This is a genomic window from Pseudomonas sp. PLMAX (assembly GCF_046042685.1).
GTDB lineage: Bacteria > Pseudomonadota > Gammaproteobacteria > Pseudomonadales > Pseudomonadaceae > Aquipseudomonas > Aquipseudomonas putida_AE.
The window spans coordinates 4,785,271-4,840,496 of sequence record NZ_CP064949.1; the positions used below are offsets into that span (position 1 = coordinate 4,785,271).

Annotated in this window: 55 protein-coding genes and 7 pseudogenes (2 of these 62 only partly in view); 43 read left to right on the forward strand and 19 right to left on the reverse strand. The window is 59.7% G+C overall.

Annotated elements, in window-relative coordinates; translation table 11 throughout:
* Window positions 1-844, forward strand: the 3' portion of a protein-coding gene (locus DKB71_RS21665) for a LysR substrate-binding domain-containing protein (protein WP_408597326.1). 47 nt of this gene lie to the left of the window's left edge; only the last 844 of its 891 coding nucleotides appear in the window; its start codon lies beyond the left edge, outside the window; it ends in the stop codon at window positions 842-844.
* 37 nt (window positions 845-881) lie between these two features.
* Here DKB71_RS21665 and phnY read toward each other — a convergent pair whose 3' ends face one another.
* Complete coding sequence (gene phnY / locus DKB71_RS21670) at window positions 882-2,324, reverse strand: phosphonoacetaldehyde dehydrogenase (protein WP_408597328.1); 1,443 nt, start codon at window positions 2,322-2,324, stop codon at window positions 882-884.
* 27 nt (window positions 2,325-2,351) lie between these two features.
* Complete coding sequence (locus DKB71_RS21675) at window positions 2,352-3,227, reverse strand: TauD/TfdA dioxygenase family protein (RefSeq protein ID WP_408597329.1); 876 nt, start codon at window positions 3,225-3,227, stop codon at window positions 2,352-2,354.
* 364 nt (window positions 3,228-3,591) lie between these two features.
* Between DKB71_RS21675 and DKB71_RS21680 the strand changes: the two are divergent.
* Window positions 3,592-3,820 (forward strand): annotated as a pseudogene (locus tag DKB71_RS21680) (MurR/RpiR family transcriptional regulator); the annotation flags it as partial.
* Window positions 3,821-3,845: 25 nt separating this feature from the next.
* On the opposite strand, the pseudogene DKB71_RS21685 reads toward DKB71_RS21680, so the two are convergent.
* The 4 genes and pseudogenes from DKB71_RS21685 to DKB71_RS21700 form a co-directional block, all read right to left on the reverse strand.
* Window positions 3,846-4,852 (reverse strand): annotated as a pseudogene (locus DKB71_RS21685) (ABC transporter substrate-binding protein).
* Window positions 4,853-4,886: 34 nt separating this feature from the next.
* Window positions 4,887-5,685, reverse strand: a pseudogene (locus DKB71_RS21690) (ABC transporter ATP-binding protein).
* A gap of 1 nt (window position 5,686) precedes the next feature.
* Window positions 5,687-6,148: pseudogene (locus tag DKB71_RS21695) on the reverse strand (ABC transporter permease); the annotation flags it as partial.
* A gap of 148 nt (window positions 6,149-6,296) precedes the next feature.
* The gene (locus DKB71_RS21700) at window positions 6,297-7,658 is read right to left on the reverse strand and encodes an MATE family efflux transporter (RefSeq protein WP_323608223.1); all 1,362 of its coding nucleotides are present in this window, start codon (window positions 7,656-7,658) and stop codon (window positions 6,297-6,299) included.
* Between the two features lie 445 nt (window positions 7,659-8,103).
* Between DKB71_RS21700 and DKB71_RS21705 the strand changes: the two genes are divergently transcribed.
* Both DKB71_RS21705 and DKB71_RS21710 read left to right on the forward strand, forming a co-directional pair.
* On the forward strand, window positions 8,104-8,376 hold the full coding sequence (locus DKB71_RS21705; RefSeq protein WP_408597330.1) for a hypothetical protein: 273 nt from the start codon (window positions 8,104-8,106) through the stop codon (window positions 8,374-8,376).
* A gap of 283 nt (window positions 8,377-8,659) precedes the next feature.
* Window positions 8,660-9,619 carry an EamA family transporter gene (locus DKB71_RS21710; RefSeq protein ID WP_406592131.1) on the forward strand — a complete coding sequence of 320 codons (960 nt, stop codon included), beginning with the start codon at window positions 8,660-8,662 and terminating at the stop codon, window positions 9,617-9,619.
* Between the two features lie 206 nt (window positions 9,620-9,825).
* Here DKB71_RS21710 and DKB71_RS21715 read toward each other — a convergent pair whose 3' ends face one another.
* Window positions 9,826-11,862, reverse strand: coding sequence for an alkyl/aryl-sulfatase (locus DKB71_RS21715; RefSeq protein ID WP_408597331.1), 2,037 nt, complete (start codon window positions 11,860-11,862; stop codon window positions 9,826-9,828).
* Between the two features lie 163 nt (window positions 11,863-12,025).
* Here DKB71_RS21715 and DKB71_RS21720 point away from each other — a divergent pair, with 163 nt between their 5' ends.
* The 4 genes from DKB71_RS21720 to DKB71_RS21735 all read left to right on the forward strand — a co-directional run bounded on the left by DKB71_RS21720 (window position 12,026) and on the right by DKB71_RS21735 (window position 15,907).
* Entirely contained in the window at window positions 12,026-12,985 is a 960-nt protein-coding gene (locus DKB71_RS21720; RefSeq protein ID WP_274076633.1) for a LysR family transcriptional regulator, read from the forward strand.
* Between the two features lie 92 nt (window positions 12,986-13,077).
* Entirely contained in the window at window positions 13,078-13,530 is a 453-nt protein-coding gene (locus DKB71_RS21725) for a hypothetical protein (protein ID WP_408597333.1), read from the forward strand.
* Window positions 13,531-13,846: 316 nt separating this feature from the next.
* A complete protein-coding gene (locus DKB71_RS21730) occupies window positions 13,847-15,505 on the forward strand; it encodes an arylsulfatase (RefSeq protein ID WP_408597335.1) in 1,659 nt (552 codons plus the stop codon).
* Window positions 15,506-15,634: 129 nt separating this feature from the next.
* Window positions 15,635-15,907: a hypothetical protein gene (locus tag DKB71_RS21735; protein WP_274076630.1), complete on the forward strand. Its 273-nt coding sequence runs from the start codon at window positions 15,635-15,637 to the stop codon at window positions 15,905-15,907.
* Window positions 15,908-15,926: 19 nt separating this feature from the next.
* Here the strand turns inward: DKB71_RS21735 and DKB71_RS21740 are convergent, their stop codons facing one another.
* Together DKB71_RS21740 and DKB71_RS21745 are read right to left on the reverse strand one after the other, a co-directional pair.
* Window positions 15,927-17,135, reverse strand: a complete 1,209-nt coding sequence (locus tag DKB71_RS21740) for a patatin-like phospholipase family protein (RefSeq protein ID WP_323627735.1) — start codon at window positions 17,133-17,135, stop codon at window positions 15,927-15,929.
* Window positions 17,136-17,288: 153 nt separating this feature from the next.
* The gene (locus DKB71_RS21745; RefSeq protein ID WP_408597338.1) at window positions 17,289-17,747 is read right to left on the reverse strand and encodes a metallophosphoesterase family protein; all 459 of its coding nucleotides are present in this window, start codon (window positions 17,745-17,747) and stop codon (window positions 17,289-17,291) included.
* A gap of 223 nt (window positions 17,748-17,970) precedes the next feature.
* Between DKB71_RS21745 and gltS the strand changes: the two genes are divergently transcribed.
* Together gltS and DKB71_RS21755 are read left to right on the forward strand one after the other, a co-directional pair.
* Window positions 17,971-19,185, forward strand: coding sequence for a sodium/glutamate symporter (gene gltS / locus DKB71_RS21750; RefSeq protein ID WP_408597340.1), 1,215 nt, complete (start codon window positions 17,971-17,973; stop codon window positions 19,183-19,185).
* 201 nt (window positions 19,186-19,386) lie between these two features.
* The gene (locus DKB71_RS21755) at window positions 19,387-20,580 is read left to right on the forward strand and encodes a Fic family protein (RefSeq protein WP_408597342.1); all 1,194 of its coding nucleotides are present in this window, start codon (window positions 19,387-19,389) and stop codon (window positions 20,578-20,580) included.
* Between the two features lie 41 nt (window positions 20,581-20,621).
* Here DKB71_RS21755 and DKB71_RS21760 read toward each other — a convergent pair whose 3' ends face one another.
* Window positions 20,622-21,305 carry a helix-turn-helix domain-containing protein gene (locus DKB71_RS21760; RefSeq protein ID WP_274076625.1) on the reverse strand — a complete coding sequence of 228 codons (684 nt, stop codon included), beginning with the start codon at window positions 21,303-21,305 and terminating at the stop codon, window positions 20,622-20,624.
* A 106-nt stretch (window positions 21,306-21,411) separates the two neighbouring features.
* Between DKB71_RS21760 and DKB71_RS21765 the strand changes: the two genes are divergently transcribed.
* The 4 genes from DKB71_RS21765 (at window position 21,412) to DKB71_RS21780 (ending at window position 24,045) form a co-directional block, all read left to right on the forward strand.
* Window positions 21,412-22,353 (forward strand): carbon-nitrogen hydrolase family protein, encoded by a 942-nt coding sequence (locus tag DKB71_RS21765; RefSeq protein ID WP_408597344.1) that lies wholly within the window; start codon window positions 21,412-21,414, stop codon window positions 22,351-22,353.
* 55 nt (window positions 22,354-22,408) lie between these two features.
* On the forward strand, window positions 22,409-22,843 hold the full coding sequence (locus DKB71_RS21770; protein WP_408597346.1) for a GFA family protein: 435 nt from the start codon (window positions 22,409-22,411) through the stop codon (window positions 22,841-22,843).
* Between the two features lie 116 nt (window positions 22,844-22,959).
* A complete protein-coding gene (locus tag DKB71_RS21775) occupies window positions 22,960-23,280 on the forward strand; it encodes an isochorismate lyase (RefSeq protein ID WP_408597348.1) in 321 nt (106 codons plus the stop codon).
* Between the two features lie 363 nt (window positions 23,281-23,643).
* Window positions 23,644-24,045: a hypothetical protein gene (locus DKB71_RS21780; protein WP_408597350.1), complete on the forward strand. Its 402-nt coding sequence runs from the start codon at window positions 23,644-23,646 to the stop codon at window positions 24,043-24,045.
* A gap of 84 nt (window positions 24,046-24,129) precedes the next feature.
* On the opposite strand, the gene DKB71_RS21785 is transcribed toward DKB71_RS21780, so the two are convergent.
* Window positions 24,130-24,765, reverse strand: a complete 636-nt coding sequence (locus DKB71_RS21785; RefSeq protein WP_408597352.1) for a hypothetical protein — start codon at window positions 24,763-24,765, stop codon at window positions 24,130-24,132.
* 27 nt (window positions 24,766-24,792) lie between these two features.
* Between DKB71_RS21785 and DKB71_RS21790 the strand changes: the two genes are divergently transcribed.
* Genes DKB71_RS21790 through DKB71_RS21800 form a run of 3 tightly spaced genes read left to right on the forward strand, consistent with a single transcriptional unit; the run spans window position 24,793 to window position 27,526 of the window.
* Window positions 24,793-25,089 carry a hypothetical protein gene (locus tag DKB71_RS21790; RefSeq protein ID WP_408597354.1) on the forward strand — a complete coding sequence of 99 codons (297 nt, stop codon included), beginning with the start codon at window positions 24,793-24,795 and terminating at the stop codon, window positions 25,087-25,089.
* The gene (locus DKB71_RS21795; protein WP_323627722.1) at window positions 25,089-26,606 is read left to right on the forward strand and encodes a DUF3300 domain-containing protein; all 1,518 of its coding nucleotides are present in this window, start codon (window positions 25,089-25,091) and stop codon (window positions 26,604-26,606) included. The genes DKB71_RS21790 and DKB71_RS21795 overlap by 1 nt, the downstream gene beginning before the upstream one ends.
* A 29-nt stretch (window positions 26,607-26,635) precedes the next feature.
* Window positions 26,636-27,526, forward strand: coding sequence for a DUF2950 domain-containing protein (locus DKB71_RS21800; protein ID WP_274076618.1), 891 nt, complete (start codon window positions 26,636-26,638; stop codon window positions 27,524-27,526).
* Window positions 27,527-27,880: 354 nt separating this feature from the next.
* Here DKB71_RS21800 and DKB71_RS21805 read toward each other — a convergent pair whose 3' ends face one another.
* Complete coding sequence (locus DKB71_RS21805) at window positions 27,881-28,546, reverse strand: TetR/AcrR family transcriptional regulator (RefSeq protein ID WP_408597357.1); 666 nt, start codon at window positions 28,544-28,546, stop codon at window positions 27,881-27,883.
* 145 nt (window positions 28,547-28,691) lie between these two features.
* Between DKB71_RS21805 and DKB71_RS21810 the strand changes: the two genes are divergently transcribed.
* Entirely contained in the window at window positions 28,692-29,117 is a 426-nt protein-coding gene (locus DKB71_RS21810; protein WP_274076616.1) for a hypothetical protein, read from the forward strand.
* Window positions 29,118-29,134: 17 nt separating this feature from the next.
* Here the strand turns inward: DKB71_RS21810 and DKB71_RS21815 are convergent, their stop codons facing one another.
* Window positions 29,135-29,998, reverse strand: a complete 864-nt coding sequence (locus DKB71_RS21815; protein WP_323627717.1) for a sensor domain-containing diguanylate cyclase — start codon at window positions 29,996-29,998, stop codon at window positions 29,135-29,137.
* A gap of 182 nt (window positions 29,999-30,180) precedes the next feature.
* Window positions 30,181-30,624 (reverse strand): hypothetical protein, encoded by a 444-nt coding sequence (locus DKB71_RS21820; RefSeq protein ID WP_408597360.1) that lies wholly within the window; start codon window positions 30,622-30,624, stop codon window positions 30,181-30,183.
* A 234-nt stretch (window positions 30,625-30,858) separates the two neighbouring features.
* On the opposite strand from DKB71_RS21820, the gene DKB71_RS21825 reads away from it, so the two are divergent.
* Together DKB71_RS21825 and DKB71_RS21830 are read left to right on the forward strand one after the other, a co-directional pair.
* The gene (locus tag DKB71_RS21825; protein WP_408597362.1) at window positions 30,859-31,263 is read left to right on the forward strand and encodes an antitoxin Xre-like helix-turn-helix domain-containing protein; all 405 of its coding nucleotides are present in this window, start codon (window positions 30,859-30,861) and stop codon (window positions 31,261-31,263) included.
* Window positions 31,257-31,949 carry an RES family NAD+ phosphorylase gene (locus DKB71_RS21830; protein WP_274076613.1) on the forward strand — a complete coding sequence of 231 codons (693 nt, stop codon included), beginning with the start codon at window positions 31,257-31,259 and terminating at the stop codon, window positions 31,947-31,949. Before DKB71_RS21825 ends, DKB71_RS21830 begins: the two co-directional genes overlap by 7 nt.
* A 36-nt stretch (window positions 31,950-31,985) precedes the next feature.
* On the opposite strand, the gene DKB71_RS21835 is transcribed toward DKB71_RS21830, so the two are convergent.
* Together DKB71_RS21835 and DKB71_RS21840 are read right to left on the reverse strand one after the other, a co-directional pair.
* Window positions 31,986-32,921 carry a Ppx/GppA family phosphatase gene (locus DKB71_RS21835; protein ID WP_274076612.1) on the reverse strand — a complete coding sequence of 312 codons (936 nt, stop codon included), beginning with the start codon at window positions 32,919-32,921 and terminating at the stop codon, window positions 31,986-31,988.
* A gap of 181 nt (window positions 32,922-33,102) precedes the next feature.
* The gene (locus DKB71_RS21840) at window positions 33,103-34,776 is read right to left on the reverse strand and encodes a hypothetical protein (protein WP_408597365.1); all 1,674 of its coding nucleotides are present in this window, start codon (window positions 34,774-34,776) and stop codon (window positions 33,103-33,105) included.
* 235 nt (window positions 34,777-35,011) lie between these two features.
* Here DKB71_RS21840 and DKB71_RS21845 point away from each other — a divergent pair, with 235 nt between their 5' ends.
* From DKB71_RS21845 to DKB71_RS21865, 5 genes and pseudogenes are all read left to right on the forward strand, one after another.
* On the forward strand, window positions 35,012-35,413 hold the full coding sequence (locus DKB71_RS21845) for a hypothetical protein (protein WP_408597367.1): 402 nt from the start codon (window positions 35,012-35,014) through the stop codon (window positions 35,411-35,413).
* Between the two features lie 153 nt (window positions 35,414-35,566).
* Window positions 35,567-35,851, forward strand: a complete 285-nt coding sequence (locus DKB71_RS21850; protein ID WP_274076610.1) for a hypothetical protein — start codon at window positions 35,567-35,569, stop codon at window positions 35,849-35,851.
* 103 nt (window positions 35,852-35,954) lie between these two features.
* Window positions 35,955-36,524 (forward strand): chorismate mutase, encoded by a 570-nt coding sequence (locus tag DKB71_RS21855; RefSeq protein ID WP_408597369.1) that lies wholly within the window; start codon window positions 35,955-35,957, stop codon window positions 36,522-36,524.
* 163 nt (window positions 36,525-36,687) lie between these two features.
* Window positions 36,688-36,808: pseudogene (locus DKB71_RS21860) on the forward strand (helix-turn-helix transcriptional regulator); the annotation flags it as partial.
* Window positions 36,809-36,862: 54 nt separating this feature from the next.
* On the forward strand, window positions 36,863-37,291 hold the full coding sequence (locus DKB71_RS21865) for a nuclear transport factor 2 family protein (RefSeq protein ID WP_408597371.1): 429 nt from the start codon (window positions 36,863-36,865) through the stop codon (window positions 37,289-37,291).
* On the opposite strand, the gene DKB71_RS21870 is transcribed toward DKB71_RS21865, so the two are convergent.
* Window positions 37,267-38,241, reverse strand: a complete 975-nt coding sequence (locus DKB71_RS21870) for a LysR family transcriptional regulator (protein WP_408597373.1) — start codon at window positions 38,239-38,241, stop codon at window positions 37,267-37,269. The two genes, DKB71_RS21865 and DKB71_RS21870, sit on opposite strands and share 25 nt — an antisense overlap.
* A gap of 310 nt (window positions 38,242-38,551) precedes the next feature.
* Between DKB71_RS21870 and DKB71_RS21875 the strand changes: the two genes are divergently transcribed.
* From DKB71_RS21875 to DKB71_RS21940, 14 genes and pseudogenes are all read left to right on the forward strand, one after another.
* On the forward strand, window positions 38,552-40,075 hold the full coding sequence (locus tag DKB71_RS21875) for a sensor histidine kinase (RefSeq protein WP_408597375.1): 1,524 nt from the start codon (window positions 38,552-38,554) through the stop codon (window positions 40,073-40,075).
* Between the two features lie 103 nt (window positions 40,076-40,178).
* Complete coding sequence (locus DKB71_RS21880; protein ID WP_408597377.1) at window positions 40,179-40,832, forward strand: response regulator transcription factor; 654 nt, start codon at window positions 40,179-40,181, stop codon at window positions 40,830-40,832.
* A gap of 98 nt (window positions 40,833-40,930) precedes the next feature.
* Window positions 40,931-41,305 (forward strand): response regulator transcription factor, encoded by a 375-nt coding sequence (locus DKB71_RS21885; protein ID WP_408597379.1) that lies wholly within the window; start codon window positions 40,931-40,933, stop codon window positions 41,303-41,305.
* Window positions 41,306-41,535: 230 nt separating this feature from the next.
* Window positions 41,536-42,738 carry an NAD(P)/FAD-dependent oxidoreductase gene (locus tag DKB71_RS21890; protein ID WP_408597381.1) on the forward strand — a complete coding sequence of 401 codons (1,203 nt, stop codon included), beginning with the start codon at window positions 41,536-41,538 and terminating at the stop codon, window positions 42,736-42,738.
* 250 nt (window positions 42,739-42,988) lie between these two features.
* Entirely contained in the window at window positions 42,989-44,443 is a 1,455-nt protein-coding gene (locus DKB71_RS21895) for a sensor histidine kinase (protein ID WP_408597383.1), read from the forward strand.
* 61 nt (window positions 44,444-44,504) lie between these two features.
* Window positions 44,505-45,167: pseudogene (locus tag DKB71_RS21900) on the forward strand (AraC family transcriptional regulator); the annotation flags it as partial.
* Window positions 45,168-45,322: 155 nt separating this feature from the next.
* Window positions 45,323-45,853: a hypothetical protein gene (locus tag DKB71_RS21905; protein ID WP_408597385.1), complete on the forward strand. Its 531-nt coding sequence runs from the start codon at window positions 45,323-45,325 to the stop codon at window positions 45,851-45,853.
* A 154-nt stretch (window positions 45,854-46,007) separates the two neighbouring features.
* Window positions 46,008-46,388 carry a response regulator gene (locus tag DKB71_RS21910; protein WP_323627703.1) on the forward strand — a complete coding sequence of 127 codons (381 nt, stop codon included), beginning with the start codon at window positions 46,008-46,010 and terminating at the stop codon, window positions 46,386-46,388.
* A 107-nt stretch (window positions 46,389-46,495) separates the two neighbouring features.
* Window positions 46,496-46,726, forward strand: a pseudogene (locus tag DKB71_RS21915) (catalase); the annotation flags it as partial.
* Window positions 46,727-46,730: 4 nt separating this feature from the next.
* On the forward strand, window positions 46,731-46,832 hold the full coding sequence (locus DKB71_RS21920) for a hypothetical protein (protein WP_408601144.1): 102 nt from the start codon (window positions 46,731-46,733) through the stop codon (window positions 46,830-46,832).
* A gap of 377 nt (window positions 46,833-47,209) precedes the next feature.
* Window positions 47,210-48,094, forward strand: coding sequence for a hemin ABC transporter substrate-binding protein (locus DKB71_RS21925; protein WP_408597387.1), 885 nt, complete (start codon window positions 47,210-47,212; stop codon window positions 48,092-48,094).
* A gap of 50 nt (window positions 48,095-48,144) precedes the next feature.
* Window positions 48,145-49,128: a FecCD family ABC transporter permease gene (locus DKB71_RS21930; protein ID WP_408601145.1), complete on the forward strand. Its 984-nt coding sequence runs from the start codon at window positions 48,145-48,147 to the stop codon at window positions 49,126-49,128.
* Complete coding sequence (locus DKB71_RS21935) at window positions 49,128-49,895, forward strand: heme ABC transporter ATP-binding protein (protein WP_408597389.1); 768 nt, start codon at window positions 49,128-49,130, stop codon at window positions 49,893-49,895. Before DKB71_RS21930 ends, DKB71_RS21935 begins: the two co-directional genes overlap by 1 nt.
* 30 nt (window positions 49,896-49,925) lie before the next feature.
* Complete coding sequence (locus DKB71_RS21940) at window positions 49,926-50,810, forward strand: ChaN family lipoprotein (protein WP_408597391.1); 885 nt, start codon at window positions 49,926-49,928, stop codon at window positions 50,808-50,810.
* A 116-nt stretch (window positions 50,811-50,926) separates the two neighbouring features.
* Here the strand turns inward: DKB71_RS21940 and DKB71_RS21945 are convergent, their stop codons facing one another.
* Window positions 50,927-51,310 (reverse strand): c-type cytochrome, encoded by a 384-nt coding sequence (locus DKB71_RS21945; protein WP_408597393.1) that lies wholly within the window; start codon window positions 51,308-51,310, stop codon window positions 50,927-50,929.
* 172 nt (window positions 51,311-51,482) lie between these two features.
* Here DKB71_RS21945 and DKB71_RS21950 point away from each other — a divergent pair, with 172 nt between their 5' ends.
* From DKB71_RS21950 to DKB71_RS21960, 3 genes are all read left to right on the forward strand, one after another.
* Complete coding sequence (locus tag DKB71_RS21950; protein WP_408597395.1) at window positions 51,483-52,232, forward strand: SDR family oxidoreductase; 750 nt, start codon at window positions 51,483-51,485, stop codon at window positions 52,230-52,232.
* A 33-nt stretch (window positions 52,233-52,265) separates the two neighbouring features.
* Window positions 52,266-52,667, forward strand: coding sequence for a cupin domain-containing protein (locus tag DKB71_RS21955; RefSeq protein ID WP_323627695.1), 402 nt, complete (start codon window positions 52,266-52,268; stop codon window positions 52,665-52,667).
* A 186-nt stretch (window positions 52,668-52,853) separates the two neighbouring features.
* The gene (locus tag DKB71_RS21960) at window positions 52,854-53,321 is read left to right on the forward strand and encodes a hypothetical protein (RefSeq protein WP_406592397.1); all 468 of its coding nucleotides are present in this window, start codon (window positions 52,854-52,856) and stop codon (window positions 53,319-53,321) included.
* A 51-nt stretch (window positions 53,322-53,372) separates the two neighbouring features.
* Here the strand turns inward: DKB71_RS21960 and DKB71_RS21965 are convergent, their stop codons facing one another.
* Window positions 53,373-54,203, reverse strand: a complete 831-nt coding sequence (locus DKB71_RS21965) for an oxidoreductase (RefSeq protein ID WP_323609260.1) — start codon at window positions 54,201-54,203, stop codon at window positions 53,373-53,375.
* A gap of 130 nt (window positions 54,204-54,333) precedes the next feature.
* Here DKB71_RS21965 and DKB71_RS21970 point away from each other — a divergent pair, with 130 nt between their 5' ends.
* Window positions 54,334-55,226 carry the 5' portion of a LysR family transcriptional regulator gene (locus DKB71_RS21970; protein WP_408597398.1) on the forward strand. Its footprint extends 13 nt past the window's final position, so 893 of the gene's 906 nt are visible here — the first part of the coding sequence; the start codon lies at window positions 54,334-54,336; its stop codon lies off the right edge, out of view.

A 55,226-nucleotide genomic window follows, 5' to 3' on the forward strand; every position in this document is an offset into this window, starting at 1 on the left:
TTGTCGAGCGGGAAATTTTACGGCCGCCGCACATGAGCTTTGTGTGACTCATGGTGCAGTAAGTCGTCAGATCCAGTCTTTGGAAAGCTGGCTCGGACAAAGCCTTTTCGAAAGGCACGGTCATCGAATGGTAGCTACTCCTCATGCCCAGGCTATGGCTCGGGAAATGAGTACTACACTTGAAAATCTGGTAGAAATCGTACAGCGTTATGGAAAAGGAGAAACAAAAAATAATCTGCGCGTAAGTGTTCCGACGACGTTCGGCATGCGTTGGTTAATTCCTAGACTGACAGATTTCCATTCAAACAATCCAGACTCCAGAATTCAAATACTTACCGTTACATCACAACAACAACCAAACAACTCAATTTTTGATATCGCCATAAGGCGCGAAGAAACGTTGATTGAGGGATACCAATCATCCTTTCGATTCTTAAGTGACCACCACAGTGTGATTGCAGCTTCCCATCTACTAAAAGAAAAGCCCTTGAGCTGCCTTGAAGATTTATATCAGCATACAATTTTTGAGACGGAAACCCGACCTGGGCATTGGAAAGAGTGGTTTTCCGCCGCAAATTTTGCGGATAAAAGAGGACTTAAACGTCAAAGGTTTGATCACTTTCATGTCACCTTACAAGGCATAATAGATGGACTAGGCATTGGAGTAGGACCAATCGCCACACTGAGCCTTGATATAGATTCCGGAAAAATTAAAGTGCCATTTGGAGAGATAACTGTTGCTCACCATCATTACTGTGTATCCACACCAGTAGGTGTTCAAAAAACCACACTCCATCGAAAATTTGAAGATTGGCTTGTTGCCATGGGCGATTTGACCTTATGACATATACAGTCACTGAACCGCATTTAATGAAATTAATTCAGCCCCATGGCAAAGAGTACGTTTTTATATTAGTGAAATTGTTCATCGACTCCTGAATACCTTCTTTGTGTCCTAACCCCGAGTCTTTTATACCCCCGAATGGGGTGGTTTCCAAACGAAAGCCAGGGACCTCCCAGACATTAACAGTACCGACGTTAAGCGCTTGAATAAAACGGGTTATATAATCCAGTCGATGCGTACAAAGAGCAGAAGACAAGCCGTAAGGGGTGCAATTTGCAATGGCAATTGCTTGCTCTACCCCTGAAAATTCTATTATCGGTGAAACTGGACCAAATGTTTCTTGTTGAACAATAGCCATTGTTGGATCGACACCGTCCAGCACAGTTGGCATATAGCTGGCGCCGTCGCGCCGATTTCCATATAAGAGACGAGCACCTTGACTTATAGCTGCACCCACACGTTGCTCGCACTCGATAGCAGCGGAATTATCGATCAAGGTTCCGATATCCACACTTTCGTCCATGGGATCTCCCGTTTTCCAGCGTTCGGTACCTTCGACGAGGAGTTCGGTAAAGCGTTTGGATATTGATTTCTCCACCAGTATTCTTTTAATAGCAGTGCACCTTTGACCTGAATTTTTATACGATCCATTGACCGCCAGAAACGCTGCTTTTTCCAGGTCTGCATCCTCCATGACAATCAGCGGATCATTGCCGCCAAGCTCAAGAATCACTCGCCTGTAGCCGGCCATTAACGCGATTCTTTTTCCCACTGTAACGCTACCAGTAAAAGCGACCAAATCCACATGCTCATTGCCTATCAGCTCTCTTGCTATTTCGTTCGGATCACCAGTGACAACCTGGAAAATTTCTTCTGGCAAGCCTGCTTCTGAAAGCAAACCACGAAGAAAAAGAGCCGAAAGCGGAGTTTTTTCAGACGGTTTCAGAATTATACGGTTGTTGGTTGCAATCGCCGGACAAATTTTATGAGCTACTTGATTCATCGGATGATTAAAGGGAGTTATGGCGGATATCACACCTTGGAGTGGCTCCCGAAGAGTGAATATTTTTCGTTGCGCATAAGGACTGAAAACATCACAAGAAAATATCTGCTCATTGCTTTTTGTTAACTCGTAAATTGTGGCTTTAAAGACACCCATCACTCGCTCAACCTCGTATCGAGAGTCTTTCAGGCAAAGCCCTGACTCCATAGTAATTAGTCCGGCCGCATTATTCTTTTCAACCTCAAGCAGTGCAATGGCCTTATTGAAAATTCCGATCAACTCAAAGCGACTTAATTTCTGGCGAAAACCTGCTGCAATATCTATTTTTTGCTTTACCTCGGCGCAGGACATTTTTGCCACCTGCGCTATTACCTTATGATCATAAGGATTAGAAATACTTATACTTCTCCCACTATCTGATTTGGTTTGCTCTTGGATTGCAAAGTGATTCTCGAATAAATTAAATATGTTTTGCATGGCTGCCTTGTACTCCACCGCATAACGTTATCTACAACATTCAGGATTGGATTGGATCTGCGTACGCCACATGACTCTTCTTGTGTTTTCATCAAAGGAGTCGCGGCGATGCATAGTACAGCGGTTATCCCAGATTAGAATGTCGCCGACAGCCCAGTGCTGGGTCCAGCAAAACTCAGGCGATCGGGCATATTTCCACAACTTATTGAGCAGCACCTCGGAGTCGGCCACGGAATATCCAACGACATGAGCATTTAGCCTCCGCCCCAAGTACAGGAAGCTTTTTCCTGTGAAAGGGTGCTGCTGAATAATAGGATGAATGGATCCAGGGCAAGTGGCAACGTCAGTGACATCATTGAAGCCGTACCGAAGTTCACCTACCGCGGTATAACTACGATCATGTTTGATCGAGAGCGCCGAGATTTCTTCCATCAAATCCGTAGGAATAGCGTCATATACGCTGTACATATTCATGAACTCCGTATTACCGCCACTGCTGGGAACTTCAATGGCGTACAAAATACTTGCTATCGGAGGCACATCCGTATAACACATATCTGTATGCCAATATGCTTCTTTCGCCCCGAGGTGACCAATAGCACGACCATTCTTTTTTATATTTGAAACTATCATCAGCTCGGGAAATTCGGTGCTTGATGTTAGTTTTTTCTCTTGGTGCAGAGCTCGTTCTGGCAGACCGAAGATTTTGCTAAAGTCAATAAGCTCGCTTTTGCTGAGGTACTGATTACGGATGCGACAAACGAGGCCACTGTGCCAGGCTTCGATTAATTTTTGTACATGTGAGCTCTTAAAAGGGGCGGATGCATTAAACCCGAGCATCTGGCTACCTAACGCTTTAGATACAGCCTCAAAGCCAACCTCATCATCAGTGTATGCGTTCAAACCTGCCTCCCCATTAAGCTCAAAGTAAGTGCGAACCAGCTGAGTAGCCGTTCTGTTAGTTCATCATTCTTATTTGTGCGAAATGAGATGTCAAAGTCAATAACTTGAATTTATCTCAAATACCAGTGACTTTAAAACACAGATAAATTTAGGAAAAATTAGGCTTGCGAGATCTTTCTTTTAAATATGTAGGAACTTTCAGCGGGTCCGCTGCCAGCTGTAGGAAAGTTTTGAATAAAAGGCGAAAACACTGTGATATCGCGATCAATTCGCAGTGTGTATGGGCACGTTAATTGTAGGACTTTAAACTATGATACTTCCCGAGGACTGGAGCAACTTCAGGGGCCAGGTCGAGGCATGGAGGGGCGGCAACGAAAACGCCGCGTACCTCCTGGCCGCCATCACCAATCAGGACGTCTTGCTGGCGATCTCCCTACCGCGCTATTCCCTCGACACCCTGCAACTCGCCCGTTTTGCCAGTGAGCCGCTGTGATGGCGCGCAACAAGGAAGCCGTCAAGCTGGCTACTGAACTGACCGAGAGCGTGATGTCTTACCTGCATATCCCGAGCAGAGCAAATCGCCGAAGAAGTGAGGGTTTCTGCGCGCCTCCTGTAACGCTAGCGCGCCGATTGCGTCAGGAACGGCGCGGAAAACAACGCGGTATCCGTAAGCTTTTCAACGTCGACGCGATGGGGAAAGATCTTCTTTTCCACGGACAGGTCATCGACTTGCTGCAAGGCCTGCACGTCCTGTGGCTCGACCGGCAACAGCGACTCGTCGCCCCAGCTGCGCAGGCGTTGCGAGACGTCCAGCGGGATATCGTTGAACTTGGCAAAGACTCGGCCGTATTCCTCGGGGTTCTGTTGGGCCAATTCGAATGCCTTGGCGAAACGCTGCAGTACGTCAGCAAGTGCCTTGCGCTTGAGCGGTCCCCGAGGGCTTCATCCGAGGCGGTAGTGAACGTCAGTCCGCTGTTGATGCCCTCGCCGCTGATCAACACCCGTGCACCCTGGCTCGGCGAAGGCCTGATAGATGCCGAACGTGGCCCAGGCCTCGATCTTGGCGGCGTTGAACGCCGCCAGGGCGTCGGTCGGCAGGCGAACGCGACGTTGACGTCCCGCTCGTCGACCCCGGCATTGGCCAGTGCGCGAATCAGCAGGTATTGGGAAATGCTGCCCCGGGCTGACGACACCACGACGCGGCCCTTGAAATCCGCCACGCTACAGATGGCCGAATCGGCGGGCACCAGGATCGCAATGCTCCGGGACTGGCTACGCCGTACCGCGACGATATGCAATGGCGTGCCACCCGTGGCGGCGGCCAGCGCCGGCATATCACCCGCCGGTCCCAGGTCGACCGCGCCGGCGCGCAAGGCTTCGAACATGGGCGCTGCCCCCTGGAAGTTCGCCCACTCCACCTTGTATTCAATGCCCTCCAGAGCATTGGCGGCCTCGACCACGGTGCGCAAACCCTTGGCCTGATCCCCCAGCACCAGCGTCACGCCGGACAAGTCGCTTTGCCCTGTGGCCGCCGATTTGCTTTCGACCGATTCGCCGCAACCGCTGAGCAGCAGCGCGGCGAATGTGAGCAACCCCACCGCAGATTTCCATACGCGCAGCGACATGGCGCTACCTCCCTGTAGCAAAAAAAGACGGGCGTCAGCCATGGGCAAACCGCCGCACCGTAGTGTTCGAAGCCTGGCGCTCGGCGACTGCCGCGGGCTCGACTTCAACCCCGAGCAAACCCAGGAGCCGCGCACGAATGGCCTGAAACCCGTCCTGGCCGCTGTCGCGGGCCCGGGGCAAGTCGATGGTCCTGATCGGCGATCTTGCCGTTGGCCAGGACGATGACCCGGTCGGCCAGCAGGATGGCTTCATCCTCGTCGTGGGTCACCAGCAGTACGGCTGGATTGTGTTTGCGCCACAACTCGATGATCAGCCGGTGCATGCGAATGCGCGTCAGCGCATCGAGTGCGGCGAACGGTTCATCGAGCAGCAACAGCTTGGGTTCGCGCACCAGGCCACGGGCCAGAGCCACGCGTTGCGCCTCGCCGCCGGAGAGCGTGACCGCGAAAGCTTCCAGGCGATGAGCCAGGCCGACCTCGGTCAGGGCCTGCACCGCACGCGCCTTGGCGTCCGGCACGTGCAGGCCCAGGATCACGTTCTTCCAGGCACGTTTCCAGGGCATCAAGCGCGGCTCCTGGAACACCGCCGCCCGCGCCTTTGGCACCAGCAACTGGCCGCTGTCGATACTGTCGAGCCCGGCCAGGCTGCGCAGCAAGGTGGTCTTTCCTGAGCCGCTGGCCCCTAGCAAGGCGACGAATTCGCCGGGAGCGATGTCCAGGTCCAGGCCGTCGATGACCCGCTGCTGGCCGAACTGGCGCACCACGTTGCGCAGTTGTACCGGTGCGCTCGAATGGGCAGGTTTGGGCGCATTCAAAAGATCGATGCTCGACATGTCAATTCCTCACGAAAGATGGGCGCCAGGCCAAAGCAAAACGTTCCAGGGTACGGATCAGCCCGTCGATCAACAGTACGAGGACGCTGTAGATCAGCAGGCAGATGACGATCACGTCGGTGCGCATGAAGTCCAAGGCATCACTGGCCAGAAAGCCGATGCCGGCGGTGGTATTGATCTGCTCGACGAACACCAGCGCCAGCCAGGAAATCCCCAGGGAGTAACGCAGGCCGACAAAAAACGAGGGCAAGGAACCCGGCAGGATCACATGCCAGATCAACTCGCGACGGTTGAGGCCCAGGGTATAGCCGGCCTCGATCAGCTTGGGGTCGATGTTGCGGATGCCGGCGAACAGGTTCAGGTACACCGGGAAGGTGGTGCCGGTGACGATCAGCGCGATCTTGGTGAATTCGCCGATGCCGAACCACAGGATGAACAACGGCACCAGTGCCAGGGATGGGATGGCTCCTACAAAAGCGGGTGCCCGAAAGACCAGCGCAATATTCAAGGACGCCTTCGCCGGCAAGCCGGGCTCCTACAAAAGCCGGCGCTCGAAAGACCAGCGCAATATTCAAGGGACGCCTTCGCCGGCAAGCCGGGCTCCTACAGTCCTACACCAACCGCTCAATCTTCTGATGCTGCCACACCAGCTTGTAATACAGCGTCTGCAACGCCAGCATCCCCAGATACGCCACCGGAAACGCCATCCATACCCCTTGCAGCCCGAACCGCGCGTCCAGCAGATACGCCACCGGCAACTGCACGCCCACCACACACACGATCGAGATCGCCACCGGCACCATCACCGTGCCGCTGGCGCGCATGATGCCGCCGATGATCGCCTGGAAGCCGAACACCAGCAGGCTCCAGAGCATGATGTGCAGCAAGTGCTCGGCCATGCTGCGGGTCGCGTCCTCGGTGAGGAACGAGCCCAGCAGCCAGTGCGACAGCAAATACCCCAACACCACCAGGCCGCCGGTCAGGCACACGTTGATCATCAGCCCGGTCTTCAAGATCGGCCCGATGCGCTCGATGCGCCCTGCCCCGATCGCCTGCGCCCCGAGGATCGACGCCGTGATCGCAATCGACAGCGCCGGAAACTGCACGTAATTGACGATCTGCGTCACCGCCCCGTACGCCGCCGTCGCCTGGGAACCGTGCTGGTTCACCAGCGCCAGAATCACCAACTCCGACAGCGACAACACCACCATCTGCAAGCCGGTGGGCAAGCCGATGCGCAGCACCTTGCCGAGGATCGCCCTGTCCAGCTTCATCGCCGCGAAAAATTCCCGGTCCGGCGCCAGCGGATGGCCCTTGCGAATCAGGCGCCACGCCAGCCACCCCATCGCCGCCAGGTTACCCGCCAACCCGGCAAATGCCGCACTCTGGATCCCCATCGGCGGCAACCCCAGCCACCCGCGTATCAACGCCGGCGTCAACGCCAGGCCGATACAGGTCGACACCACCAGCGCCAGCAACGGCGACAACGTATCGCTCACCCCGCGCAGCAACTGCGTGAACAACACGAACACCAACAGCGTCGGCATGAACCACAACATCACATGGGCATACGCCACCGCATCGTCCAGCACATCCCCCGGCGTCCCCAACCCCACCAATGAAGACCGCGCAAACACACTCCCGACCACCGCCGCCACCAGCCCGATCAGCAATCCCAACAACAAGGTCGAGCCGGCAATGGCCTTCACCAGATGCGTCTCCCGCGCGCCCCAGGCCTGGCCAATCAACACACCCGCCCCCGCACCCAGGCCGATGACCAGGGCGATGAAGAAGAACACGATGGGGAACATGCCCGACACCGCCGCCAGGGCCTGGGTGCCGAGCATCTGGCCGATGTAGATGCTGTTGACCGTGCCGGACATCGACTGGAGGAAATTGGACAGGACCATGGGCGCGAGGAACAGCAGGTAGGTTTTCCAGAGGGCGCGTTGCGGTTGGGCTGGGGTTTGCATGGGGGTAGAGGTCCATCTCGACGGCGGGCGTGTTGATTGAGGATAGCTTCGGTGAGTTACGGGCGAGGGGCAATGAAGATTTCGGCGCTATGTTTAATTTCCCGGCGAAGTGAAGAGAAAGGTCCGAGATTTCTTCGTCATGGGTCCTACAAAAAGCTCGGAATCCCTCACCTACCCCGCTGATCCCGTGCAGCTTATAGTCAGTCCCGTCGCCCAAATGGCGATTCAGGTTTGGCGACCTGATCACAGAGAATGCGAAGGCTATCCGCTTCATTGCAGGTATCATCGCACCCGCAAAGCCGCTGTTATGGCGGCTGTGCGCGGGAGACCTTCGGGTCTGCCGGTTTTCTCTGTTGCCGGTTCGCCAACCTGCGCACAGCTGCCACCTGATCGTTTGGCGACGACCGAGTGACGGCTTTAAGCCAATCAAATAGAGAACTTCACTATGAATCGATACATGCCCCTCACCGGAATCGACCTGGTTCCGGCCTCTCTGCTGATCGACACCCAAGCCCCACTCGACGTCCTGCAAGCCATGGCGGATTACCGTATCCGCACCGTGACGCAAGTGCTGGAAAACATCGCCTTTCGTGCCGAAATTGGCTGCGACACGGTGGTGTTGTCCGACTTCTCAAAACTGCTGGCGATCCCATTACGCGATGGTTGCGATTTGATGGATGTGATTGGCCGACGCTTGCGTGCCCAAGCGGCGGAGTAAATGAAAAGGGCGCCCAAGGCGCCCGCTTCTTTGATCCGTCGACAAATGATCCTGGCCCATTTTTCTGAATGGCAACCAGCAACAGTCAATGAATCTTCCATTGGCAACGACCCAGCGAAACCCCTGATAACTACCCTGAAGCCTGGCACTGAATCCTGTCGCCCTTGCAGTCTCTCTTGCCCAACCTACCCGAACAGGGTACAAATCGCTCAAGTTGTACGACAACATAATAAAAAACTCCCACTCCACACCCGAGTTGTCCTATCACCCTTCGAGATCTGCCATGCCCCGCCCTACATTTGCGCAAACCGTACCGCCACCCTTCCCCCGCCATCTCGCCTTGATCATTCTTTTGTGCATGGGCTGCGCGTTCGCCGGCAACCATGTGGCGGCGCGGGTCGCTTTTGATGATGGCGCGGGTGTGTTGCTGGCGATTTTGATGCGTTCTGGCGGGACCTTGCTGGTGCTGGCAAGCCTGGTGCTGTGGCAAAGACAAAGTTTGCGTCTGCCGGCAGGTGCATGGCGCTGGCAATTGCTGTTGGGCCTTCTGATTACCGCGCAGAGCCTGTGTCTGTATTCTGCCGTCGCACGGGTCCCGGTGGCGCTGGCGCTGCTGGTGGCGAACGTGTTTCCCATCCTGCTGGCGTTGCTCACCTGGGCGCTGGGTGGCCCGAGACCGACCGCACGCACCGCTACGTTGATGGGTTTGATTCTGGTGGGGTTGGTGTTTGTGCTGGATGTCCCCGGGCGCCTTTCGACCACGACCAGCGTCGGCCCGCAATGGCTGCTGGGCGTCGCGCTCGCGTTCTGCGCCGCCAGCGTGTTCGCCTGCGCGCTGTGGATCACCGACCACAAGTTGTCTCAGGTGCGTGGTTCGGTGCGCAGTCTGCTGACCATTTTCATCGTCTTCAGCAGCGTCAATCTGGCGGGACTGACGGGCGCCCTGCCAGGCGGACTAAACCTGCCCGCAACCTCGACCGGATGGCTGGCTCTGGCCACTCTGGTTGTGCTGTACGGCACCGGTTTTATCGTGCTGTTCATTTCGGTGCCTCGGCTGGACATGCCACGCAATGCACCGGTAATGAACATCGAGCCGTTGGCGACGTTGCTGATGGGCTGGATTGTGCTGGATCAAATGCTCAGTGCGGGGCAGATCCTGGGTGGGGTGATTGTGGTCACCGGCATCGTTTTGCTGACGTATCGCAAATCAGTTATCAAGGCTGACGCCGAAGCTGTGGTGTGAGAATGCCTCGATGAACCGTAATCGTTTCACGGCACCGCTTGCGCGATATCCCCACAAAAGAATATCGGTGCTGCCATCTCGCATTCGAGTGAAATGCAGCTGGCAACAGGCCCGCTGCGAAAGCTTTTGGCACCTTGCGCACGATATGTCATTGGGTGCGCAAGGTCGTCTCAGCCTGCAACAGGGCCGCATCCGGCCCTGATGAATTACTGCCGGGTGCCGGGCAGCAGTTCAAAGGTAGGGGTAAAAGGCGTAATGGCGGCCATCAACCGTTCGAAGGGTTTGTGGTCGCCTTCGAAGGTAGCTTTTCCCGCCGCGACGAGTTGAGCGAAGCTGGTTTTCCTTGCCATCACGCCTTCAAGATCCGAGCGGTCAAGGGTAATGGTCAGGTCAGCCTTTTTCGCTTGCTGCCCCTTGATGGTGGTCAGCGTTGAATTGCTCAACTCAACCACAAACTGTTCACCGTTGTCGGGTGTCCTGAGATTCAGAACCAGGTGTTGATCCGCAACCTTGCTGCCGTCCAGGGCAATGCCGAGGTATTCCAGCCACAACTCGGTGCTCATCGCGCGGATCATGTCCGGCCCGGTGGGTTTCGGCGGCACTCCCTTGGGCATGCCATGGCGTAATTCATACGCCGCCGCCAGGAAGCTGTTGCGCACGCCAGCACTTTCCTTTTGATAGCCAACCTGCTCATAGACGTCCGCGAGCAAGTCCTTGGCCTGGGTGTTCTGGGGTTCGGCGTACACCAGTTTGTTGAGGATTTCATAGGCTTCGCGGTATTTGCCCTGATCGAACAGGGATTTGCCCTTGACCATGATTTTGTCCGCGCCTCCCATCATTTCCACGTACAGCGGTGCCGAATCTTTCGGAGACAACGGCATCAGTGTCGCCGGGTTGGCATCCCAGTAACCCAGGTAGCGGTTTATCACGGCACGGCTGTTGTGCTCTTCGGAGCCGTGGTAGCTATGGGTCGCCCAGTTGTTTTTCAGGCTTTCGGGCAACTTGTAGACGTTTTGGATCTCGTTGATGGTGACGCCCTGGTTGGCGGCGTGCAGCACGGCATTGTTCAGGTTGGCATAGGCATCGCGTTGCGCGCGCATGACGTCCTGAATACGCTCATTGCCCCAGCGTGGCCAACTGTGGGAGGCGAACATGACATCGGCCTGTTGCCCGTAGCGATACAGGGCGTTGTTGATGTTTTTCGACCAGACCAGTGGATCACGGACCAGAGCACCGCGCAGGGTGTAGATGTTATGGATGGTGCCGACGATGTTTTCAGCTGCCCAGAATGCCTTGAACTGCGGGAACCAGGTGTTCATCTCTGCCGGCGCCTCGGTGCCGGGAGTGCTTTGGAACTCCATTTCCACACCGTCGATGGTCAGGGACTCGAAATCTTTCTCGATGTAGCGATTGGGTTCGATCAGGCCCATGTTGCCTAGCGAGGCATTTTTTCCGATAGCCATGTCGACATGGCCATAAGGGCTGTGCGGCAGCATCACGCCATACTGGAAAAAGGCGCGCCGGGTCATGGCGTTGCCGGCGTAGACGTTTTCAGCCACGGCATGCTCCATGAAACCGGTGGGTGCTATGAGCGGGATCTTGCCGCTGCGCACATCGGCTTCATCGACCAGACCGCGGACACCACCGAAATGGTCGGCATGGGAGTGAGAGATCACTATCGCCACGACCGGGCGCTTGCCGAGTTTTTCATTGATGAAATCCAGCGCAGCCTTGGCGGTTTCCTTCGACATCAGGGTGTCGAACACAATCCAGCCCGTATCGCCCTTGATGAATGTGATATTGGCCAGGTCGAACCCACGCACTTGGTAAATCTTTTCCGGAACGACCTCATACAGACCGAAGGCCATGTTGAGTACCGCCTGGCGCTGCAAGGACGGATTGATACTGTCGTAGTCCTTGCCCCCGAGCAGGAAGTCATAGCTGCCCATGTTCCAGGCGACATTTCCGGCTTCGGCCATGATCTTGTTGTAGGACGGTGCCGCGATGAAGCCTTTCCTGGCTTCTTCAAAATCACGTTTGTCCGCGAACGGAAGGGTCTTGCGTACAGCATTTTGCGCTTCGATCGTGTAGGACGAAGGCGCTTTACCCTTGCTGTCGAAGTGCGAATTTTGTGTCGCTGCCGGTTCAGGATTTGCGTCGTTTGCCACGGCAGCAAAGAGCAGAGGGCTGATGCCGCTCCCAAGGGTGATTGCCAATGCCAGATGAAGGGTCTTGTTGTGCATGGGGGTTCCTGCGCCAGAGGGCCATGAGCGTCAATGGGGAAATTTGCGCTCGATTGTATTTATTGGGTACGCGTCACCTTGACCCGCCTGGCCATGAATAGCATATTCATTTCATTACGAAAAATTCCGTTTCAGCCATTTTCGATAACATAAAGGTTATGAGATGACACCGCGTCGCTTACGTCAGTTTCTGGCATTGATTGAGCAGGCACACTTTGGTCGAGCGGCCAAAGCGTTGGGGGTTTCCCAGCCGGCGCTGAGCAAAAGCATCCAGTTACTGGAGAGCGAACTGGGGGTCACGCTGTTTGATCGACGCTCAGACGGCGTCGTATTGACGGCGTTTGGTCAGTTGCTACGGGAAAAAAGCCAGCGCCTGTTAGTGGCCGAGGAGGATTTGCGCCGCGACATCACCCTGTTGGCGGGTGGCGATATCGGCGCGCTGAAAGTGGCCTTGGGTCCCTATCCGAGTGTCACCAGCGGATACGCCAGCATCGCGCGTTTGCATGCCCGACATCCGCAGATCAAGGTCACTGCCCATGTCGCCGGCTGGCGCGAAGTCGCTCATCAGGTCGCCACGGGTGCAGTGGACCTGGGGATCGCCGAAATCAGTACCTTGCAAGGCCGGGAAGAGTTCACCTGTGAGTTGCTGGGTGAGCATGTGGGCCGTCTGTTTTGTCGCCCCGGCCATCCCCTGCTATCGCAAAAACGTTCACCAACGCTGGCGCAAACACTCGACTACCCTTGGGTGGCCTCGCGCATTCCGCTGCGGTTGGCGACCCATTTGCTTCCGGCAACGTTGGGCTGTGCCGGCGCCTACGATCCCTTGACGGGTGATTTTGTACCGGCGATCGAAATAGACGTGCCCATGCAAATCGTCAAATTCGTCGAGAACAGCAATGCCCTTGCGTTAGGCAATCTATCGACTTTCGAGCAGGAAATCAGCGCAGGGGCAATCGTGCCGTTGCCCGCCCATGACCCTGCCCTGCGTACCCGTTATGGCTTCATTTACCTGAAAGAGCGCTCACTGCCACCCGCGGTAGAGATTTACATGCGGGAGGTGCGAGCTGTGGAAGCAGAAATTTGTCAGCGTGAGCGCATCCTGGCCCGGATGGGCAGCGAGTGAACTGAGTTATATATCCAGGAACGCAATGCGACATTATTGAGCTATACCCAATAGTCCCCCCAACGCACTTCTTCCATTATTGGAGGTTGGCAATGAAATCCTGTCTCTCCCTTTCAGCACTATTGATGACCGCAACGCTCTTGGGCTGCTCCAGCTCTTCACACCACCAGTCAATGAATCTTCCTTTGGCAGCGACCCAGCGAAACCCCGGTCACACCGCCACGACTACATTGACCGGCGAAGGCAATCAGACCAACTTTGACTTCTACCTGAGCGGCGTTCCCAACGGCACCATCCTGCCGCCGCGCATCTACACCTTCATCAACAAAGGCAGTTGCCAGCAACCCGGGGCAGTCGCGTTCGCAATGAACGACAAGGTCAACACTGAACCCAATGCAGGCACCGGTGGATGGACGTTTTACAGGAGCGCGCCGATCGCCATGCCAGACCTGCTTTCCGGCAAGTACGCTGTCGTCGTGCGCACTTCACCCGAGGATGGCAGCGCCGATATTTTCTGTGGCGATGTTGTACATGCGACTCGATGAAACACCCATCGCCGTGAGTAGTTGAGTCGCGTTGTATGTGGCGATTGTGTTTACCGTTTCCAGGTTGGTGTTAATCCAGTTTGTAATACTGGCGTTACATCAGCCACTAAAGCATTGCAATCGCCCGTTCATTTGGAAAAACCGCACTAGACTCCTTCCTGCGCCTTAATCCGTGCACGGTCATGCAACAAGGGGGAAATGATTCTGTACGCAGTACCTGGGGCTAATTACTCGGTGGTCAATGCACGAAGGGGGCAATGTTGATGTGCACTCATCACCCGGTTGCCAACAGCATGAAACAACGAGGATTCCTGGTATGGAACAGCTATCGGATCGTTTCAAACGCTCAATAGTGTTTGCCGCGCTTTTGTCATTGACCGGGCTTGCCCACGCAGCCCAGACGGAAAAGACCAATATCCTGTTTATCGTCTCCGACGATACCGGCTATGGCGACCTGGGCCCCTACGGCGGTGGGGTCGGTCGAGGCATGCCCACGCCCAGCATCGATCAACTGGCGGCAGAAGGGGTCACCTTCTACTCCTTTTATGCCCAGCCCAGCTGCACACCGGGTCGGGCGGCCATGCAAACCGGGCGTATCCCCAATCGTAGCGGCATGACCACCGTGGCCTTCCAGGGCCAGGGCGGCGGCTTGCCAGCCGCCGAGTGGACACTGGCATCGGTGTTGAAAACCGGCGGCTACGACACCTACTTCACCGGCAAATGGCACTTGGGCGAAGCCGATTATGCGCTGCCCAATGCTCAGGGTTACGACGTGATGAAATACGTCGGCCTGTACCACCTCAACGCCTACACCTACGCAGATCCCACCTGGTTCCCGGACATGGATCCGGAAACCCGCGAGATGTTCCAGAGGGTCACCAAGGGCGCATTGTCCGGCAAGGCGGGGGAAAAACCGGTCGAGGAATTCAAGGTCAATGGCCAGTACGTGGACACGCCGGTCGTAGACGGCAAACCCGGCGTGGTCGGCATTCCGTTCTTTGATAACTATGTCGAAAAAGCTGCCCTGGAGTTTCTCGACACGGCGGCCAAATCGGACAAGCCGTTTTTCATCAACGTCAACTTCATGAAAGTGCACCAGCCCAACATGCCGGCGCCGGAGTTCGTTCACAAGTCCATGTCCAAGTCCAAGTACGCCGATTCCGTCGTCGAACTTGATACCCACATCGGCCGCATCATGGACAAGCTCAGGGCGCTCGGCCTGGATAAGAACACCCTGGTGGTCTACACCACTGACAACGGGGCCTGGCAGGATGTCTATCCGGACGCCGGCTACACCCCGTTCCGCGGCACCAAGGGCACGGTGCGTGAAGGCGGCAACCGAGTACCGGCCATTGCCGTCTGGCCAGACAAGATCAAGCCGGACAGCAAAAACCACGAAATACTCGGTGGCCTGGACTTGATGGCGACGTTCGCTTCTGTGGCTGGCGTGAAGTTGCCGGAGAAAGATCGCGAAGGTCAGCCCATCATCTTCGACAGCTACGACATGACCCCGGTACTCACCGGCAGTGCCCCTTCTCCGCGCAAGGAGTGGTTCTTCTTCACCGAGAACGAACTGTCACCGGGGGCGGCCCGTGTCGGCAACTACAAGGCCGTGTTCAACCTGCGCGGCGACAATGGCGCGCAAACCGGTGGTTTGTCGGTGGACACTAACCTGGGATGGAAAGGCGCCGAAAAATATGTGGCCGTCGTGCCGCAGGTCTATGACTTGTGGCAAGACCCGCAAGAGCGTTATGACCTGTTCATGAACAACTTTACCGAACGCACCTGGACAATGGTCCCGATCTCGGCCGCGATCATCAAGTTGATGAAAACCTACGTCGATTACCCTCCCCGCAAACTGCAAAGCATGGGTTATGACGGGCCGATCGAGCTGTCGCAGTACCAGAAATTCCAGTACGTGCGTGACGTCCTGAAAAAAGAAGGTATCAACCTGCCGATGCCAGCGGGTAACTGATCAGACGCGATACGTGGCGGCTTCATCAGGGGGTCGCCACTTCGCAAGCAGCGGGGTATGGAGCGATGGCAAATGACAGCTAAGCTTCCTCTGGAGTGAGCTCTTCACTACAGCCTCGGAGGGGAGCCAATGAAACGCTTCGTCATGCTTATTACCATCACTTTACTGACCACTGCTTGTCAGTCGGATGATTACGGCATCACCAAACTTGATAATTGTGTCTGCTATAAAACGCCCGAGGGACAACACATACAACTGTCGCAAGTGGCATCTATAGACCCTGACACCTTGCAGGAAAATTTCTCGCATTGCGTTTGCCGAGCCTTGGTTGACCTGAAGAAGGTCGATGATCCCGGTAAATTTTTCGTGCCCGGAACTGAAATCAAAACTCAAATCAAGTAAGGGTCTTGTGTCGGCAGCCTCATAGTTCGGGCATTGGCCGGCTTTCGTTCGGCGACGATTTATGCCACGGATAGCCCTTCGAACTGAGTTGAAAGGCGTAATCGAACAAACGCTTCATGTACTCGCCATCGAATTTGCGGGTGCGCGTAAAGTCAAAATCGGCGCCAATGTAGGCAAGGTTGAAGTCGGCTCCATCCTGCTGCGCCATACGGTAGATGCGCTCCAGGTCGCTGATCCCCTGGGTCTGGATCAACGCACTGATGGCCCGCCCGCCGATGCTCAACGTACGGCGCTTCGTCCCGGACCACTGCGGCTCCAATGTCCCGTTACGAATGACATAGAAATGCCGTTCCCGTCGCAAAGGGACTCCGGCAGCACGGTTCAGTCCCACCAAAGTGCCAGGCGGGTAAAGAAACACTTGGGTGATCACCCCGCCGTCCACGTGCATTTCATGGAACTGCTGGCCGTCTACTTCCACATCGATCATGACGGGTGAGACCGCGCCGGGAATGCTCATCGACGCGAGCATGATGCTGCGGAACAGGTCGAGCGCGCCCGGTGCCTGGCTTGAGGCAATGGCGCCCATGTTCCAGGTGACGGGTCGCCCTGAATCAAGGTCGGTTGTGCCGATCAGCAAGATTCTTCCTTTGGCGTATTCCGAAGCTATCGCCGCAAGAATCCGCGTAGTGATGTATCTGGAAATGAGCCGCGACAGTGGCTTGCTGTCCGCGATACCGTCGCTGGCAAAACGGGTGAGCACGTTTCGCGAATGAAAGATGTCTTTGGGCCCGACTGCGTTGGAGACGTAGCGAATCACACCGTCGTACTCAGGCCCCAGGTAAGCGAACGGGGCGATCAGGGCACCCGCGCTGATACCCGTGACCACCTTGAACACGGGCCGGGTTCCATGGGTAGTCCATCCAGCAATCAGCCCCGCGGCGAATGCGCCTGCATCACCGCCGCCGGAAACGGCCAGCATGCTTGCCAGCGGCAGGATATCGTTCGGCTTCCCGGCCTTGGCCAGCTCCTCGCTTTCACGTCTGTTGGCCTGAACCGCATCCTGGATAAACGGTGTCAGGTCGTGGTCCAACCGGTAGCGGGCATTGGGTATACCCGGGATGACCGCTTTGTCCGTCAAGGTTTGCGGAACGGCGTCACGGCGTGGCAGACAGGCTTGAAGAAACATGTCCAGGGTCAAGTCGCCGGGTTTGAGCGGGAATGGTTTCACAACGCTTCCTCCGGTGCGTGAGCCGGCTGCACGCCAGCCGAGCGCGACAGCTCATTCGAACGCCAGGTCGCTCAGTTTGCGCTCCTTTACAGGATAAAAAAACTTGAAAGCACCTGGCCGCGCTGCAAAGTTGTCTGTGAACCCATCCAACGCTCATTCCAACAATGAAACCAACCGCGGCTCAATCAGCCCCTCTTCCACTTCGAGCAATGCCAACGTCACCGGCAGCTTGAACCGTCGCGGCCCCGCGCTACCCGGATTAAGGAATAGCCGCTCCCCACGCCACTCTATCCGCGGCTTATGAGAATGCCCGGTAATCACCAGCCTCGTACCTGCATCCAGTACCGCCGGTACGTCAGCCATGTCGTGAACCAGCATGGTCAACCACCCATTGAGGTCGAAACTCAGGTGATCGGCGATGTGCTCCGCCCATGGGGCCGCCTGGTCATTGTTCCCGCGTACGACATGCAGCGGCGCAATCGCCGCCAGTTGCTCGAGGATTTGCGCTTTGCCGATGTCGCCGGCGTGAATGATCCGTTCACAGCCCTGCAACGCCGCGAGGGCTTCGGCGCGGAGCAAGCCGTGGGTATCGGAGATCACGCCAACTTTCATGCAAGGCTCCAGGAATGAATACAGGTCCCCATTGCGTTGTTTGCGTGTTCCGGGATCAGCTGCTTGACTCACTCCGGCACACGGTCAACGACAGGGATGTTCGCCAGCACTACCTTAGCCGAGTCCGGCCTGATCCACGATCTGCACTTTCATTGACTCAGGTCTGAAACCAGTGCGATTAGCGCTGGATAATATTTTTTTCAGGTTTTTCAATAGGCTATAGATGACCGCCCAACTCTTTGCTGTTCATGGCCTGGTGAGTTTCACGCTCGCTATCCTGCTGCTCTTCCTGGGCAAGACGCTGGTCCAGCACAGCACTTTGCTGCGCCAATACTGCATTCCCGAATCGGTGGTCGGCGGTTTTGTCTGTGCGGCGGTCACCAGCGTTTTGTACTTCGGTCTCAACATCCAGGTCGAATTTGACCTGCAAGTTCGCGACACCATGCTGCTGTACTTCTTTGCCGGCATCGGCTTGAAGTCGGACATGCGCCAGTTGATCAAGGGTGGGTGGCCGCTGATGATCCTGCTGGTGCTCGCCACCGTGTTCATCTTCCTGCAAAACGCGCTGGGCATGGGCATGGCCGAGGTCTTCGGGCTTGATCCCAAGGCAGGCCTGATGGTGGGTTCCATCTCCCTCACCGGTGGGATTGGCACTAGCCTGGCCTGGGCACCGCTGTTCGTCGAAAAGCTGGGCATCCAGAACGCGCACGAATTGGGGATCGCCAGCAACACCGTCGGCCTGATTGCCGCCTGTGTGATCGGCGGTCCCATCGCCAACCGGTTGATCCGTCGCCATCAACTCACGCCCTCCCGGGATGAGGGGCTGGAAGTCGGCATTCTCGAGCAACAGCAGAGCAAACCACTGGACTACTACGACGTGCTCTGGGCGTGGATGTGGCTCAACCTGACCTTGATGCTCGGTTATGGGCTCAACCTGGTGCTGGTCGACAGCGGGATCACCCTGCCCAAGTTCGTCAGTTGCCTGTTCGCCGGTATCGTCATTCACCACCTTGTTCGGGCACTGATTGGCGAGCAGCGCCTGAAGTCCTGGAGCGGTGCCAGCCAGGGCTTGTCGCTGATCTCCGACGTTTGTCTAGGGATGTTCTTGACCATGGCGCTGATGGGCTTGCAGTTGTGGCAGCTCAGCGGCGCGTTGCTGTTCATTGCTTGTGCGTTGACCCTGCAGGTCCTGTTGACGGTGCTCTATACGTATTTTGTGGTGTTTCGCTTCATGGGGCGAAACTATGAAGCCAGCGTGATTGCTTCAGGCTTTGGCGGGATTGCGCTCGGTTCTACGGCGACCGCCATCGTCAATATGACGACCGTGACCCAGAAGTATGGTGCGGCTCATCAGGCGTTTCTTATCGTGCCGCTGGTGTGTGGTTTTTTCATTGATCTGGTGAATGCCGTGATTATTGGGATGTTCAGTGGTCTGTAGCGGGTGAAGCTCCACAAATGGCAGGCGCCTCGCAAGGGCGCCCGTTTTGCAGAAGCCACACAAAAATAATGCGAAATAAAATGTGAAGATTATTTCTCTCAAAGCGGATGAAAACAGCCAAAAACCCAATAATTTAGCGCTTGTTAAGCGGTCAACTATGTGAAATAAAATGTGAAGTCTTTTCACGCAGTGCAAACCGCTATGTCCCTGATCACATCAAAATCCTGGCTCGATCCGATACTTCCCGATGCGTTGCCCCCATCGATCATCGCCTTTGCGGATGCGCTGCCCAGAAAGACGCAATTCCTTGCTGGACGCTTACCGCCTGAAACCGCCGCACGCCTTCGCCGTCTCCTGCAAATCACCAATACGTACTATTCGAACCTGATCGAAGGGCAGTACACCGAGCCTGCCGATATGCAGAAAGCGCAGGCAGCCCCGGTCAAGGATCGCAAGCGGCTTAAAAGCCTGGCGGTTGAGCAGATGGCGGTCCAGGCATTGTTCGAACGGACGTTAAGCCAGCGTGGACCATTTCCATGGAGCGCCATGTTCGCCCCTGAGCTGATAAGCACTGCACATGATCGGCTTTTTCGCGGTGCCAGTGATGCAGAACGCACGCTGTCCGATGGCTCAGTAATGCAGCCCGGCGCACTCCGGTCGGTCACAGGCCAGAACGTTGTCGTGGGCAATCATGATGCACCGCACGCTTTTGCAGTTGACGGGATGCTGCGACATCTCCAGGCAGGCTTCGGCCGGCAGACCGACCCGCGTCGTCAGCTTGTTTCTTCGCTTGCCTACCATCATCGTCTCGCATGGGTTCACCCCTTTGCTGACGGAAATGGTCGGGTTGCCCGGTTGATCACTCATTTGCAGTTGGTGCAACTGGGGCTGGAGCCGACACTCTGGTCGCTGTCTCGCGGACTCGCACGACAGCATCAGGATTACTACAGTGCCTTGACCATGGCCGACCGACCACGAGAAGGCGATTTGGACCGACGAGGCCAGTTATCTCAGCGACGCTACTTCGAATTTATCGAGTTCATGCTGCAGGTTTGTCACGATCAGGTGGATTACATGACCGCAGCGGTAGACCCGTCCAAGCTGCGAGAGCGCGTGATACGTGCGTTTCGTTTCAACGAGAAACTTCTACAGCAAGGCATTCGCCCGGAAAGTGCTCCAGCGATCATTGCGCTGATCACCCAAGGTAGTCTGCCGCGCAACGAAATAAAGACATTCACCGGCCTGACACCACGCCCGGCAATCGATGAGCTGTCGCGACTGATCAAAGTCGGCCTGGTGGAAAGCCGAACGCCCAAATCGCGAATCGTCACACCCGGACTGCCTGCGTGGTTTGCCCAGGATATTTTTCCGGATTTGCATCGACGGTTTCAGTAGAATTCATCGACCGCTTACGCTTCACGATGGCAGCTCCAGAGCTAGCGCGCAGCACTCCGGGTACCAGCAAACGCACTCGTACCCAGCCAGCGCCATAGGCTTTGCGCATCCTGCGCCGCGCCGTCTACCCGCAGCTCTTGCGACTGGAGCACTTCCTTAGGTGTACGGTCACCCGCCCACACTTCGGTCAACGCGCGCACGCTGGAATCGACGACGAGCGTCAATTCGCGCCCGGGGTCGTCGCGGCACAGGTCTGCCACGCCCTCCTCGACCACCAGCCACCATTGCTGCTCGCCGGGTCGCGCGTCGCGAAACTTGAACTGGATGATCACCGGCCGGGACGGGAACGTCTCGATGTGCACGAACCGGCGCACGTCCCACATGAGCAGGCCCGCGTCGAGTTGGTCGTCGCGCAGGCGACTGCCGATCCAGCGCGCGCCCCAATGCCCCAGCGCCATGATGATCGGGCGCAGTTCCTCACCCGCCTCGGTCAGGCTGTACTCCCAGACTTTGCCAACCGCCGTGCGATGCACCACGCCGATCTCTTCCAGATGGCGCAGCCGCTGCGCCAGCAGGTTGGTGGACATCCGGGGTACGCCGCGGTGCAGTTCATTGAAGCGTTTGCTGCCGCACAGCAGTTCGCGCACGACCAAGGGTGTCCAGCGCTCGCACAGCGCTTCAGCACCGCGGGCGACCGTGCAGAACTGACCGTAGCTTTCGTCCATCGCCTGCCCTCCCGCTGCTGCAACGCTTCAGATTCTGAACTAGCCGCGCGACTTCGCCACGCGCACGCTCAAGTCTCCTAACAGCCAACCGTCCCAGGAGAACGCCATGACCAGGATCGCCATCATTCAGCGCCCGCCCGTGCTGCTCGATCGCAGCGCGACGATCGCCCGGGCCGTGCAATCGGTCGCCGAGGCTGCGGCAGCGGGCGCCTCGCTGATCGTTTTGCCCGAATCGTACATTCCAGGTTACCCGTCATGGATCTGGCGGCTGGCGGCGGGAAAGGACGGTGCTGTAATGGGTCAGTTGCACACGCGGCTGCTGGCCAACGCCGTCGATATCACCCACGGTGATCTGTGCCAATTGTGCGAGGCTGCCAGGGTCCACGCCGTGACGATCGTGTGCGGCATCAATGAATGCGACCAGTGCAATGGCGGCGGCACGCTCTATAACAGCGTAGTCGTTATCGGTGCGAGCGGCGCCGTGCTCAACCGCCACCGCAAGCTGATGCCGACCAATCCCGAGCGCATGGTGCATGGCTTCGGCGATGCGTCCGGCTTGCGTGCGGTCGATACACCGGTCGGTCGCGTGGGTGCGCTTATCTGCTGGGAAAACTACATGCCGCTGGCGCGCTATGCGCTGTATGCCCAAGGGGTGGAAATCTACGTCGCCCCCACCTACGACACCGGCGAGGGCTGGATCAGCACGATGCGTCACATCGCCCTCGAAGGCCGTTGCTGGGTGCTCGGCAGTGGCAGCGCGCTGCGTGGCAGCGACATTCCCGATGACTTTCCGGCGCGTGCGCAACTGTTTGCCGATCCGGACGAGTGGATCAACGACGGTGACTCGGTGGTGGTCAACCCGCAAGGCCGGATCGTGGCCGGTCCATTGCACCGCGAGGCAGGCATCCTGTATGCGGACATCGACGTCGCACTCGTGGCGCCAGCACGACGGGCGCTCGACGTCACCGGGCACTATGCGCGCCCGGATATTTTCGAACTGCAGGTGCGGCGCACGCCGGCGACCTCGGTTCACTACATCGACAGGTAAAGGCAGGCAACATTCAGGCGAGCGCTCGCCTGACCACTGATCAAGGAGTCATGCCATGAACAATGAACGGACGTACAAAGGCAGTTGTTTTTGCGGCGCAGTCCAGTTCACCGTCAGCGGAGAGCCGGCCGGGATGGGCTATTGCCATTGCGAGTCGTGCCGGCATTGGTCAGCTGGGCCGGTCAATGCCTTCACCTTGTGGAAGCCCGAGGCGGTGCACGTGACTCGGGGGGCTGACAACATTGGCACCTACAACAAGACACCACAGAGTTACCGCAAGTGGTGCAGGACGTGCGGCGGGCATCTCTTCACCGAGCATCCGGGGATGGGGCTGATCGATGTGTATGCCGCGGTCATCCCGGATCTTGAGTATTCGCCAGGGGTGCATGTCCATTATCAGGAGTCGGTGCTGCCCATTAAAGATGGCCTGCCCAAATTCAAGGACGTGCCGAAAGAACTGGGGGGATCGGGTGTTAGCGTGGATGAGTAGGAGCAAGCTTGCTCGCGAAAAGATCGTGAACGATATTACCTGACCGGATACTTGCGACATCTTTGGATTTTTCGCGAGCGAGCTCGCTCCTACATAGGCATGACGGAGTTACCTACATGGAAGTTTCCAACCCATTGCAACCTGCAGAATGCACAGGAATGGAGGACATCAGACGCGAGATCGATGCCCTCGACCAGGCCGTTATCAAGCTGCTGGGCCGGCGTTTTCAGTACGTGCTGGCGGCTTCGAAATTCAAGACCTCTGCGGCTTCGGTGCGTGCCCGGGAGCGATTCGATTCGATGCTGGTAACTCGTCGGGAGTGGGCTGTGGCCGAAGGGCTGAGCCCGGATGCGATCGAAAAGATGTATAGCGATCTGGTGAAGCATTTTATTGCCGAGGAGATGAAACACTGGTCGTCGCAATTGCCCGAGACCTGATTCTCAGGGATTGGATGCCCCTTGAATCAGCGGCGTGAATAAAAACGGACGCTGAGGACTTAAGCAGATCTGTAGGAGCCGGCTTGCTGGCGATAGCGCAGGTACAGTCGACCAAGTCTTCGCCTGACAATCCGCAATCGCCAGCAAGCCGGCTCCTACAGGATTGGGTCTTCACTGACATTTGTGCCGAGGACAGATCATTTCACTTCGACGCATTACATGGATCATCACGCCCACCAGAGGTGGGCCGCTGGCCCTATCAATCCCATCGATGTTCACAATCACGTCAATGAAGTTCTCTTAAAAACTCCGCGGCGTAACATCAGCCCCATACCAACCAACAACACCCCGGAGTACACGATCATGAAACGCCAAACCCTCCTCAGCATCGCTTTCTCGGTTTTTGCAGTTAACGCTTTTGCCGCCACCTCCGTTCAGCCTGTTGTCGCTGAAGGTGACTCGGATCGCCTGATTGAAAGCCGAGTGGCTGAGGGTGGTTCTGACCGCCTGATCGAAAATCGCGTCGCTGCCGATGGTTCCGATCGTCTGCAAGGCAACACCGTCGCCGCCGATGGTTCCGACCGCCTGCAAGGCAACACCGTCGCCGCCGATGGTTCCGACCGCCTGCAAGGCAACACCGTCGCCGCCGATGGTTCCGACCGTCTGCAAGGCAACACCGTCGCCGCCGATGGCTCCGACCGCCTGCAAGGCAACACCGTCGCCGCCGATGGCTCCGACCGCCTGCAAGGCAACACCGTCGCCTGACCCCATCGCTACACCGCAGTACCCAACAAAAAGCCCGGCCTGATCAGCCGGGCTTTTTCGTGTTCACTGCGTTTCACCTGTCTATCAAGGCACTGCATCCATCTTGTTCACCGCCACTCCAGGCGCACCCCGGTTTTCAGCTTTTTCCATGGCCGCCACCAGGTCCTTGGCGCCCGCGCCCCATTTGGAGATGACTTTGAACGTGTCGGTAAAGGACACGTCGAGGGGATGCACGCGGCTCGGCTCGAGGATGTAGATTGCGCCGGCCAGGGGTGTGGGTACCGAGGGGACGAAGATGGTGTAGCGGCCGTCGTCGAACACTTCGATGATGAACGCCGGGACCAGGGCGTCTTCGATCTCGACCAGGGCGGGTTTCCACACGGTCTGGCGACTGTCTCCCGCTATCTGCTGGGTCAGGCTGCGGAATAATCCGTAGCCGGGAATGCGTTCGAACACGCCCGTCTCTACCCGTTTGCGGGCTATCTCGCCCAATCGGGTGCGCAGCGCCACGCCGATCAGGAAGCAGATCACCAACACCAGTATCAATGACAGGAGTTGCTCGGCCGGCAGCCATTCCGGAAGCAACTTCGTAAACGGTCGGACCAGTTGTCCGACGGATTTCATGCCCTTGAGCAAGACCAGGATGGCGAGGTAGATGGGGATGATCACCAGCAAGCCGGCAATGACCCGTTTAGTGAAATACCCCAGTGCCTGGTTCATATGCGCTACCTTTTCTGGATGGGCAGAATGGCTCAGGACTTCTCGCGCCTGGGGGCTGAATTGGCTGCCGGCGCCCTGAAAAACAGCACTGCAAATGTGATATTTGACGATAGTACCCACCCGGCGGTCCCACAAGCACAGGCCGGTAAAGTTGGCTTGGTGGGACTATTGGCCTCGGAGTCGAAGGTATTGCGAGCAGATTTTTTTTGTTTGCTACTATCAATGCACGGCGTCGACGCCGAGGTCCGGGGTTTGCTCAGGCGGCCTGCATTTCCCCGGCATGATGCACTTATTGCAAATCTGCCTGACCACAGGGAGCTGTGATGCGCATTCCATTTTTCTACGCGTTGTCAGCGGTCCTTTTACTGAGCGGCTCCCCCTTCATGGCGCAGTCAGCGGATACAACCGCTACCCCGCCGCCCAACCCTCCCAGTACGACACCCGTCGCGGCACCAACCAAAGACCCCGTATTCACCCAGGAACAACTGGACCAGATGCTGGCGCCCATTGCGCTCTACCCGGACCCGCTGCTGGCACAGATACTGATGGCGTCCACCTACCCCGGGGAAGTCGCCGAGGCGGTCACCTGGTCCAAGGCGCACCCGGACGCCAAGGGCGATGATGCGGTCAAGCAAGTGGCGAACCAGCCCTGGGACCCGAGTGTGCAGGCGCTGGTTGCCTTCCCGCAGGTTTTGGCGACGCTGGGGCAGGATCCGGTCTGGGTCCAGCGCTTGGGTGATGCTTTCCTCGCGCAGCCCGACGATCTCATGAACGGGGTGCAACGCTTGCGTCATCAGGCCCAGGCAGCCGGCAACCTGCAGAGCAACCAGTATCAGAACGTGACGATCCAGAATGCTGCGCCAGCGGCTCCAGCACCGGCGACCACGACTGCGGCGCCGGCCCCTGCTGAGGCCCCATCCAGCAGCAGCTCAACCATCATCATCCAGCCCGCCGATCCGCAGGTGGTATACGTCCCCACCTATAACCCGACAACCACCTACGGCACCTGGGCCTACCCCGCCTCGCCTCCTGCCTACTATCCACCGCCGCCCGCCTATTACCCCGGCCAGGCGCTGATGGCCGGGCTGGCGTTCGGTACCGGGGTGGCGATCGTCGGGGCGCTGTGGGGCGACTGTGACTGGGGCAATAACGACGTCGACATCGACGTCAATCGCTACAACAACATCAACGCCAACAACCGGATCGGCAACAATCAGAACAAGTGGCAGCATAACGCTGCGCATCGCAATGGCGTGCCCTATCGGGACAACAGGAGCCGTGAACAGTACGGCCGGCAGCTGGACGGTGCCAATCAACGTCAGGCCTATCGCGGCGACAACAACGCCCAGCGCGCCCAGGCGCGTGAAAATGCCCGCAGTTCAATGGACAGGGCCGGTATCGAACGGCCTGCCACCAGCAATCTGGAGGCCCGTGATCGGGCGCGCGAAGCCCAGTCCAGGGCTTCGGCCAGCAATCGGATGCAGGCCGGTGCAGACAGACCGAGGACTACCGACAGAAGCCAGGGCACTGCCAGAAACACCCGGGAGAATCAGCAGCCGAGGACTCAGCAAACCAGGAATCAGGCGAATCAACGCATACAGGGCAGCACACAGGCGCGCCAGACAACGCAAAAACGCCAGGCCGCACCTGCCGTCAATAGAGGCAGTGCCCGCAACAATGCCTTCGCAGGCGCGCGCTCACCGTCCCAGGCCAACATGCAAGCCAATCGTGGCCGGGCCAGCCAGGCATCCTATCAGCGCCCCAGCGCCTCACGAGCCGCCGGCCACCAGATCAGTCGGCCATCCAGTCCACCAGCGCGTTCAAGGGGGGGCCGCCGTTGAATAATCATCCTCGAGTAAAGGCAAGGGGCGTGTTTGTACAGGCCCTGGCGATCACTGTCGGCCTGGCCTGGTCGTGCCTGGCAGCGGCGCAGCAGGAGTTTGCGACGCCGGAAAAGGCCGCTCAAGCGTTCGTCGAAGCGCTGGGTACGAAAAACGCCGATCAGAAACGCCTGACCGAATTGCTGGGTGAAAACTGGCGCAGCTACATCCCTCGCGACGGCGCGGAACGCGAAGACGTGGAGGCGTTCCTCAAGCAATACCACCAGCAACACCAGATCGAAAAAATCGCGGACAACAAGGCGCTTCTATCGGTGGGAACTGACCACTGGACGCTGCCTATTCCCATCGTCAAAAGCGCGAACGGTTGGCGCTTCGACCCCAAGGGCGGCAGTGCCGAAATCCGTGCCCGGCAAATTGGCCGCAACGAGCTGGCCGCGGTGCAATCGGCACTGGCCTATCACGATGCCCAGATGGATTACGCCTCGGTGGATCGTGACGGTGACGGCGCACTCGAGTATGCGCAGAACATCTACAGCACCCCCGGCCAGCACGACGGACTCTATTGGGCCGACGACGATAGCGGCCAGATCAGCCCGTTGGGCCCCGAGTTCGGCAAGACCATTGCCGGCGAGCCCTGGCATGGCTACCACTTCCGTATCCTGCTGGGCCAGGGTCCTTCGGCACCGGGCGGGGCCTACAGTTACCTGATCGGCGACAAGATGAGCCGGGGCTTTGCCCTGATCGCCTGGCCGGCAAAATACGGTGAAACCGGGGTGATGAGTTTCATGATCAGTCATGACGGGCAGGTCTTCGAAAAGGACCTGGGACCGGATAGTGAAAAGTTGGCGCAGGCGATGAAACGCTTTGATCCGGATGACAGCTGGAAGGAAGTGCCGGACGACCAGGAGAAGCCGGATTGACTGCAGTTTTGGGCGGGCGAAGTCAATGAAATCGGGCGCGCAAGGCGCCCGTTTTTGTACTCAGTGTCCTGTCCTCAAGCCCCTTACCCGCCAAATGCGCACTAGTTGCCTCTAAAACTGACATTGTTCGCTGTCCACGCCATCGCTCACTTCCAGAGTGATGGCAAACAGCTACTCTCTTCCCGATTTCGCATGCACACCTCAACCAACCCAAAACGATGACCCTGTGGCGAGGGAGCTTGCTCCCGTTCAAACGTCCCGTGCTCGTGTGCAGCCGGAGCAAGCTCCCTCTCCACAGGGTCATCGTCATGAGTACCTGATTGGCAGCCCCCCCTGCTTCGTCCCGGCTCCATGTCATGAAGTAAGCTTTCGTCGGTTTTTTTCAGCCTCCGCCAGTGCCTGGCGAACCAGCGCCCGCGCCGCCCAGGCGCTGGCGTCGAGTGACTCTTCGAAGCTCGCGCCACTGATATCGCGCACGGCAATCAACGCTTCGGTGCCCATCACAATCGACAGCGCCTGCTTCAAGCGTTTGCGCGCCCTGGGAGCAAGCACGTCCTTCATCGAGTCGACAATCGGCTCGATGTAGCTCAGGCGACGGCCCGGTCGCAGGGGCTCGTGGGACTCGTTTTCGAGCCACACGGTCATGAACGAGCGCTCCATCACGTGCAGGCCGACCTCGTCGTCGAGCAAGAGTTTGTTCAGCGCATTCGCCGCCAGGCCGATGCCCTTGACCGGATCGTCGCCCGGGCGCCAGACGCGCTCCAGCGGCGGCATGTCGCGATCGGCCGCCGTCTCGCTGATCAATGCTTCAACCGTGGGAAAGTAGCGATACGCCGTGGCGCGCGAGACCCTGGCGCGCTCGGCTGCTTGCGCCACCGTGGGCTGATGGCCCTCGTCGCGCAAGGCGACGGCGGCCTCGATCAGCGCCTGCCGGGTGCGCAGCTTCTGGTTGACGCGGCCTTGCGAATCGCCGTCGCCGACCGACGGGCCTGGCTCGGATCTTGACTTGGGGCTGGACATGGAATAAATGATACCTTGTCTTGTAATGAGACTCTTGTCTCATTATAGACCCACGGCACCGGACCTGCCACCGCACTTGCGGTCATCACGATTTCAGGGATTTTCCAGCAACTGAGCGCGCCTCAGGGCGCTTGAGGTGAATGCCATGAATCACACTCCCCGTTCGCGAACCTGGTTTCGACTCGCGGCCCTTTACTTTGCCATGGGCGTGCTGCTGGGGGTGGCCATGGGCGCCTCCGGCGACCACTCGCTGTTCGCGGTCCATGCCCATATCAACCTGTTGGGATGGGTGTCGATGGCTTTGTTCGGCGTCATCGCCACACTGCACCCGTGCATGACCGAAGGTCGCGTTGCCACCGTGCAGTTCTGGACCTACAACCTGGGCGTGCCGGTGATGCTCGGCGCATTGACCCTGCGCATGAAGGGCTTCCCGGCAGTCGAACCGCTGATTGGCGTCGCATCGATCCTGATTGGCTTGAGCGTGCTGCTTTTTCTGTGGCTGGTGTTCTCGCGCATCGGCGTGGCTGCCGGGTACTTGAGCCGCGGGACAGGCGAATCGCGCCTGTCCTGACGCGGGTGACCGGCTCGTCACCCAGCCCCGGAACGCTGCCGTTTTATCCGGTACATATCGTCATCCGCCTGGCTGAGCAGCGTATCGGCGTCCTCCCCGTCCGCGGGATAACAGGCGATGCCGATACTGCAGGACGGCATCTTGACTGCACCGGATTCAGCGTCCAGCGGCTCGGCCATGACCGCGAGAATCCGCGCCACGGTCTCGCTGACGGCGCCCTCGGACTGGATGTCCGTCAGCAGTACCGTGAATTCATCGCCGCCCATTCGGGCCACCGTGTCCGTCTCACGCACGCAGCCCTCCAGCCGTCGTGCAATCGTGCTCAGCACACGATCGCCCGCAGCATGGCCATGGACGTCATTGATGCCCTTGAAGTCATCGATATCGAGGAACAGCAAGGCCAGCGTGCTGTTGTGCCGGCGCGCCGTGCGCAGGGCCGTGTCCAGGCGATCATTGAACAGCGCCCGGTTGGCCAGGCCTGTCAGCGGATCATGATGGGCGAGGAAACGCAGTTCCTCCTCGGCCTGCCAGAGGGCCGTCACATTGCGCGCGACACCGATGCGCGCCCCCACTTCCTCGGACCAGAAGGCCGCCCACAGGATGTGGACGATGCCGCCATCCTTGCGGACATAACGGTTGCGGAAGTCGACGTGAGGCTGGCCGTTCATGACCCGGACAATGGAGGCCCGTGTAATCGCCAGGTCGTCAGGGTGCATGTAGTCGGTGATCGCGGTACCGGTCAGCTCGTCGGCACGGTAACCGAGCAGTGCCTCGCAGGCATCGCTCACGAATACGATCTGGTTATGCCTGTCGACCACGAAGACCGTGTCCAGCATCAGATGGATCAGTTTGGGGTAGAGCGCTTGCAGGTCGACGGGCATAGGTCAGGGGAGTCCCGGTTCATATAGCCCGATCATGCCTGATCGCGAAGGGAGGCGGCTAGGCGTCCGGCAGACTTTTGGCTGGCGTGTGCAAAGTCGGGTGAGGGACAGCAAGCGGCCAGCAGCGATGGCCTGCGCAAATTGCGCAGGCCACAATACCGAACAGCTCGCCAGATGCGTCCCTAGCCAGCGCTGATGTTGCCGCAGAACAGCTCGCGACTGCCGTCTGCCGGGCTGGTGCGAACCAGCAAGGCATAGCCGCCCTTGGTCAGTTCGATCAGCGCCACCGGTGCCTGGGCCCAATGCTGGGTACGCGGGGCCAGCGATGGGTAGTCGACACTGTTGGCCTGACGGGTCCGGTACGCCGGTTGTGCTCCCAATTGCTGGCACGAGCCTGCGTAGATAGCCGTGTCGAGGCGGCTGGATACGGCCATGTCGTGGGGGACCCCGCCGACAGTGAGCCAGATGCTGGTTTGGTTGCCCACCGGGCTGAGGGTGGCTCGAGCGATATGTTCTGCGTTTTGCGGGGTAGCATCGAGGGGGACATCGACAACATCAGTTCTGCTCGCGCAGCCTGAAATCGTCCCTACCGCCACTACCAACGCCAGCCAAGATGCTCTGTTCATCACAGGTTTCCTGATTTGAGTTGCGTTGATGTCATCCCCCCTGTGAAGTCTAGTGGCCTGCTCCAGACGCGGGCGCTGGCTGATGGGTGGTCTTGGAAGGAGAGGATTACCCGCGAAAAACGTTAACGCGGTGCAACAGGGCAGGTGCAAAGCGGCCACTGGTCGAGAGGCCCTTGCTCTACAGATGCAGAATACATACATTTGACCCTACAGACTCAATGAAAGGTAATGCAGATGGCCGTCGCCGCCCAGCCCCGCTCTTTCAGCAAAAACCAGTGCGTCACCGGCCTGCGCGCCGCCGTGGGCATTCTGGAAAAGTGGCGCGCCAGCAGCGAGCAGGCCTGCCAGATCCTGCGCATTTCCCGCAGCACCTACACCCGCGCACGCCAGCATGACCCTGATTGGGCGGTGGCGCTGGATGCCGATCAGATGCAGCGCATCAGCTTTGTGCTGAACATCCACGCCACGTTGCGCCTGGTGTTCGATAACCCGGACAATGTGTATGGCTTCGTGTCGATGGCCAACGACAACGAGTTTTTCAATGGGCGTTCGCCGCTGGCGATCATGGCCCAGGGCGACATGGTTTCGCTGTACGAGACCTTTCGGCGCATCGATATGCTGCGGGGCGCGTTATGGTGAAGTTGAGCGCGCTGGCGGATTTTGCCGGGCAGGCGTTGCAGGCTTATCGGCTGGTCAATTCGAAGTTTCCACCGATTGCGTTGTTCGATGACGTGGCGAGCGCGGATGAATTCGAGGTGCTGTTCGAGATTCAGGCGCTGACCAATCCACGACTGAAGAATGAAGTCGGTCAGCTTGAGTTGATCCCGCGGGGCGAGATCCCGTTCGGGATTGCCGGCTGCTCGTACGCCACCGCCCCCTTCACTCACATCAACCCGGCGGGCTCGCGGTTCAGCGATGGCAGTTTTGGCGTGTTGTACCTGGCCGACTCCATGGAAACGGCCCTGGCCGAGGTGCGGCATCACCAGAGCCTGTACTGGTCGAAGCTGCCGGCCCTGAACTATGAGCGGTTTGTGTTCCGCGGCCTGACCTGTTCATTCATGGATACGGGAATGAAAGACGCCACCGCCCTGCCGATCAACGATCCGGTGTATGCACCTGACGACTACAGCCACTCCCGCGTGCTGGGCCGGGCGATCAGGAAGGCCGGTTGCCCTGGCCTGCGTTATCGTTCGGTGCGCCTGCCGGGCAGTGTCTGCTGGGCGCTGATGACGCCCCGGCCTGTCACTTCGATTATCCAGACCGCCCATTACGAGATGGTCTGGAACGGCCAGATCACCAGCGTCAGCCAGATCAACGAGGCCTGAGGTCAGCAGCCACGACCTGTGTCTGGACTCTCGATCTCAATGCCTGGACATCAGCCCATGCAGCACGCCCAGTCTCAACCCTGGTTCGGAGGGCGTCATGTGCAACACACCGAATACCTTGAACGCCGCCAGCATCGCCACCAGGCCACCGGGCAGGATGCTCAGGCGATGGGCTTGCAGGCCCGCCAGCTTGAGTTGCCTGACATGCCCGACTTCCAACAGCCGCAATGACAAGCGCAGCAGGCCGCTGTAGGTGATACCGTTTTGGCCGTCGTCGTTCAGCCCGTTGGCCTTGAGCACCTTGGCCAGCATCCGCGCGGTGCCGGAAGAGCCAATGGCCTGCTGCCAACCCAGCGCGCGATAACGCCGTGCGACCTTTTCGAACTGCAGGGTGGCGACCCGCTCGGCTTCGAGCAGCGCCTTGGCCGTGATCACACCGCCGGCAAAGTAGCGCGCCCCCAGGGTGCCGCTGCCGATGGCGATGCTTTCGGTGACGAGAGGTTGTGCGCCCTTGCCCAGGATCAATTCGGTGGAGCCGCCGCCGATGTCCACCACCAGCCGCATGCGCTCCGGATCGGGATTCGTATGCGCAACCCCGGCGTACACCAGCCGGGCCTCTTCATGCCCGGAGATGACATCGATACGAAACCCCAGGTGGCGCTCGGCGCTGGCGAGGAACAGTTGCGCGTTCTCGGCTTCGCGCACGGCACTGGTGGCCACCGCCCGCACGCGACCGGCTTCGAAGCCGCGCAGTTTCTTGCCGAAGCGCGCCAGGGCTTGCCAGCCACGGTCCAACGCCAGCTCGTCGAGCGCGCCGCCCTGCAAGCCTTCCGCCAGACGTACGGGTTCTCGCAGGGTCTTCACTTCCTGGATCACGATCTGCTGGCTGCGCCGGACTTGCTGGCCAATCATCATGCGAAACGCGTTGGAGCCCAGGTCAATGGCCGCAAATAGCGAGGCGTCGCCTTTCATGGTGGGGGTTCCTGGCAAATTCATCGGCCCGTGACGGGTCTGTCGCCCATGGCGGTTGCGCGGATGTTGCCATGGGTTCAGTGACACCCTGATGACAGGGCGCACGCTCGGGTAGCCCGTCGATCAAGTACGGGTTTTCGATTTCCAGGAAGAGCGCTGGCTGGGGCGCACATTCAAGCGACTACAGGCAACAGCGTTTGCCGATCCGGCAAAAACACGATGCCGAAATCTCCACATCCGCCCGGGCCATGGCCAGGTTGAGGCGAACCTGCCCAGCGGCCGCTTCGGCATCGCGACCCAGTCGCTTCAAACATTCCACGTAGCCGTGCAGGCTCCACACATTGTCCAGGTGCCAGGACGCGCGACTGAGGGTGTTGTCCAGGCCCAGGTCGGCACGGTAGGCCTGCAGGGCTTCTTCCACCCTGCCCTGCTCCAGCAGCAGTGCGCCCAGGGCGTGGCGCACCGGTTGCATCCAGCCCCAGGGCTCGTCGTAAGGCAGGTGATCGTCCAACGACTGCGCTTCACGCAGATGCGCGAAGGCTTCGTCGAAGTTGCCTTTGCGGTACTCGATTTCGCCGCGCAGCATGCCCGCGGCCACGGCCAGGATATCGTTGCATCGGTTGTTGAAGAGGTAGCGTGTGTCCGGCACACGGGCCCAGGCCTCGAGGAACAGGTGATGCTCGGTTTCGGCCTCGGCGACCTGCCCGCAGGCCGCATGGGCCACGCCTTTGGCGTAGTGCAGCATGGCCGTGGTCACGCAGTACAGCGCCTGGTCGGCGGGCAGTGGCGTGGCGAGGATGTCTTGCCATCTGCCGAAGCGGATCTGCACGTGGAGCTTCATCGACACGAAGCTTTCCAGCCAGTCGGCCATGGGCGGTTTTTCCACCCGCAGCAGGTCTTCCTTGATGGTATCGGCCAGTTGTTCGGCGGCTTCCAGGGACGGTTGGTACTGGCCGAGGAACATCGCCGAGTAGAGTTTGAAGTGATAGTTGTGGCTGCGGTACAGGGTGTAGAAATTGATCGGACCCTCCTCGGCCAGATACAGGCTGTCGGCCTGGATGGCCCGGTGATTGGTGATCATGGCCCCGCGGTAATCGCCGCAGAGCACGTCGATGTGCGACGGCATATGGCGCAGGTGTCCGGCATCCGGCACCAGGTCACGCAGGACATCACCGGCGCGCAAGGCCCGTTCCGGGTACGGCGACATTTCCAGGGTGTGGACGTACATGTGCAGCACGCCAGGGTGCGGTGCGTCGCCGTGTTGCTCCATGTGGTGCAGGGCCCGTTCGAGCACGGCCACCGTTTCGAGGGTGTCGGCACCGGCTACTGGCTCGCCGGTTTTCAGGTCCCACAACTGCCAGGGCGTGCGGTCGATCAGCGCTTCGGCGAACAGCGCCACCACGTCGGGATCGTCGGGAAAGCCGTGGTAGACATCGCGCATGGACGCCGCATAGGCATCGTTCCAGGTGAAGAGTTCATCAACGCTGCTCGCCTGTTCGGCCTGGTAGCGTTGCTGCAGCGCGCGGATCAGGGCCTCTTCCACCGGCGTCGCGCCGTCGAGGTGCACCAGGGCGATTTGCGTCGCCAGGCGCGCCTGGGCCACGGCCTCCTTGAGCTCTTGTTCGATGAAGGCGTCCCAGCGCTTGTTGTAGTTGGGCCCCGAGGCATAGGCGATGCCCCAGTAGGCCATCGCGCAGTTGCGGTCGTGTTCCAGGGCCTTCTGGAAACAGCGGATGGCTTCGTCGTGGTTGTAGCCGTAGCACCACATCAGGCCGCGGTCGAACCACAGCTGGGCCTGGGGTGAACTGGTCGTCACGGGGCGGCTGTAGGTGCCCAGATCGTAATAGTCGTGCATCGGTTTATCCTCTCGATCAGAGTGCGGAACCTGCGAAAAACCAGCATACCCCTGCGCACCTGGCCCGGCGCCGCAACTGACGACAGGCTACGCCCTGTCATCACGCTCGCCACAGGTGTGGCGCTTGCTACATCAATACCGTCGATGTTCACCATCACGTCAATGAAGTTCTCTTAAAAATCCTGCGGCGTAACATTGGCTCATACCAACCAACAACACCCCGGAGTACACGATCATGAAACGCCAAACCCTCCTCAGCATCGCTTTCTCGGTTTTTGCAGTTAACGCTTTTGCCGCTACCTCTGCTGCGCCTGTTGTCGCTGAGGGTGGCTCAGATCGACTGATTGAAAGCCGTGTGGCTGAGGGTGGTTCTGACCGCCTGATCGAAAATCGCGTCGCTGCCGATGGTTCGGATCGTCTGCCAGGCAACACTGTTGCCGCCGATGGCTCCGACCGCTTGCAAGGCAACACTGTTGCTGCCGATGGTTCGGACCGCCTGCAAGGCAACACCGTCGCTGCCGATGGTTCGGACCGCCTGCAAGGCAACACCGTTGCTGCCGATGGTTCGGACCGCCTGCAAGGCAACACTGTCGCCGCCGACGGCTCCGACCGCCTGCAAGGCAACACTGTCGCCTGACCCCATCGCTTCACCGCACCGACGAAAAAGCCCGGCCTGATCAGCCGGGCTTTTTCGTCGGTGCAATCAAGCCACGGCGTTGCAGGGTTCTTCCCCTGGTTCGTGATCGTCTATCCTGTGGGCCCGATTCTACCCGTGCCGCCGGAGACACCTGTGCCACCCCTGACAGCCCGAGAGGTTTACCAGCAATTGCGCGATGCCGCCCTGGGCCTGCGCCCGCTCAAGCGCCTTGACGAACGACCCGGTCCGGTACAGGTGGACATCGAGGGCTGGCGTTTGAGCCTCGATGTCGACGACAGCCGCCTGCACCACTGCCTGCATTGCCAGAGCCCGGACGGCCGAGCGTTCGACGGCGGGCCGCGTTTCGGTACCGACCCGGTGAGTTTGCTCAGCACCTGGGAGCTGGCGCAGATCGAGCGGCTGTTGGCCGGCGACTGAATTCGGGCCGAGGCATCGCGAAAGTGTTCGTTCAACTATCGTTCATCTGTCTCAGCTGTGATACATAAGACTTGATGCGCATCCCGTCACCAAGAGGTTGCTTATGTTCCACTGCCCACGCTTGCCGCAAGCGCTGACTTGCTCGCTGTTCGGCTTACTCGCCAGCGTCGCCAACGCCGCTGCGCCCTCCCCGGCACCCGAAACGCTGCAGCCACTGCTGAACACCATCAACGAGCGCCTGAACGTTTCCGATCTGGTGGCGCTGACCAAGTGGGACACGGGCAAACCGATCCAGGATACCGCCCGGGAAACCCTGCTGATCAATAACGCCAGGAAGCAGGCAACCGGTAGCAACGTGGACCCGGACGAAGCCGCCGACTTGATTGCCGCCCAGATCGAAGCCAACAAACTGGTGCAGTACGGCCTGATCGCGCAATGGCAAGCGGCGCACAAGGCGCCCGACATGCCACGCCCGGACCTCACCCAACTGCGGGCAAAGCAGGATGAGTTGCAAGCCCGCCTGTTGCAGCAATACGCCGATTTCGTGCCCTATCGCGTCGACCCGGATTGCCCGCAGTGGCTGGCTGAGCAGCGCGCCGGCTTGATCAAGGATGCCCTGCACGGCCAGGCGCTGATCCGCGCCACCGGAGAATTGTGCGTCACCGATCTATGATCGAAACCAACTCATTTCTCGCAGCCATACTCGATCTACTGTGAGAGCGAGCCGGCTCCGGGCGGCGTTCCGACGATGGAGGTCAACGATGACACGGGAGCCTGACACCCCGCGGTGCTCTCAGGTTTTTCGCGAGCAAGCTCGCTCCTACAGAGTTTCGTGACAGACCATCAACGCCATCGAAAATGGCCGCTATGATCCATAGTCTGCCACTGGCATTTCAGATTGCCGGGACGTTTGTATTGCCCATCGAAAGCATTTTCGACGATGAATTCACTGGCTGATTCACCACACCCGCCAGGCAAGCTTCACACAACAACAAAAAACAGGAGTTGACTATGTCTGAGCTGCAACTGCACCCCAAAGCCGCAGAATCCTTGAGCCTGTGGCACGCGATGATCCGCACCGGAGATTTGCAGGCCTTGCCTGCGCTGCTGGACCCGGACGCGGTGTTTCGCTCGCCGATGGCACATACGCCGTATCCAGGCGCGCCAGTGGTTTCGATGATTCTCAACACGGTGTTCAACGTATTCGAAGACTTCACCTACCACCGCGAACTGGCGAGCGCCGACGGCTTGAATGTGGTCCTCGAATTCAGCGCCAGGGTCGGCGAGAAACAGCTCAAGGGCATCGATATGATCCGCTTCGACGAACAGGGAAAAATCGTCGATTTCGAAGTGATGGTCCGCCCCCTCAGTGGCCTGCAGGCGCTGGGCGAGGAAATGGGCCGGCGCCTGGGCGCCTACCTGGCCGCCAGCAAAGCCTGATCATCGTGCAGCGCCGGTCGAACCTTGGATACCACCTGCAACTCGACCGGCTCACCGAGAAACGCACAGCAGCGCGAGCGTAACCAGCGCTGGCCGGGGTCATTGTGCACCGCTGCGCGCCAGACCATGGAAAGTTCCGGCACGGGCAATTGCAGCGGTACCGGTTCGACTCGCATGCCTGCCACCGAGGCCATCGCCTTGGCCACGTAATCCGGCACGATGGCCAGCATGTCGGTTTGCGCCAGCAATCCCGGCAACGCACTGCACTGCGGCACGGTCAGCACCACTTTGCGCTGCCGGCCCAGCAGGCTCAGGGCATGGTCGGTGTCATCCGACGCATTGCCCATCGACGACACCAGCACATGAGGGCGCCGGCAAAACGCGTCCAGCCCCAACGGCCCGGGCCGGGTGTCAGACCGCAGCAGCATCGGGCGAATCGGCCGCAAGCCTTTGCGCCGGGCATTGGCCGGCAGGTCGAGGGTGTGACTGATGCCCACGCAGATGTCGCCATTGCCCAACCTTTGCGCCATCTGCTGTTGATCGACACGGCGCACGATCAAGGCGATGTTCGGCGCCTCGATTCGCAGTTGTCGCAGCAGCCGCGGCAGCAGCGCGTATTCGACATCGTCCGACAGGCCGACATGAAACGTCGTCTCGCTGGTACGTGGGTCAAACGACTGGCAACGGCTCAATGCAGCGGCGATGCCGTCCAGCGCCGGCGCCAGGTTGGCGAAAATTTCCTCGGCCCGTGCGGTCGGTTCCATCATCCGCCCGCAACGAATGAACAGCGGGTCATCGAACAGTGCCCGCAAGCGGCCCAGGGCACCGCTGATGGTGGGTTGCCCGAGGAACAGCTTTTCGCCGACGCGGCTGACATTTCGCTCATGCATCATCGTCTCGAAAACCACCAGCAGGTTGATGTCGGCACGACGCAGGTCATTTCTGTTCATGAGGTTCACTACCCGGCACGCGGCCATTGAGTTCGGGAAGGGTATGAACAGGGTATGGCAGCGGATGAAAAACGTCTGTCGTACCTGGGGACAGCGCGATCATGCGTTAGATAACCGACTTGATACTTCGGTATAGCCCCCACTGAAAAACCTTAATTTGATTAATGACTTACGCGCTCATTCGAGCAGTCGGCGATTCGATGCCATGGCAGCTTTTTCGGGTTTTTTGTCCTAACGGGAGGCGACCCCGTGCTTCTAGGATTACTGAACCGATTCTCCGCCCCAGCCCGAACAAAAAAACGAGGCGCGCATGATCGACAACCAAAAAGGAACCTGCAGCAAAATGCTGTTCAACTCAGGTCAAAGGATCTCTCGCCTCTCGTCCGGTTTCAGCCTCAAGCCGGTGGAAAACGCCCTGGTGTGGTTGATGGGCCTGATCGTGGCCTGCGGAATCCTGCTCAATTGCGAAACCCGGACCGACTTCGCCACGACCACGCTGTACATCGCGTTGCTGCTGATGGCGATCAACCTGTTGTCGATCAGCGCGGTGATCGTGGTCGCGCTGTTCTGCATGCTGGTGCTGACGTCGATGTGCCTGTATCAGGGTGGCTTTCACCGCTGGGAGTCGACCATGGATTTGCTGCGCAGCCTGACGGTGCTGGCGGCGATCATCTTTCTGGCGCTGCGCAGCAAGCGGGTCTGCGACAGCCTGCGCCACAAGGAAGTCTACATGACCGGTGCCCAGCGCCTGACCCAGACCGGTTGCTTCGGCTTTCGCGCAGACCTCGCACGCATGGGCTGGTCGGAGCAGGTGGCGCGCATGCTCGAATACCCGGCGGGCATGCCCTCCTCTGCGTCCTTGTACCTGGAGCGCACCCACCCCGATGACCTGCCCCTGGTGCTGGCCGGTTTCGAAAAGGCGGCGCGCCATGCGACCCTGATCGAGGTCAGGCACCGCCTGCTGATGCCCGACGGGCGCATCAAGCATTTGCACCTGTTCGCCACCCCGCTCTTCACCCGACACGGATGCTTTGAATACCTGGGCGCGCTGATGGACGTGACCGCCAGCAAACAGGCCGAAGAAGCGCTGTGCCGCGCCCAGACCCAGTTGGCCCATGTCACCCGCGTGACCTCCCTGGGTGAACTGGCCGCGTCCATCGCCCATGAAGTCAATCAACCGCTGGCGGCGATCACCAGCAGCGGCGAAGCCTGCCGCAACTGGCTGAGCCGCCCGCAGCCCGATCTGCTCGAAGCTCGCCAGGCACTGCAGCGGATCATCGCCAGCGCCCATCGAGCCAGTGAGATCACCCGCCGCGTTCGGGCCCTGTCGCGCAAGAGCGAGCCGCTGCGCCAGAACGAATCGCTCAACGACATTGTCAGCGAGACCTTGAGCCTGGTTCGCCATGAACTGGCGCATCACAAGATCAATCCGAACATCGAGCTGAGTGCGTTCGGCGGCCAGGTCAGTGCCGATCGCGTGCAACTGCAGCAAGTCATCATCAACCTAATCCTCAACGCCTGCCAGGCCATGGACGCGATCAACAGCGCGCAACGGGCCTTGTCGATTCGCACCTGGGTCAAGGACAACGAGGCCGTGCTGGAAGTGGCCGACCAGGGGCCGGGCATTGCCGCCGAGGTCCTGCCGCAACTGTTCACGCCGTTCTTCACCACCCGGGAAAACGGCCTGGGCATGGGGCTTGCCATCTGCCGCTCGATCATCGATTTCCACGAGGGCCGGATCTGGGCCACCAGCACACCAGGCCAGGGCAGTTCGTTTCTGTTTGCCCTGCCGATACGGGTCGCCAACGATGCGGGGTACGCCGCGGCCATTTGATACACAGGTATGAGTGCCGCCAGCCCGACCTGCATTTAAAGTTGCGCCCCGCGCCAGGAGCACAGCGCCGGGCGGCTGCACGTCCAACCCTTGGGAACCCGCCATGAACGAACAACACCCGCTCAACAAGATCAACCACAACGAGTCCCTGGTGTTCATCGTCGACGACGATGCGCCGCTGCGCGAATCCCTCGGCAGCCTGCTGCGCTCCATCGGCCTGCGGGTCGAGTTGTTCGGCTCGGTCGCCGACTTCATGAAGTACCCGCGCCCGGACACGGTCAGTTGCCTGGTGCTGGATGTGCGGTTGCAAGGCAGCAGTGGCCTGGACTTACAGAACGAACTGGCCGCCGCCGGCATCAACGTACCCATCGTGTTCATCACCGGGTACGGTGACATCGCCATGACGGTACGGGCAATGAAAGCCGGCGCGGTGGATTTCCTCACCAAGCCCTTTCGCGAACAGGACCTGATCGATGCGGTGTGCGCCGCCCATGGCCGCGACAAACAGCGTCGCGAGTCCTCGCGACATGCCGAACAACTGCTTGCGCGCCACCAGACGTTGACCGCCCGGGAACAGACGGTGATGGCGCTGGCGGCCTCGGGCTTGATGAACAAGCAGATAGCCGGGGAAATCGGCCTGAGCGAAATCACCGTGAAGATCCACCGCGGCCAGGCCATGCGCAAGATGGGCGCGCGTTCCTTTGCCGATCTGGTGCGCATGGCCGAGGCGATCTCGTGCCAGCCCGCTAACCGCTGACTATACCCACGTATACTGTGCACCCTTTCAGGACGGCGTATCTTGCAATAATGGCGCGGTGCCTCTAAGTGCTCTGCGCTACCAGGCAGGACACCGCTATGCACAAAGAGGCAATGATTGCCGTAGTCGATAACGATGAATCGGTTCGAATGGCCCTGGACAGTTTATTGCGATCCAGTGGATATACCGTGCGAACTTATTCGAGGGCCCATGAGTTTCTCATTTCAGAGGGTCCGCTTATTACCACCTGCCTGATTTCCGATATACAAATGCCGGAAATGGACGGGATCAGCATGTATGAGGAACTGGCAACCAGGGGCATGCATATCCCGGTGATCTTCATTACCGGCAACCCCTGTGCACAGCGCCAGCCGGGCAGCCACGCCATGAAACCCATCGCCTTTTTTCCCAAACCCTTCTCCAGCGAAAAGTTGCTCGCCTGCATCGAAACGGTGCTCGATCGAAGCCACTGAAATCTGTTTATTCAAGCAACTAACACTTTGGTATAGCCGGTTAATACCTAGTCATACTCGCGCTGACCCTATGTAGCAGTGCCAGTTTCAAACCCCTCGAATAACATCTGTTCCAGATCCAGCCGATGCCGACTGTTTCGCATTGTTTAACGACATCGCAGACGATCAGCCACAGCGGTTATGCGGCAACAACTTTTTCATGACCTCGATTGTTCTTCAGGAGCTAAACAATGAAACAGCAAATCTTGATTATTGGTGCAGGGTTCGGTGGGGTCTGGAGCGCGTTGAGCGCTGCCCGTCTGCTGGACAAGCATGATCGAAACGACGTCGAGATCACCGTGTTGGCTCCCCAGGCCGAGCTGCGCATCCGCCCGCGCTTCTACGAGCCGAACGTGCACACCATGAAGGCACCGCTGAACGAACTGTTCGACGCTGTGGGGGTGAAATTCGTCAAGGGTGCGGCCGAGATCATCGACGAGCACAGCAAACAGGTGAGCTACACCAACGCCGCGGGCATCCAGGGCACGCTGAGCTACGACCGCCTGGTACTGGCCGCCGGCAGCAAGCTGATGCGCCCGCCGGTCGACGGCATGCTCGAGCACGCCTTCGATGTCGATGAAATCGAGTCCGCCACGCGTCTGGAAGCTCACATCAAGTCGCTGAAGGACAAGCCGGTCAGTGCCGCCCGCAATACCGTGGTGGTGGCCGGCGGTGGTTTCACCGGGATCGAAACCGCCACCGAAATGCCGGCGCGCCTGCGTGCCGTACTCGGTGAAAACGCCGACATCCGCGTAATCGTGGTTGACCGTGCCCCGCAAGTCGCCGCCGCCCTGGGCGATGGCATTCGCCCCTCGATCGTCGAAGCCTCGGAGCACCTGGGCATCCAATGGGTGCTCAACGCCACCGTTGCCGCCGTCGATGCCAATGGCGTCACCCTCGCCGATGGCCAGCGCATCGAGTCCAACACGGTGATCTGGACCGTGGGGTTTCGCGCCAACTCGCTGACCGAGCAAGTACAAGGCACCCGCGATCATCAGGGCCGCCTGCATGTCGATCAGCACCTCAAGGTGCGCGGTCACGCCGATGTGTACGCCAGCGGCGACGTGGCCTATGCCGCCACCGATGACCTGGGCAACTTCGCGGCCATGTCCTGCCAGCACGCCATCGCCCTGGGGCGTTATGCCGGCAACAACGTCGCCGCCGAACTCCTGGGGGTCGAGCCAATGGCCTACAGCCAACCCAAGTACGTCACCTGCCTGGACCTGGGTGCCTGGGGCGCGGTATTCACCGAGGGCTGGGATCGCCAGGTAAAACTGGTCAAGCAGGAAGCCAAGGAGCTCAAGACACAGATCAACACGATGTGGATCTATCCGCCTGCGGCTGATCGCGTCGCGGCGCTGGCGGCAGCCGACCCGTTGATTCCAGTGGCCTGAAGACGATCGATGCGGCCGTGGCAACCACGGCCGTCACTCCCCTGGCACCGCCCGGGTGATATGAAGTTTCGCCTGTATCCCGACCAGCCCACTCCTTGCTGGACCGGGGCCTTTCCCAAGCGCCCGCCACTGGTTTTTCTGGCGGGCGTTTTTTCTTCAGTCCGATCAAGCACCAACCCCTCAAAGAGTTTGCCCGGCATCAGCGATGCCTTGCGAGTTGCCGTTCGATAGCAAAAATCCGGAAGAACAAATGTCTATCATCAAACGTTGCAAGAGACTTTTTTTTTCAGACCCGGTCGCCTGGCTGGCCGCCATTGCGGTCGGCAGCATGATCTTCATTACCAACGCGTTGCTCGACCTGGATGTCGCACCGACGCTGCTGTACATCACGCTGGTGTTCATGTCGGCGAACATCTTTTCCGTGCCGGTCTTCCTCGCCGTCGCCTTCAGTTGCGTGGCCATCCTGACCGCCAGTTTCATTATCGATGAAGGCTATCGTGATCACCGGCTCATCGCCGGCTTCGTGCGCTGCCTGATCGCGCTGACCACCATCACCCTGCTGGCGCTGCGCAGCAAGCGCGCCACCGACACGTTGCGCCGCAAGGAAGCGTTCTTCCTGGGTGCGCAAAAACTCAGCCATACCGGCAGTGTCGGCTTGATCATCGATGACCAGGTGATCGTGTCGTGGTCGGACGAGTCTTCACGCATTTTCGAATACCCGCTGGACGTTACGCCGACGCTTGGCATGGTTCGGGCGCGCACTCATCCCGATGACCTGTCGATTATCGACAGCGTCCTGGAGCAGGCCGCACGCCGGGAAAACCTGATCGAAGTGGAACATCGACTGGTCATGCCCGATGGGCGGATCAAGCACGTGCAGATGCTCGCCAACCCGCTGTTCAACCACGGTGGACGCATTGAGTACGTCGGCGCATTGATGGACGTGACCGCATCCAGGCAAGCCGAAGAAGCACTGTTTCACTCCCAGGCCAAACTCGCGCATGTCACCCGGGTGACCTCCATGGGTGAACTGGCCGCCTCCATTGCCCATGAAATCAATCAACCCCTGGCGGCGGTGATCACCAGCGGGGAATCGTGCAAACGCTGGATCAATCGCCCTGAGCCGAACCTCGAAGAAGCCCGCCGTTCGCTGGACCGGATCATACAAAACTCGTCCAGGGTTGCCGATGTGATCGCCTGTATCAGGGCGCTGTCGCGCCAGAGCGAGGTGCAACGCAAGGCCGAAGCATTCGACGAAATCGTCCGCGACTCACTGACGCTCATGCAACATGACATCGGCAACCATCAGGTTCGCCCACACCTGCAACTGGGCGCACCCGGCGCGCACATAAAAGGCGACCGGATCCAGCTGCAGCAAGTCATCATCAACCTGATCATCAATGCCTGCCAGGCCATGGCCAACGTGCATGACCGCGCGCGAACGCTACGGATTCACACCTCGGTACAGGACAACGAGGCCGTGCTCGAAATCGCCGACTCCGGCACCGGCATTGCCGAAGACGTTCTGCCCTCGTTGTTCGATCCGTTCTTTACGACCAAACCCACCGGCCTGGGAATGGGCCTCTCGATCTGCCGCTCGATCATTGAATTTCATGGCGGCCGAATCTGGGTCAGCAGCACCGAAGGGGTCGGCACGCAGATGCTGTTTGCGATTGCGCTGACACCCCCCGTACACGATGAATAACCTCATCCACCTCTGACGCCACGATTCGGCGACCTGGAGACAAGCAGTGCCCATCAATGAAATGAGCGACAACCTTGGAACGGCACAACCTCGCAGCATCATCTTCGTGGCCTATCCGCAAATGGGCTTGCTGGACCTGACCGGTGCCCAGACCGTGTTCTGGGCGGCGACCCGCAGCCTGGCCGAACGCGGTTTGCAAGGTTATGCCTTGCACACGGCCAGTCTGGACGGTGGGTCCATTCGCACGGGCGAAGGCCTTGAGGTGCAGACCCGGCGCCTGAGTGAGTTGGCCGGTAGCCCGATGGATACGCTGATCGTTCCAGGCTCCCCGCACATCCGCCAGGCCATGATCGAGAGCGCCCCGCTGGTGGACTGGTTGCGCGCCGCTTCCAGCTCGGCCAGGCGTACCACGTCGGTGTGCAGCGGCTCGTTTTTTCTGGCCCGGGCCGGCTTGCTCGATGGCTTGCGTGTGGCGACTCATTGGGTGATGGCCGACCTGTTCGAGCGCCTGTTCCCGCAGGTCGAGCTCGACCGCGAAGCGATTTTCGTCCAGCAAGGGACGATATGGACCTCTGCCGGTGTCAGCGCCGGGATCGATCTGGCCCTGGCACTGGTCGAGGCCGATCACGGTCGTGATGTGGCGATGCAGGTCGCCCGGCGCATGGTGGTGTACTACCGACGCCCGGACAACCAGGAACAATGGAGCCCGCTGTTGCGCTCGCAGTACCCCACCGCTCATACCCAGGTATGACGGGCCTGACCCGATGTGCTAACACGCTGTCTTGAGGTAGGAGTGTTATCGCGCACCCGTCGATTTAGGCTGGTCACCTCGAATGAATCAACTCATCGCGCCGATGCGCTGACCTGGGGACGATTGCCATGAACGCATTGCAAAAGCTGTACATCGTCAGTCATCCGCTGCGCATCAGTCGTTATGGTGCGCATACCTCCCTGTCCACCGCCGAGCGCGTGGAGGTCATCGATGCATTGACGCAGACGCTGGGCACCACCCTGGGCATGCTCGCGCAACTCAAGCGGGGCCAGCAGCAACTGCGCAATGTCAGCTTCCTGCCAGTGCAACAGCTGTTCCGCCGCCTGGTGCGCGCCAATGCCGACTATGCCGATTTCCTCGCCAGCGCCATCACCGACCTGGGCGGCCACATCGAAACCGCGGCGCTCTACAGCCTGAACGACACCCGCGAGCCGCAGTGTTTTGCCGACTGCCTGACTGGTATTTGCCAGGGCAAGCAGCGACTGCGGGCCGTAGATGCCTTGCTGCGCGATTGCCTTGAACGCGCCATCGCCAACAAGGACAACGCCAGCAAACGCTTTTTCGAAGCATGCGCACGGCACAACACGCGTTTTCTGTCGGTGATCGGGGACAACCTGCCCCATGAACAACCAGGGTGAGGCAAACCGCTCAATGATATTGATAACCCATCGCAACTAACGCGAAATAACAACCCAACATACCCAAGTATACTATTGCACTTTTCTGCAGCGCGTATCTTGCAAGTATGGCGGGCGCCACTTAGCGCCACCCGCAACAACGCAAGGTTTCTACATGTTCAACTCAGCTATTATTTCGGTTGTTGATGATGACGAACTTATTCTTGTCTCACTGGACAGTTTGTTGCGTTCTTACGGTTACAGGGTAATCACCTACAACAGTGCCTGTGCCTTTCTTGAATCCAGCGGACCTGCGCAGACAGACTGCCTGATTTCGGATATTCAGATGCCCGGCATGTGCGGGGTGGAAATGTACGAAACGCTGGCGCGCAGAAACATCCACATCCCTACGCTGTTCATTACAGGAAAGCCCGGCCTGCCGCCGCAATTCAGTGCCAGCGTGCATAAACCCGAAGGCTATTTCCCCAAGCCGTTCTGCACCCATGCGCTGCTGGCGTGTATTGAACGGGCCTTGAAGCGCCGGGTTCCCGAGTGAACTGCAAGACGCCGCCATAACAAATAACGTTTTCTTTTTCAGCTTTCGGTTAGTTAAGCCGTTCACTCTTGCCACTCAACTAAAATCCCAACTTGGAGAACCGTGCCATGCCCAGGAATAAACTGACTTCGATCAACGGCGCACCGGTCGTCGACAACTTCAACATCCAGACTGCCGGCCCCCGTGGCCCCGCGTTGTTGCAGGATGTCTGGCTGCTGGAAAAACTCGCCCACTTCGATCGCGAGGTGATTCCTGAGCGGCGCATGCATGCCAAAGGCTCCGGCGCCTACGGCACTTTTACCGTCACCCACGATGTGACGCGCTACACGTTCGCTCAGTGGTGTGTCCCAGGAGGTTCAACAACGGCATATTGCGAACTGCTCCAAGGCAGATCCGTTCTATGGGGCCGGGGTGTCCAGGGCGTTGGCAGAACTCGACCGGTAAACACACACACCCTGTAGGAGCAAGCTTGCTCGCGATGGTCGCTAACGATAACGCTGGAAACCTGACACCCCGAGGCGTGCTCAGGTTCTTCGCGAGCAGGCTCGCTCCCACAGGATGATCAGTGGATTCAAATCCTCAGTGCGGCACGAAACTGGGAGGCTTGAAGCACTGGCGAGCATCGGCTGGTGAACAAAATGACCTGTGGGAATGAGCCTGCTCCCACAGGTGGCATCGGGATCACGGATGCGCAAGCCGAGCGTCGATGGCATCATCACCCGCTTCGAAGGTTTCGATGCCGACGGTGAACGGGTCATTCCGTTGTTCGGCGTGCCCTGGCCGAAACCGCCACCGTCCTGAACGACTAAGGAAGCGTCCTGATGCGTATCAAATCACTGCTGGCCTGCGCCAGCGTGCTCGTGAGCCAAATGGCCATGGCCGACGCCCTGCCCCAACGCTGGGTCAGCGCCGGTGGCGCGTTCAGCGAATGGGTGGTCGCCCTGGGTGGCGAGGGCAAGCTGGTGGGTGTCGACAGCACCAGCCAGCACCCGCGCTCCTTGCACAGCCTGCCGAGCGTCGGTTACCAGCGGGCGCTGGCGGCCGAAGGCATTCTGGCGTTGAAGCCGGACATCCTGGTTGGCAGCGCCGAAATGGGCCCGCCACCCGTACTGGCGCAACTCAAGGCCGCCGGCGTGCGCATTGAGCTGCTCTCGGCCAAGGCCGACGTCCCCTCGTTGCAACACAACCTGACCGAACTCGGACAACTGCTCGGCAAACCGGCTGAAGCACAGGCGTTGATGGCCGGCTATCAGCAGCGTCTGGAGCAGCAGGCGGCGTGGGTCAAGCAAGTGCAACAGCACAATCGCGCCCCTCGGGTGTTGCTGCTGCTCAGCCATGCCGGCGCCAATCTCCAGGCCGCGGGCAAGGACACCCTGGCCGCCTGGATGATCGATCAGGCCGGTGGGAAAAACCTAACCGAGCACAACGGCTACAAGCCGGTCTCCAACGAAGCCATGCTGGCCCTGGACCCTCAGGTGATCATTTTCGCCGGCGCCAAGCTTGAAGGCGATGCCGCGGGGGCAGCGCTGCTGGAGCAGAATCCGGTCCTGGCGCAAACCTCGGCCGGTCGCGAAGGCCGGGTGCTGGTGATCGACCCCACGCTGCTGGTCGGTGGCCTGGGGCCGCGTGTGCCGGACGCGTTGAACACACTGTCGAAAGCATTCTATCCGTCGGCACAGGTGCAGACTGCCGAGCGCAACCGATGACGGCCATCGTTCGGCCGCGGTCGATGCTGATTACTTTGGGTCTGTTGTTGGTGCTGGTGTTCTGGCTGTCCCTGGCCCTCGGGCCGGTCAGCCTGCCGCTGGGCGATACTCTGCTGGCCGGGCTGCGCTTGCTCGGGATGCCGGTTGACGGTGGTGACACGCAACAGGCGGAGCTGATCCTCGGCCAGATCCGCCTGCCGCGCAGTCTGCTCGGCATCGCGGTGGGTTCGGTACTGGCGCTGTCGGGCGTGGCGATGCAGGGGTTGTTCCGCAACCCGTTGGCGGATCCGGGGCTGGTCGGCGTGTCCGGCGGCGCGGCGCTGGGTGCGGCTGTCGCCATTGTCGGCGGCAGCCTGATGGGCGGTGTGCCGCCTGCCGTCGAACCCTACCTGTTGTCGGTGAGCGCCTTCGTCGGTGGCCTGATCGTCACGGCGGTGGTGTATCGCTTCGGCCGCAGCGATGGCCAGACCAACGTCGCCACCATGCTCCTGGCCGGCGTGGCGATGACGGCCATGGCCGGAGCCGGCGTCGGTCTGTTCACCTACCTGGCCGATGACGCCACGTTGCGCACCCTGACCTTCTGGAACCTGGGCAGCCTCAATGGCGCCAGCTACCCGCGCCTGTGGCCGTTGCTGATTGTGGCGGTGGGTGTGGCGTTGTGGTTGCCGCGGCGCGCGGCGGCGCTCAATGCGATGCTGCTGGGAGAATCGGAAGCTCGTCACCTGGGTTTCAATGTCGAGCGGATCAAGCTTGAGCTGGTGCTGTGCACGGCGCTGGGCGTCGGGGCCGCAGTGGCGGCGGCGGGCCTGATCGGCTTTATCGGTCTGGTGGTGCCGCACCTGATGCGCCTGCTGGTTGGCCCGGATCATCGGGTGTTGTTGCCGGCGTCGTTGCTCGCCGGTGCCAGCCTGCTGTTGCTGGCCGATCTGGTCGCCCGCCTGTTGCTGGCACCGGCCGAGTTGCCGATCGGCATCGTCACCGCACTCATCGGTGCACCCTTCTTCCTTTATCTGCTGGTACGGGGGCGTTCCTGATGCTGCGGGCCAACAATTTGCTGGTGCGGCGCGGTAGTCGCACTGTGCTGGCGGACATCGATATCGAGTTGCGTCCGGGTGAAGTCCTTGGCGTGCTGGGGCCCAACGGCGCCGGTAAAAGCACCCTGCTCGCCGCCTTGTGCGATGAGCTGCCGATCAGTGAAGGGACAGTCAGCCTCGACCAGCGCAAGCTCGCGGACTGGCCGGGGCAGGAACGGGCCAGGCGCCTGGCGGTATTGCCGCAAAGTTCGAGCCTGAACTTCGCCTTCTCGGTCAATGAAGTGGTGGGCATGGGTCGTTTGCCCCATGCCAGCGGGCGTGTGCGCGATGCCGAAATCGTCGCCCAAGCCCTGAGTGCCGCCGACGCCTTGCACCTGGCGGGGCGCAGTTATCTGGCCTTGTCCGGTGGCGAACGCCAACGCGTGCACCTGGCGCGGGTGCTCGCGCAATTGTGGCCGGGTGCCGAGGGGCAGACCCTGCTGCTCGACGAGCCGACCTCGATGCTCGACCCCTTGCACCAGCACACTATTCTGCAAGCGGTGCGCGACTTCGCCGGGCGCGGTGCGGCGGTGCTGGTGATTCTGCACGACCTGAATCTGGCGGCACGTTACTGCGATCAGTTGCTGCTGTTGCATGAGGGACGTGCGCACGCCTACGGTCCACCGGATGAAGTACTTAACGCCGAAGCACTGCAGACGGTGTACGGGTTGCAAGTACTGATTCAGCGGCACCCGGAGCGCGGTCACCCGTTGATTATTGCGCGCTGATAGACGTCTACCGTCCAACAAGGAGATCCGATGCGCATCCTGCTGTTATGCCTGGTCAGCCTGCTGGCTGCCTGCCAATCCCATGACGTCACACCGCCACCGCCGGCGATCGCCTCGCAAGGGCGAGATCACGCCGATCTCGGGGTGATCCTCGAACTCGCCAGCGGGCGCACCCTCGCCCCGCAAGAGCTGGTGGAGCGCCTGGCCGCTGCGCCGCGGGTGCTGGTCGGTGAACAACACGACAATCCCGACCACCATGCCTTGCAACTGTGGCTGCTGCGCCAACTGGCGGCGCAACGCCCGCAAGGTAGCCTGTTGATGGAAATGCTCAACCCCGACCAACAGGCGAAAGTCGATGCGGCACAGTCCGCCAGCCGTGCCGGTCAAGCGCCGGCCGACCCGTACCAGGCGCTGTCCTGGCAAGCCAATTGGGACTGGAGCGTATACGGCGCACTGGTGACCTACGCCCTGCGCCAACCCTACCCGCTGCTGTCGGCCAACCTGGACCGGGCGCAGATCATGCAGATTTATAAACAGCGGCCGACGCTCAGTGGCGAAGCGTCCACCACCCGACAGGTGCAAGCGACATTACTGGACGACATCCGCGAATCCCATTGCGGCATGCTGCCCGAAGCGCAGATGCCGGCGATGCTCGCCGTGCAACAGCAGCGTGACCGACGCATGGCCGAGCGCCTGTTGGCGGCACCGACACCGGCCCTGTTGCTGGCCGGGGCGTTTCATGTGCGCAAGGACCTGGGCGTGCCGTTGCACCTGAAAGACCTCGGCGCGGGTGAAGGTAACGCGGTGCTGGTGCTGGCCGAGGTGGGCAAGACGGTCAGCGCCGATAGCGCGGATTACGTGTGGTACACCGCAGCGCAACCGGAGCAGGACCACTGCGCGCAATTTCGTCGATAACACCCCCCCCTGTAGGAGCTGCCGAAGGCTGCGATCTTTTGATCTTGCCCTTGAAAGCAAATCAAAAGATCGCAGCCTGCGGCAGCTCCTACGGGATCGAGGTACATCCGCCAGGATCAGGGTGTCTGGAAGGTCTGTAAGTAGGCCAGCAGATCATCGATTTTTTCCCGATCGCTGATCCCCCAGAAAATCATCCGCGTACCCGACACCACCGCCTTCGGATCCTCGATGTACGCGGCGAGTTTATCCCGGGTCCAGACGATGCCGGAGGATTTCATGGCATCGGAGTATTGATAGTCCGTGGTGCTCCCGGCGGTGCGTCCGACAATACCGTTGAGCTGCGGACCAAAAAACGCCCGTGCGCCCTCGCCGACCTGGTGGCAGCCGCCGCACACCCGCTTGAACAGTTTCCCGCCCGCTTCTGCGTCCCCTTGTGCGTGCGCCTGCATGCCGAACAGACCCAGGCTCAGGGCAAGGGTCATCATCGCTGTTTTGTTCATCAAGCCAGTACCCACGCAAAAATGGCCGCCATTTGATCATGATCCGGCTTCCTGCGAAATAAATGCCTGCCGTCCATCCCGCCAATGCATCGCGTTGTTATCCCCGCCTAGACTTGAAGGTCAGTCCATCTCCACCAAGCTCACGCACACCCAACAGACGGAGGCAAACATCATGAAAATTGTCGTGATCGGCGGAACCGGGTTGATCGGCACCCAGCTCTGCGAACGGCTGCGCGAGGATGGGCATGATGTCCTGCCCGCCTCGCCGAAATCGGGGGTCAACGCGGTGACCGGGGAAGGCTTGCAGGCTGCCCTGCAAGGCGCCGACGTGGTGGTCGACGTTGCCAACTCGCCCTCGTTCGAAGATGCCGCCGTGCTCGATTTCTTCGAAAAATCCGCGCGCAACCTCGCCGCTGCCGAGAAGGCCGCCGGGGTCAAGCACCACGTCGCACTCTCGGTGGTGGGCACCGAGCGGATGCTCGAAAGCGGTTACTTCCGCGCCAAGATGGCCCAGGAGGAATTGATCAAGAAAGCCGGCGTGCCCTATTCGATCCTGCGTGCCACGCAGTTTTTCGAGTTCATCGGCGCCATTGCTCAATCCGGTGCACAAGGCGACAGCATCCGCCTGACTTCCGCCGCCCTGCAACCGATCGCCTCGGCCGACGTCGCCGCGGCACTGGCCACGATTGCCGTGGCGGCGCCCACCAACAAGACCTCGGAAGTGGCAGGTCCAGACAAGCAGCCGCTGGTCTCGTTCGCCAAGACCTGGCTGCAACACAACAAGGATCAGCGGGAAGTGATTACCGACGACAACGCCGGCTACTTCGGCGCGATCATCAACGACCAGTCACTGACCCCGGGCGCCAATCCCATCGTCGGCAAGACCCACTTCGATCAATGGCTCAAGAGCGCCGGCGCCTGACAGTCAGCCCGCCCACTTCATCAGGAGCGTCCCATGCGAACCCACGTTCTCCTCGCCCTGCTTGCACTGTCCACCCTGCCGCCCCAGGTCCTGGCCGCCGACGCACCGCCCCCGGACGTCAAGGAGGTATCCGTCACCGCGCTTGCCGATTACCCCGGCAAGGAAGTGCTGATGCTCACCGTCGAATACCCGCCGGGCGGTGCCGACCCGGTTCATCGGCACGACGCCCACGGTTTCATCTATGTGCTCGAAGGCTCGATCGTCATGGGGGTCAAGGGTGGCAAGGAAGTCACGCTGATGCCCGGGCAAAGCTTCCACGAAGGCCCCAATGACATCCACACCGTGGGCCGTAATGCGAGCAAGGACAAGCCGGCGAAATTCGTCGTCTTTCTGTTGAAGGATCAGGGCAAGCCGCCCGTCCTCCCGGTCGATTGACGGTCGCTGGTCATACTTGCGTATAAGGCGCCAAGACCAAGGTGTTCATCGAGAGAACCCAGGTGTGAGTGACGGGATTATTCAGGCAAATCAAGATAGCCGCTTCGAATGCCAGGGCTGAAGCGACTGCCTTCACGCCTGTCAGGTTGTGGCTTGAATAATCCCCGAACCCATTAGGTGAACATGATGAACACCCCCGCCTTCGCACTAGGCATTGCTCTTTTCTCAGCCTTCGGTTTCAGTGTTTCGGCGATACACGCTGCTGAAGCCGGTGCCGGAACGGCCGGCGGCGGCACCGCTGCCCATAACGTCGCCGAAGGCGCCACCGACCGCATCAAGGAAAGACAACTGGCCGCCGACGGGGCGGAGCGCCTCAAGCAGGATCAGGTCGCTGAAGGTGGCGCTGATCGTCTGAAGGAACGGCAACTGGCCGAGGGTGGTGCCGATCGTTTGAGAGAGCGGCAACTGGCATCGGACGGTTCCGACCGGCTGAAGCAAAACAGCGTTGCCGCGGGCGGTTACAACTCGATGCGCGGTACTCGGGTTGCAGAAGGCGGCTCTGACCGGTTACGGCAGAACCATTACGCAGATGGCAGCAATGGCTACGATGCCAGCTCCGACGTCATGCCCTATTTCTGTATGGAATGCCGCTGATCAAAAACCTGTAGGAGCCGGCTTGCTGGCTCCTACAGGGTTTCACCTGAGTCAGTCCTTGAAATCGGTGGACAGCGCCAGCTCGTTCCACTCGGCCAGTTCCTGGGCGACAAAGCGGTTTTTCGCCTCTATGCGCGCGATGGTATCGCTGCCCAGCGCCAGCCGTTGCGGCGGTTTCGGCGCATTGACCAGAGCGAGCATGGCCTCGGCGAATTTCACCGGATCACCCGGCTGGGCGTGGTTGGCGGCCTCGGCATGCTTGCGCATGGCGCCCACGGTGTCGTCGTAGTCCGACAGTTCCAGCGCGGTCTTCACCAACGACTGCTCGTCGAGGAAGTCGGTGCGGAAGAAGCCCGGTTCCACCACCGTGGCGTGGATGCCCAGCGGCGCCAGTTCCTGGTGCAGCGCCTCGCTGATGCCTTCCACCGCGAACTTGGTGGAACCGTAGACGCCCCAGCCCATGTAGGCCTGGTAGCCGCCGATGGAGGAAATGTTGATGACATGCCCGCCGCGTTGGCGACGCATGTGCGGCAGCACCGCGCGGGTCACGTTGAGTACGCCGAAGACGTTGGTGGCGAACAGGCGCTCGGTCTCGCTCGCACTGGTTTCCTCCACCGCGCCCAGCACACCGAATCCGGCATTGTTGATCAGCACGTCGATTCGGCCGAAACGCTTGATGCCTTCTGCCACGGCCTGATGCGCTTCTGCTTCGCGGGTCACGTCCAGACGTACGGCCAGCAGGTTTGGATGATCGCCGAGTCTGGCGATGATTTCTTCGGGTTTACGGGCGGTGGCAATGACCGCGTCGCCGGCACGCAGAGCACGTTCTGCGATGAGAGTACCAAAACCACGGGAAGCCCCAGTAATGAACCAAGTACGCATTTCAACTCCTCCTGGCAGCGACCCGAACGTTATTGCCGGGCCTTCTTGATGAGTTGACGCAACTTTAAATCTGCATTACTGATGTGATAATCCCAGTAATTTTGCATGACTTTGTGAACGGTATTCACATATGAAGTCCCCTTCGGCGGCAGATCTCTCGACCTTCCTGTGCGTGGCCAACCACCTGAACTTCAGCCGTGCGGCGGTGGAAATGGGGCTAACCCCTTCTGCGCTGAGCCATGCGGTGCGCACCCTGGAGAACCGGCTTGGCGTGCGGCTATTCAACCGCACCACCCGCAGCGTCGGCCTGACCGAGGCCGGCGAGCGTCTCTTTGCACGATTGAAACCGGCCTTTCGCGATATCGACGATGCCCTGGAAGACCTGAACCATTTTCGCGAAAAACCCTCGGGCAACCTGAGAATCACCGCGGGTCGCCAGGCCGCCGAATTGGTGCTGCTGCCAATGGCCGGCCGGTTCCTGGAAGCCTATCCGGACGTGAAACTGGAGATCGTGACAGACGACGCGCTGGTCGATGTGGTGGCTCAGGGCTTTGACGCCGGAGTGCGCTTCGGTATTCGGTTGGAGGCGGACATGGTCTCCCTGCCGATTGGCAGCACCCTGCGCTCCGTGGTCGTGGGCTCCGCGGAATTTTTCCGCAAGCATCCCGTTCCACAGAAACCCGAAGACCTGCATGGCCTGCCGTGCATCCGCCATCGCTTCCCCAGTGGCACCTTCTATCGCTGGGAGTTCGAACGTGGCGGGATCACCCAGGAAATCGAGGTGGATGGCCCGCTGACCCTGGGCGACGTGAGCCTGATGGTCGGCCCGGCGTTGCAGGGTGTCGGCATGGCTTACGTCTTCGAGGACATGGTCAAGACGCAGATCGCCGACGGCAGCCTGGTTCAGGTGCTGGGTGACTGGTGCCCCTACTACCCCGGCCTGCATCTGTACTACCCAAGCCGACGACATGTGCCCGCAGCGCTCAAGGCTTTCATCGAGTTTGCCCGTACCGCACGGGGGAA

Excerpts from the sequence above, each read along its gene's own strand:
- phnY (WP_408597328.1), bottom strand. The coding sequence starts at position 2,324 with ATGCAAAACATATTTAATTTATTCGAGAATCACTTTGCAATCCAAGAG.
- DKB71_RS21700 (WP_323608223.1), bottom strand. The coding sequence starts at position 7,658 with ATGCAAACCCCAGCCCAACCGCAACGCGCCCTCTGGAAAACCTACCTG.
- DKB71_RS21705 (WP_408597330.1), top strand. The coding sequence starts at position 8,104 with ATGAATCGATACATGCCCCTCACCGGAATCGACCTGGTTCCGGCCTCT.
- DKB71_RS21710 (WP_406592131.1), top strand. The coding sequence starts at position 8,660 with ATGCCCCGCCCTACATTTGCGCAAACCGTACCGCCACCCTTCCCCCGC.
- DKB71_RS21715 (WP_408597331.1), bottom strand. The coding sequence starts at position 11,862 with ATGCACAACAAGACCCTTCATCTGGCATTGGCAATCACCCTTGGGAGC.
- DKB71_RS21720 (WP_274076633.1), top strand. The coding sequence starts at position 12,026 with ATGACACCGCGTCGCTTACGTCAGTTTCTGGCATTGATTGAGCAGGCA.
- DKB71_RS21725 (WP_408597333.1), top strand. The coding sequence starts at position 13,078 with ATGAAATCCTGTCTCTCCCTTTCAGCACTATTGATGACCGCAACGCTC.
- DKB71_RS21730 (WP_408597335.1), top strand. The coding sequence starts at position 13,847 with ATGGAACAGCTATCGGATCGTTTCAAACGCTCAATAGTGTTTGCCGCG.
- DKB71_RS21735 (WP_274076630.1), top strand. The coding sequence starts at position 15,635 with ATGAAACGCTTCGTCATGCTTATTACCATCACTTTACTGACCACTGCT.
- DKB71_RS21745 (WP_408597338.1), bottom strand. The coding sequence starts at position 17,747 with ATGAAAGTTGGCGTGATCTCCGATACCCACGGCTTGCTCCGCGCCGAA.
- gltS (WP_408597340.1), top strand. The coding sequence starts at position 17,971 with ATGACCGCCCAACTCTTTGCTGTTCATGGCCTGGTGAGTTTCACGCTC.
- DKB71_RS21755 (WP_408597342.1), top strand. The coding sequence starts at position 19,387 with ATGTCCCTGATCACATCAAAATCCTGGCTCGATCCGATACTTCCCGAT.
- DKB71_RS21760 (WP_274076625.1), bottom strand. The coding sequence starts at position 21,305 with ATGGACGAAAGCTACGGTCAGTTCTGCACGGTCGCCCGCGGTGCTGAA.
- DKB71_RS21765 (WP_408597344.1), top strand. The coding sequence starts at position 21,412 with ATGACCAGGATCGCCATCATTCAGCGCCCGCCCGTGCTGCTCGATCGC.
- DKB71_RS21770 (WP_408597346.1), top strand. The coding sequence starts at position 22,409 with ATGAACAATGAACGGACGTACAAAGGCAGTTGTTTTTGCGGCGCAGTC.
- DKB71_RS21775 (WP_408597348.1), top strand. The coding sequence starts at position 22,960 with ATGGAAGTTTCCAACCCATTGCAACCTGCAGAATGCACAGGAATGGAG.
- DKB71_RS21780 (WP_408597350.1), top strand. The coding sequence starts at position 23,644 with ATGAAACGCCAAACCCTCCTCAGCATCGCTTTCTCGGTTTTTGCAGTT.
- DKB71_RS21785 (WP_408597352.1), bottom strand. The coding sequence starts at position 24,765 with ATGAACCAGGCACTGGGGTATTTCACTAAACGGGTCATTGCCGGCTTG.
- DKB71_RS21790 (WP_408597354.1), top strand. The coding sequence starts at position 24,793 with ATGGCTCAGGACTTCTCGCGCCTGGGGGCTGAATTGGCTGCCGGCGCC.
- DKB71_RS21795 (WP_323627722.1), top strand. The coding sequence starts at position 25,089 with ATGCGCATTCCATTTTTCTACGCGTTGTCAGCGGTCCTTTTACTGAGC.
- DKB71_RS21805 (WP_408597357.1), bottom strand. The coding sequence starts at position 28,546 with ATGTCCAGCCCCAAGTCAAGATCCGAGCCAGGCCCGTCGGTCGGCGAC.
- DKB71_RS21810 (WP_274076616.1), top strand. The coding sequence starts at position 28,692 with ATGAATCACACTCCCCGTTCGCGAACCTGGTTTCGACTCGCGGCCCTT.
- DKB71_RS21815 (WP_323627717.1), bottom strand. The coding sequence starts at position 29,998 with ATGCCCGTCGACCTGCAAGCGCTCTACCCCAAACTGATCCATCTGATG.
- DKB71_RS21820 (WP_408597360.1), bottom strand. The coding sequence starts at position 30,624 with ATGAACAGAGCATCTTGGCTGGCGTTGGTAGTGGCGGTAGGGACGATT.
- DKB71_RS21825 (WP_408597362.1), top strand. The coding sequence starts at position 30,859 with ATGGCCGTCGCCGCCCAGCCCCGCTCTTTCAGCAAAAACCAGTGCGTC.
- DKB71_RS21830 (WP_274076613.1), top strand. The coding sequence starts at position 31,257 with ATGGTGAAGTTGAGCGCGCTGGCGGATTTTGCCGGGCAGGCGTTGCAG.
- DKB71_RS21835 (WP_274076612.1), bottom strand. The coding sequence starts at position 32,921 with ATGAAAGGCGACGCCTCGCTATTTGCGGCCATTGACCTGGGCTCCAAC.
- DKB71_RS21840 (WP_408597365.1), bottom strand. The coding sequence starts at position 34,776 with ATGCACGACTATTACGATCTGGGCACCTACAGCCGCCCCGTGACGACC.
- DKB71_RS21845 (WP_408597367.1), top strand. The coding sequence starts at position 35,012 with ATGAAACGCCAAACCCTCCTCAGCATCGCTTTCTCGGTTTTTGCAGTT.
- DKB71_RS21855 (WP_408597369.1), top strand. The coding sequence starts at position 35,955 with ATGTTCCACTGCCCACGCTTGCCGCAAGCGCTGACTTGCTCGCTGTTC.
- DKB71_RS21865 (WP_408597371.1), top strand. The coding sequence starts at position 36,863 with ATGTCTGAGCTGCAACTGCACCCCAAAGCCGCAGAATCCTTGAGCCTG.
- DKB71_RS21870 (WP_408597373.1), bottom strand. The coding sequence starts at position 38,241 with ATGAACAGAAATGACCTGCGTCGTGCCGACATCAACCTGCTGGTGGTT.
- DKB71_RS21875 (WP_408597375.1), top strand. The coding sequence starts at position 38,552 with ATGATCGACAACCAAAAAGGAACCTGCAGCAAAATGCTGTTCAACTCA.
- DKB71_RS21880 (WP_408597377.1), top strand. The coding sequence starts at position 40,179 with ATGAACGAACAACACCCGCTCAACAAGATCAACCACAACGAGTCCCTG.
- DKB71_RS21885 (WP_408597379.1), top strand. The coding sequence starts at position 40,931 with ATGCACAAAGAGGCAATGATTGCCGTAGTCGATAACGATGAATCGGTT.
- DKB71_RS21890 (WP_408597381.1), top strand. The coding sequence starts at position 41,536 with ATGAAACAGCAAATCTTGATTATTGGTGCAGGGTTCGGTGGGGTCTGG.
- DKB71_RS21895 (WP_408597383.1), top strand. The coding sequence starts at position 42,989 with ATGTCTATCATCAAACGTTGCAAGAGACTTTTTTTTTCAGACCCGGTC.
- DKB71_RS21905 (WP_408597385.1), top strand. The coding sequence starts at position 45,323 with ATGAACGCATTGCAAAAGCTGTACATCGTCAGTCATCCGCTGCGCATC.
- DKB71_RS21910 (WP_323627703.1), top strand. The coding sequence starts at position 46,008 with ATGTTCAACTCAGCTATTATTTCGGTTGTTGATGATGACGAACTTATT.
- DKB71_RS21925 (WP_408597387.1), top strand. The coding sequence starts at position 47,210 with ATGCGTATCAAATCACTGCTGGCCTGCGCCAGCGTGCTCGTGAGCCAA.
- DKB71_RS21935 (WP_408597389.1), top strand. The coding sequence starts at position 49,128 with ATGCTGCGGGCCAACAATTTGCTGGTGCGGCGCGGTAGTCGCACTGTG.
- DKB71_RS21940 (WP_408597391.1), top strand. The coding sequence starts at position 49,926 with ATGCGCATCCTGCTGTTATGCCTGGTCAGCCTGCTGGCTGCCTGCCAA.
- DKB71_RS21945 (WP_408597393.1), bottom strand. The coding sequence starts at position 51,310 with ATGAACAAAACAGCGATGATGACCCTTGCCCTGAGCCTGGGTCTGTTC.
- DKB71_RS21950 (WP_408597395.1), top strand. The coding sequence starts at position 51,483 with ATGAAAATTGTCGTGATCGGCGGAACCGGGTTGATCGGCACCCAGCTC.
- DKB71_RS21955 (WP_323627695.1), top strand. The coding sequence starts at position 52,266 with ATGCGAACCCACGTTCTCCTCGCCCTGCTTGCACTGTCCACCCTGCCG.
- DKB71_RS21960 (WP_406592397.1), top strand. The coding sequence starts at position 52,854 with ATGAACACCCCCGCCTTCGCACTAGGCATTGCTCTTTTCTCAGCCTTC.
- DKB71_RS21965 (WP_323609260.1), bottom strand. The coding sequence starts at position 54,203 with ATGCGTACTTGGTTCATTACTGGGGCTTCCCGTGGTTTTGGTACTCTC.